This window comes from Ruegeria sp. AP12 (assembly GCF_056540025.1).
Genome location: NZ_JBQFVZ010000009.1, coordinates 1 through 54,242, shown reverse-complemented (window position 1 = coordinate 54,242; position 54,242 = coordinate 1). Strand labels below are relative to the sequence as shown.

At 60.2% G+C, this 54,242-nt stretch carries 60 protein-coding genes (1 of these 60 running past the window's edge); 25 read left to right on the top strand and 35 right to left on the bottom strand.

Features of this window, described 5'->3' with window-relative positions; genetic code table 11:
- The 4 genes from flaF to ACR0E6_RS19140 form a co-directional block, all read right to left on the bottom strand.
- On the bottom strand, positions 1-225 hold the 5' portion of the coding sequence (gene flaF, locus ACR0E6_RS19155) for a flagellar biosynthesis regulator FlaF (protein ID WP_170455280.1). Its footprint begins 150 nt before the window's first position; 225 of the gene's 375 nt are visible here — the first part of the coding sequence; it begins with the start codon at positions 223-225; the stop codon falls past the left edge of the window.
- Between the two features lie 77 nt (positions 226-302).
- Positions 303-1,553, bottom strand: coding sequence for a flagellin (locus ACR0E6_RS19150; protein ID WP_170455282.1), 1,251 nt, complete (start codon positions 1,551-1,553; stop codon positions 303-305).
- Between the two features lie 210 nt (positions 1,554-1,763).
- The gene (locus tag ACR0E6_RS19145) at positions 1,764-2,123 is read right to left on the bottom strand and encodes a flagellar biosynthesis protein FlgN (protein ID WP_170455284.1); all 360 of its coding nucleotides are present in this window, start codon (positions 2,121-2,123) and stop codon (positions 1,764-1,766) included.
- Positions 2,113-2,379 (bottom strand): rod-binding protein, encoded by a 267-nt coding sequence (locus tag ACR0E6_RS19140; protein WP_170523802.1) that lies wholly within the window; start codon positions 2,377-2,379, stop codon positions 2,113-2,115. Before ACR0E6_RS19140 ends, ACR0E6_RS19145 begins: the two co-directional genes overlap by 11 nt.
- Positions 2,380-2,491: 112 nt before the next feature.
- On the opposite strand from ACR0E6_RS19140, the gene ACR0E6_RS19135 reads away from it, so the two are divergent.
- On the top strand, positions 2,492-3,709 hold the full coding sequence (locus ACR0E6_RS19135; protein ID WP_480586234.1) for a flagellar hook-length control protein FliK: 1,218 nt from the start codon (positions 2,492-2,494) through the stop codon (positions 3,707-3,709).
- Between the two features lie 2 nt (positions 3,710-3,711).
- Positions 3,712-4,374: a flagellar hook capping FlgD N-terminal domain-containing protein gene (locus tag ACR0E6_RS19130; RefSeq protein WP_480586231.1), complete on the top strand. Its 663-nt coding sequence runs from the start codon at positions 3,712-3,714 to the stop codon at positions 4,372-4,374.
- Here ACR0E6_RS19130 and ACR0E6_RS19125 read toward each other — a convergent pair.
- The gene (locus tag ACR0E6_RS19125; protein ID WP_170455293.1) at positions 4,349-4,504 is read right to left on the bottom strand and encodes a hypothetical protein; all 156 of its coding nucleotides are present in this window, start codon (positions 4,502-4,504) and stop codon (positions 4,349-4,351) included. The two genes, ACR0E6_RS19130 and ACR0E6_RS19125, sit on opposite strands and share 26 nt — an antisense overlap.
- Between ACR0E6_RS19125 and ACR0E6_RS19120 the strand changes: the two genes are divergently transcribed.
- On the top strand, positions 4,439-5,299 hold the full coding sequence (locus ACR0E6_RS19120; protein ID WP_480586414.1) for a phosphotransferase family protein: 861 nt from the start codon (positions 4,439-4,441) through the stop codon (positions 5,297-5,299). The genes ACR0E6_RS19125 and ACR0E6_RS19120 overlap by 66 nt on opposite strands.
- A 7-nt stretch (positions 5,300-5,306) precedes the next feature.
- Here the strand turns inward: ACR0E6_RS19120 and ACR0E6_RS19115 are convergent, their stop codons facing one another.
- From ACR0E6_RS19115 to ACR0E6_RS19095, 5 genes are all read right to left on the bottom strand, one after another.
- Positions 5,307-6,608, bottom strand: a complete 1,302-nt coding sequence (locus tag ACR0E6_RS19115; protein ID WP_480586228.1) for an NAD(P)/FAD-dependent oxidoreductase — start codon at positions 6,606-6,608, stop codon at positions 5,307-5,309.
- A complete protein-coding gene (locus tag ACR0E6_RS19110; RefSeq protein WP_480586225.1) occupies positions 6,605-7,423 on the bottom strand; it encodes an ABC transporter permease in 819 nt (272 codons plus the stop codon). Before ACR0E6_RS19110 ends, ACR0E6_RS19115 begins: the two co-directional genes overlap by 4 nt.
- Complete coding sequence (locus ACR0E6_RS19105; RefSeq protein ID WP_170455299.1) at positions 7,420-8,310, bottom strand: ABC transporter permease subunit; 891 nt, start codon at positions 8,308-8,310, stop codon at positions 7,420-7,422. The genes ACR0E6_RS19110 and ACR0E6_RS19105 overlap by 4 nt, the downstream gene beginning before the upstream one ends.
- Positions 8,310-9,437, bottom strand: coding sequence for an ABC transporter ATP-binding protein (locus ACR0E6_RS19100; RefSeq protein ID WP_170634195.1), 1,128 nt, complete (start codon positions 9,435-9,437; stop codon positions 8,310-8,312). The genes ACR0E6_RS19105 and ACR0E6_RS19100 overlap by 1 nt, the downstream gene beginning before the upstream one ends.
- 67 nt (positions 9,438-9,504) lie before the next feature.
- Positions 9,505-10,590 (bottom strand): polyamine ABC transporter substrate-binding protein, encoded by a 1,086-nt coding sequence (locus ACR0E6_RS19095; protein WP_170455303.1) that lies wholly within the window; start codon positions 10,588-10,590, stop codon positions 9,505-9,507.
- 176 nt (positions 10,591-10,766) lie between these two features.
- Here ACR0E6_RS19095 and ACR0E6_RS19090 point away from each other — a divergent pair, with 176 nt between their 5' ends.
- Positions 10,767-11,414, top strand: a complete 648-nt coding sequence (locus tag ACR0E6_RS19090) for a GntR family transcriptional regulator (RefSeq protein ID WP_480586220.1) — start codon at positions 10,767-10,769, stop codon at positions 11,412-11,414.
- A 72-nt stretch (positions 11,415-11,486) separates the two neighbouring features.
- Positions 11,487-12,884: an aspartate aminotransferase family protein gene (locus tag ACR0E6_RS19085; protein WP_480586217.1), complete on the top strand. Its 1,398-nt coding sequence runs from the start codon at positions 11,487-11,489 to the stop codon at positions 12,882-12,884.
- On the opposite strand, the gene ACR0E6_RS19080 is transcribed toward ACR0E6_RS19085, so the two are convergent.
- The 3 genes from ACR0E6_RS19080 to ACR0E6_RS19070 form a co-directional block, all read right to left on the bottom strand.
- Positions 12,839-13,570 (bottom strand): LysE family translocator, encoded by a 732-nt coding sequence (locus tag ACR0E6_RS19080; protein WP_480586214.1) that lies wholly within the window; start codon positions 13,568-13,570, stop codon positions 12,839-12,841. The genes ACR0E6_RS19085 and ACR0E6_RS19080 overlap by 46 nt on opposite strands.
- Before the next feature lie 60 nt (positions 13,571-13,630).
- On the bottom strand, positions 13,631-14,947 hold the full coding sequence (locus ACR0E6_RS19075; RefSeq protein ID WP_480586211.1) for a lytic murein transglycosylase: 1,317 nt from the start codon (positions 14,945-14,947) through the stop codon (positions 13,631-13,633).
- Positions 14,948-15,011: 64 nt separating this feature from the next.
- Positions 15,012-15,725 (bottom strand): helix-turn-helix transcriptional regulator, encoded by a 714-nt coding sequence (locus tag ACR0E6_RS19070; protein WP_170624650.1) that lies wholly within the window; start codon positions 15,723-15,725, stop codon positions 15,012-15,014.
- A gap of 83 nt (positions 15,726-15,808) precedes the next feature.
- Between ACR0E6_RS19070 and ACR0E6_RS19065 the strand changes: the two genes are divergently transcribed.
- A complete protein-coding gene (locus ACR0E6_RS19065; protein ID WP_480586207.1) occupies positions 15,809-16,507 on the top strand; it encodes a glutathione S-transferase family protein in 699 nt (232 codons plus the stop codon).
- A complete protein-coding gene (locus tag ACR0E6_RS19060) occupies positions 16,504-16,905 on the top strand; it encodes a DUF1801 domain-containing protein (RefSeq protein ID WP_480586204.1) in 402 nt (133 codons plus the stop codon). Before ACR0E6_RS19065 ends, ACR0E6_RS19060 begins: the two co-directional genes overlap by 4 nt.
- 32 nt (positions 16,906-16,937) lie before the next feature.
- Here ACR0E6_RS19060 and rnr read toward each other — a convergent pair whose 3' ends face one another.
- Genes rnr through dapE form a run of 3 tightly spaced genes read right to left on the bottom strand, consistent with a single transcriptional unit; the run spans position 16,938 to position 20,963 of the window.
- Complete coding sequence (gene rnr, locus ACR0E6_RS19055) at positions 16,938-19,196, bottom strand: ribonuclease R (protein ID WP_480586201.1); 2,259 nt, start codon at positions 19,194-19,196, stop codon at positions 16,938-16,940.
- Positions 19,197-19,244: 48 nt separating this feature from the next.
- On the bottom strand, positions 19,245-19,820 hold the full coding sequence (locus tag ACR0E6_RS19050; protein ID WP_480586198.1) for a TIGR04282 family arsenosugar biosynthesis glycosyltransferase: 576 nt from the start codon (positions 19,818-19,820) through the stop codon (positions 19,245-19,247).
- 3 nt (positions 19,821-19,823) lie between these two features.
- Entirely contained in the window at positions 19,824-20,963 is a 1,140-nt protein-coding gene (gene dapE, locus ACR0E6_RS19045) for a succinyl-diaminopimelate desuccinylase (RefSeq protein ID WP_480586195.1), read from the bottom strand.
- A 209-nt stretch (positions 20,964-21,172) separates the two neighbouring features.
- On the opposite strand from dapE, the gene ACR0E6_RS19040 reads away from it, so the two are divergent.
- Positions 21,173-22,231, top strand: a complete 1,059-nt coding sequence (locus tag ACR0E6_RS19040; RefSeq protein WP_170455322.1) for a transporter substrate-binding domain-containing protein — start codon at positions 21,173-21,175, stop codon at positions 22,229-22,231.
- A gap of 12 nt (positions 22,232-22,243) precedes the next feature.
- On the opposite strand, the gene ACR0E6_RS19035 is transcribed toward ACR0E6_RS19040, so the two are convergent.
- Positions 22,244-22,588 carry a hypothetical protein gene (locus tag ACR0E6_RS19035; protein WP_170455325.1) on the bottom strand — a complete coding sequence of 115 codons (345 nt, stop codon included), beginning with the start codon at positions 22,586-22,588 and terminating at the stop codon, positions 22,244-22,246.
- Between the two features lie 115 nt (positions 22,589-22,703).
- Between ACR0E6_RS19035 and ACR0E6_RS19030 the strand changes: the two genes are divergently transcribed.
- Positions 22,704-23,039, top strand: coding sequence for a cupin domain-containing protein (locus tag ACR0E6_RS19030; RefSeq protein ID WP_480586191.1), 336 nt, complete (start codon positions 22,704-22,706; stop codon positions 23,037-23,039).
- 60 nt (positions 23,040-23,099) lie between these two features.
- Here ACR0E6_RS19030 and dapD read toward each other — a convergent pair whose 3' ends face one another.
- The 3 genes from dapD to ACR0E6_RS19015 form a co-directional block, all read right to left on the bottom strand.
- Positions 23,100-23,927 carry a 2,3,4,5-tetrahydropyridine-2,6-dicarboxylate N-succinyltransferase gene (gene dapD / locus ACR0E6_RS19025; RefSeq protein ID WP_170523757.1) on the bottom strand — a complete coding sequence of 276 codons (828 nt, stop codon included), beginning with the start codon at positions 23,925-23,927 and terminating at the stop codon, positions 23,100-23,102.
- Between the two features lie 109 nt (positions 23,928-24,036).
- Positions 24,037-24,636 (bottom strand): GntR family transcriptional regulator, encoded by a 600-nt coding sequence (locus ACR0E6_RS19020; protein ID WP_170523754.1) that lies wholly within the window; start codon positions 24,634-24,636, stop codon positions 24,037-24,039.
- Positions 24,637-24,680: 44 nt separating this feature from the next.
- Positions 24,681-25,592, bottom strand: a complete 912-nt coding sequence (locus ACR0E6_RS19015) for a threonine/serine dehydratase (RefSeq protein WP_480586187.1) — start codon at positions 25,590-25,592, stop codon at positions 24,681-24,683.
- A gap of 79 nt (positions 25,593-25,671) precedes the next feature.
- On the opposite strand from ACR0E6_RS19015, the gene ACR0E6_RS19010 reads away from it, so the two are divergent.
- Together ACR0E6_RS19010 and ACR0E6_RS19005 are read left to right on the top strand one after the other, a co-directional pair.
- Entirely contained in the window at positions 25,672-26,514 is an 843-nt protein-coding gene (locus ACR0E6_RS19010; protein ID WP_170634163.1) for an LOG family protein, read from the top strand.
- Between the two features lie 3 nt (positions 26,515-26,517).
- Positions 26,518-27,615: a cystathionine gamma-lyase gene (locus tag ACR0E6_RS19005; protein WP_480586184.1), complete on the top strand. Its 1,098-nt coding sequence runs from the start codon at positions 26,518-26,520 to the stop codon at positions 27,613-27,615.
- Here the strand turns inward: ACR0E6_RS19005 and ACR0E6_RS19000 are convergent, their stop codons facing one another.
- Positions 27,616-27,999 carry a phage holin family protein gene (locus ACR0E6_RS19000; RefSeq protein WP_170624665.1) on the bottom strand — a complete coding sequence of 128 codons (384 nt, stop codon included), beginning with the start codon at positions 27,997-27,999 and terminating at the stop codon, positions 27,616-27,618.
- A gap of 156 nt (positions 28,000-28,155) precedes the next feature.
- Between ACR0E6_RS19000 and ACR0E6_RS18995 the strand changes: the two genes are divergently transcribed.
- Together ACR0E6_RS18995 and ACR0E6_RS18990 are read left to right on the top strand one after the other, a co-directional pair.
- Complete coding sequence (locus tag ACR0E6_RS18995; protein WP_480586181.1) at positions 28,156-29,076, top strand: DnaJ C-terminal domain-containing protein; 921 nt, start codon at positions 28,156-28,158, stop codon at positions 29,074-29,076.
- Complete coding sequence (locus tag ACR0E6_RS18990) at positions 29,073-29,411, top strand: hypothetical protein (RefSeq protein WP_480586178.1); 339 nt, start codon at positions 29,073-29,075, stop codon at positions 29,409-29,411. Before ACR0E6_RS18995 ends, ACR0E6_RS18990 begins: the two co-directional genes overlap by 4 nt.
- Before the next feature lie 42 nt (positions 29,412-29,453).
- Here ACR0E6_RS18990 and ACR0E6_RS18985 read toward each other — a convergent pair whose 3' ends face one another.
- From ACR0E6_RS18985 to ACR0E6_RS18970, 4 genes are all read right to left on the bottom strand, one after another.
- Positions 29,454-30,074 carry a cytochrome P460 family protein gene (locus tag ACR0E6_RS18985; protein WP_480586175.1) on the bottom strand — a complete coding sequence of 207 codons (621 nt, stop codon included), beginning with the start codon at positions 30,072-30,074 and terminating at the stop codon, positions 29,454-29,456.
- A 229-nt stretch (positions 30,075-30,303) separates the two neighbouring features.
- On the bottom strand, positions 30,304-31,491 hold the full coding sequence (rlmN, locus tag ACR0E6_RS18980; protein ID WP_480586172.1) for a dual-specificity RNA methyltransferase RlmN: 1,188 nt from the start codon (positions 31,489-31,491) through the stop codon (positions 30,304-30,306).
- A gap of 175 nt (positions 31,492-31,666) precedes the next feature.
- Complete coding sequence (locus tag ACR0E6_RS18975) at positions 31,667-31,834, bottom strand: hypothetical protein (RefSeq protein ID WP_170455349.1); 168 nt, start codon at positions 31,832-31,834, stop codon at positions 31,667-31,669.
- Between the two features lie 166 nt (positions 31,835-32,000).
- The gene (locus tag ACR0E6_RS18970; protein WP_170455351.1) at positions 32,001-32,534 is read right to left on the bottom strand and encodes an invasion associated locus B family protein; all 534 of its coding nucleotides are present in this window, start codon (positions 32,532-32,534) and stop codon (positions 32,001-32,003) included.
- 181 nt (positions 32,535-32,715) lie between these two features.
- Between ACR0E6_RS18970 and ACR0E6_RS18965 the strand changes: the two genes are divergently transcribed.
- A complete protein-coding gene (locus ACR0E6_RS18965; protein WP_170455353.1) occupies positions 32,716-33,714 on the top strand; it encodes an asparaginase in 999 nt (332 codons plus the stop codon).
- Positions 33,715-33,719: 5 nt separating this feature from the next.
- Here the strand turns inward: ACR0E6_RS18965 and ACR0E6_RS18960 are convergent, their stop codons facing one another.
- From ACR0E6_RS18960 to ACR0E6_RS18950, 3 genes are read right to left on the bottom strand one after another with little or no spacing between them, the layout of a single operon-like run.
- Positions 33,720-34,040 carry a YciI family protein gene (locus ACR0E6_RS18960; RefSeq protein ID WP_170455355.1) on the bottom strand — a complete coding sequence of 107 codons (321 nt, stop codon included), beginning with the start codon at positions 34,038-34,040 and terminating at the stop codon, positions 33,720-33,722.
- A gap of 22 nt (positions 34,041-34,062) precedes the next feature.
- Complete coding sequence (locus ACR0E6_RS18955; protein WP_480586166.1) at positions 34,063-34,491, bottom strand: SRPBCC family protein; 429 nt, start codon at positions 34,489-34,491, stop codon at positions 34,063-34,065.
- On the bottom strand, positions 34,479-34,808 hold the full coding sequence (locus ACR0E6_RS18950; RefSeq protein ID WP_480586164.1) for an ArsR/SmtB family transcription factor: 330 nt from the start codon (positions 34,806-34,808) through the stop codon (positions 34,479-34,481). The genes ACR0E6_RS18955 and ACR0E6_RS18950 overlap by 13 nt, the downstream gene beginning before the upstream one ends.
- Positions 34,809-34,993: 185 nt before the next feature.
- Here ACR0E6_RS18950 and ACR0E6_RS18945 point away from each other — a divergent pair, with 185 nt between their 5' ends.
- Together ACR0E6_RS18945 and ACR0E6_RS18940 are read left to right on the top strand one after the other, a co-directional pair.
- On the top strand, positions 34,994-35,359 hold the full coding sequence (locus ACR0E6_RS18945; RefSeq protein ID WP_480586162.1) for a hypothetical protein: 366 nt from the start codon (positions 34,994-34,996) through the stop codon (positions 35,357-35,359).
- Between the two features lie 18 nt (positions 35,360-35,377).
- Positions 35,378-37,699, top strand: coding sequence for a caspase family protein (locus ACR0E6_RS18940; protein WP_480586160.1), 2,322 nt, complete (start codon positions 35,378-35,380; stop codon positions 37,697-37,699).
- A 6-nt stretch (positions 37,700-37,705) separates the two neighbouring features.
- On the opposite strand, the gene serB is transcribed toward ACR0E6_RS18940, so the two are convergent.
- On the bottom strand, positions 37,706-38,581 hold the full coding sequence (gene serB / locus ACR0E6_RS18935) for a phosphoserine phosphatase SerB (RefSeq protein WP_480586157.1): 876 nt from the start codon (positions 38,579-38,581) through the stop codon (positions 37,706-37,708).
- Positions 38,582-38,738: 157 nt separating this feature from the next.
- On the opposite strand from serB, the gene ACR0E6_RS18930 reads away from it, so the two are divergent.
- On the top strand, positions 38,739-40,256 hold the full coding sequence (locus ACR0E6_RS18930; protein ID WP_480586154.1) for a malonate--CoA ligase: 1,518 nt from the start codon (positions 38,739-38,741) through the stop codon (positions 40,254-40,256).
- On the opposite strand, the gene ACR0E6_RS18925 is transcribed toward ACR0E6_RS18930, so the two are convergent.
- The 5 genes from ACR0E6_RS18925 to ACR0E6_RS18905 form a co-directional block, all read right to left on the bottom strand.
- Positions 40,246-40,980: a metallophosphoesterase family protein gene (locus ACR0E6_RS18925; protein WP_480586151.1), complete on the bottom strand. Its 735-nt coding sequence runs from the start codon at positions 40,978-40,980 to the stop codon at positions 40,246-40,248. The genes ACR0E6_RS18930 and ACR0E6_RS18925 overlap by 11 nt on opposite strands.
- Positions 40,981-41,098: 118 nt before the next feature.
- Complete coding sequence (gene serA / locus ACR0E6_RS18920) at positions 41,099-42,694, bottom strand: phosphoglycerate dehydrogenase (RefSeq protein WP_480586149.1); 1,596 nt, start codon at positions 42,692-42,694, stop codon at positions 41,099-41,101.
- Positions 42,695-42,790: 96 nt separating this feature from the next.
- Complete coding sequence (locus ACR0E6_RS18915; RefSeq protein ID WP_480586146.1) at positions 42,791-43,945, bottom strand: phosphoserine transaminase; 1,155 nt, start codon at positions 43,943-43,945, stop codon at positions 42,791-42,793.
- A gap of 159 nt (positions 43,946-44,104) precedes the next feature.
- The gene (locus ACR0E6_RS18910; RefSeq protein ID WP_480586143.1) at positions 44,105-45,202 is read right to left on the bottom strand and encodes a Gfo/Idh/MocA family protein; all 1,098 of its coding nucleotides are present in this window, start codon (positions 45,200-45,202) and stop codon (positions 44,105-44,107) included.
- A gap of 12 nt (positions 45,203-45,214) precedes the next feature.
- Positions 45,215-45,925 (bottom strand): GntR family transcriptional regulator, encoded by a 711-nt coding sequence (locus ACR0E6_RS18905; RefSeq protein ID WP_170523695.1) that lies wholly within the window; start codon positions 45,923-45,925, stop codon positions 45,215-45,217.
- 106 nt (positions 45,926-46,031) lie between these two features.
- Between ACR0E6_RS18905 and ACR0E6_RS18900 the strand changes: the two genes are divergently transcribed.
- From ACR0E6_RS18900 to ACR0E6_RS18870, 7 genes are all read left to right on the top strand, one after another.
- The gene (locus tag ACR0E6_RS18900) at positions 46,032-47,186 is read left to right on the top strand and encodes an LLM class flavin-dependent oxidoreductase (RefSeq protein ID WP_480586140.1); all 1,155 of its coding nucleotides are present in this window, start codon (positions 46,032-46,034) and stop codon (positions 47,184-47,186) included.
- On the top strand, positions 47,186-48,076 hold the full coding sequence (locus ACR0E6_RS18895) for an aldo/keto reductase (RefSeq protein ID WP_480586137.1): 891 nt from the start codon (positions 47,186-47,188) through the stop codon (positions 48,074-48,076). The genes ACR0E6_RS18900 and ACR0E6_RS18895 overlap by 1 nt, the downstream gene beginning before the upstream one ends.
- Positions 48,073-48,591 (top strand): flavin reductase family protein, encoded by a 519-nt coding sequence (locus tag ACR0E6_RS18890; RefSeq protein ID WP_170523685.1) that lies wholly within the window; start codon positions 48,073-48,075, stop codon positions 48,589-48,591. The genes ACR0E6_RS18895 and ACR0E6_RS18890 overlap by 4 nt, the downstream gene beginning before the upstream one ends.
- Positions 48,592-48,644: 53 nt before the next feature.
- Positions 48,645-49,232 (top strand): TRAP transporter small permease, encoded by a 588-nt coding sequence (locus ACR0E6_RS18885; RefSeq protein WP_480586134.1) that lies wholly within the window; start codon positions 48,645-48,647, stop codon positions 49,230-49,232.
- Complete coding sequence (locus ACR0E6_RS18880; RefSeq protein WP_170378746.1) at positions 49,233-50,522, top strand: TRAP transporter large permease; 1,290 nt, start codon at positions 49,233-49,235, stop codon at positions 50,520-50,522.
- Between the two features lie 20 nt (positions 50,523-50,542).
- Positions 50,543-51,610 (top strand): TRAP transporter substrate-binding protein DctP, encoded by a 1,068-nt coding sequence (gene dctP, locus ACR0E6_RS18875; RefSeq protein WP_480586131.1) that lies wholly within the window; start codon positions 50,543-50,545, stop codon positions 51,608-51,610.
- A 71-nt stretch (positions 51,611-51,681) separates the two neighbouring features.
- Positions 51,682-52,386 (top strand): phytanoyl-CoA dioxygenase family protein, encoded by a 705-nt coding sequence (locus tag ACR0E6_RS18870; RefSeq protein WP_480586128.1) that lies wholly within the window; start codon positions 51,682-51,684, stop codon positions 52,384-52,386.
- Between the two features lie 4 nt (positions 52,387-52,390).
- On the opposite strand, the gene ACR0E6_RS18865 is transcribed toward ACR0E6_RS18870, so the two are convergent.
- A complete protein-coding gene (locus ACR0E6_RS18865; protein WP_480586125.1) occupies positions 52,391-52,861 on the bottom strand; it encodes a tetratricopeptide repeat protein in 471 nt (156 codons plus the stop codon).
- A 15-nt stretch (positions 52,862-52,876) separates the two neighbouring features.
- On the opposite strand from ACR0E6_RS18865, the gene ACR0E6_RS18860 reads away from it, so the two are divergent.
- On the top strand, positions 52,877-54,145 hold the full coding sequence (locus ACR0E6_RS18860) for a cytochrome-c peroxidase (RefSeq protein ID WP_480586411.1): 1,269 nt from the start codon (positions 52,877-52,879) through the stop codon (positions 54,143-54,145).
- The last annotated feature ends 97 nt before the right edge of the window (positions 54,146-54,242 follow it).

Genomic DNA, 54,242 nt, shown 5'->3' with positions numbered 1-54,242 from the left:
CAGGGCGTTATCCGAGTCAGACACGCCCGTTGCAAGAACCGTCCACAGACGACGGTTTTCATGCACGGCCTGAACAAATCCGGCAAAATCAGTTGACTTGCGTGCTGCGGCCGCTTTGAGACGGCGCGTGATTTTTGAGATCGCCTCGAATTCAGTATCGCGCGGCGTTCGAATAGGTGCAGCGGTTTGCGCGTAGGCGTTGTGAGCAAGCATTTGCGGGGTCACTTGAAATCCTTCCAATAGGCCGTCTTCATGCGGTCAATGCCGGGGCGCGAAACCCGCGCCCCGACCAGGTTCCGGAATTAACGGAACAGCGACAGGATCGACTGCGGCGCCTGGTTGGCAATCGACAGCGATTGAGTTGCCAATTGCTGCTGCACCTGCAAGGCCTGCAACCGGGCCGAAGTCTCTTCCATGTCGGCATCAACCAGCGAGCCGATACCGGACTTGAACGAGTCGGTCAGTTTCGAGACGAAATCCTGCTGGGTTTCGATCCGACCCTGCACGGACCCAAAGGCCGCCGCCGCGTCGATCGAGGTATCGATCAGCGTTTCGATCGTGCCCAGTGCTGCCGCTGCACCTGCATCGGTCGACACGTCAATCGAGCTCAGCGCACCCAGACCGCCAGAACCCGCGTTGGTGAACTGAGCAGAGATAGAAATGTCCTGATCCGCATCAGCACCCGCAGCGGCGGTACCCGTCGCGAAGGACAGGGTGTTCGGCGCACTGGACGCGTCATAATCAACGGCAAGACCCGTGATACCCAGTGCATCGATCTCATTCTTCAGGCCGACCGCGACCAGAGCATCTGTGTAGTTCTCGTCATAGGTTCCCGACGGATCAAGATCGCTGTCCTGGATCGTATATGACACTTCCTGATCGCCAACGCGGATCGACACGCTGTCACCGACTTCGAAGTTGTCTGTCGAACTGTCGATGAGAATGTCGCCAGTGCCCGTGGTGCGGTCCATGGTGAAGCCTGCCACGTCATTGTCGGTTGTTGCACCGTCCGAACCGGCAAGAACGCCCTTGGCCGTATACCCACCAATCGACAGGTCCTGGCTGGCCACTGAAATCGACGCAGAGTTCACGGCACCGGTGCCATCACGGTCAAGCGAGGACAGGATCGAGACGGTGCCCGCAGTCCCATCCACCAGGTTGAGACCGTTGAACTGCGCGGCCCCGACGACCGATGCGATCTGATCGCGCAAGGCGGTCACGTCGTCATTGATCTTGGCGCGGTCAACATTGCCTTCCTGCGCGGCAACGATTTTACCTTTCATCTGGGTCAGCAGGTCGGTCACCGTTTCCGACGCATTCCGCGCAACGGCAACGGTGGATTCGCCCAGTGACAGGCTGTCCTTGATAGCGTTGAAGCCTTTGACGTCCGACTCCATGACTTTGGAGATCGCCCACACGGCCGAATTGTCCTTGGCGGTCGCGACATCCTTACCGGTCGAGATCGCGTTCTGGGTCATTTCAAGGTTCTTGTTGACCGACTTCAGGGTCTGCAGCGCAACCATTGCGCCATTGTTTGTCAGAATGCTGGACATAGCTTTCATCCTTTTCCGTTCGGGCCTTTTGCGCCCAGTTTCACCCCGCAATGCCTGCGGGCTTTGCTGTCGTTCTGACCTGTGCGACGCACCCTGAGGCCGTTCGCGCCACCTGTGTTCATCAAGTGCAGGGACACTCTTGACCGTGATCCCCTAACGGAGTGCTAAAACGCCCAACCCGGAAATTTCGGATTTGAATCAAACCGACGGCTATGCCCGTTTTTCCAGCTTTGCATGGCTTCGCACCTTGTACCCGTTGCGCTGGCCATCTGCGCCATAGGTGCTGAATTCCTGGCGTACCCGGCGCAGTTCGGCCATTCGGGCGGCCACGGCGCGGATGCCGTCTGCTGCGCTGTTCAGCAGGGCCTGATTGCGTTCGACCTTTTGCTGAACGCGAATCAACTCGGCGCTGTCGCGAACCTGAAGATCGTTGATCGCACCGATCAGCTTTTCTTTTTCCGGCACCATCAGGGTCAGGCGATCCAGATCACCGTCAACCAATGCTGCGCGTTCAAGATCCAGAATCTCTTCCAGCGACCTTATCAGAATCGTATCGGAATCAGCTGTCATTGCTGCGCTCCATCATTGATTTGAGTAAAAGTTCCGACAGCCCGACGCCGCCGGACTGGGCCAGTTGTCGTGCTTGATGCTGAACCAGAAAGGACGAGAACTGATCCTCTCCGGCCCCGCCGCCGAACGAGTCGCGCGATTCCCCCAGACCGGCGGATTTCAACATCTCCGCCAGGAATGCGGCCTCAAGCTCAACGGCTGCAGACCTGAGCTTGTCCGTGGTTGGAACCGGTGGGGGGAGGGCCGAAACCTTCATTGCTTTCTCCGAAAATTGCATCGAACTTTCTCGATCAAAGAGGAAAGCGGTTAAAATAAATGTAACTTCCTGAGGGCAGATTTCAGGTCACACAAGACGGAGCCGGAGCAAAATGCCCAACCCGCTGACACTGGCGACAAACGCGCCCACATCGACTGCCAAACCCGAGGCTGCGACGCACGAATCGGATGCGTCAAAAAAGACGGCGCAGTTTCAGGATATTCTGGATCAGCAGGACTCTGCGCCGAAACAAGATCCCATACCCGAGGTGACAGAAGAAGGGGCTGATTTACCCGAAGCCAAGATTGCCGCCGACGGGCCCGATATCGAAGCCGAGCCTCCTGCCCCCACGCTCGCTGTGGGCGAGGTCAAGCCGGTGCCGGTTGGCGAACGTGCCATTGAACAGGCGCCGCCCACGGGGAAAACAGTGCAAACACAAGTGACGATTGGCACACAGACGGTGCCGCAAACTTTGGAAGCTGGCCCGGCGGCACAAGCAACGATCCTGCATGACCCCGCCCCGCCCAAAGACGTACAAGCAGCCGTGCCGCAGCCGGACACGCGAAACAACGCCCCGCCCAATGCGTCGCCTGCAGCCACGCAGGTGAATATTGGAACGCCCGTCGAATCGGCTTTCGCGGCACGTTCAACAAACGGGCCGGAGCTGTCATCCAAAGGGCAGGTGACAATGTATCGGGATGCCCCAAAGATCGCGAGCGACCTGCCAAAATCACCGCAGTCGCAGGTGCCAATGGATCGACCTCCCAGCACCGCTCAGATGCAGATTCTGGCGACGACCACCCCTCGTGAGGTTGAAAAACCGGGACCTGTCGAGAAACCAGAGGCTCTGCCTGTTATGGCCGATGAGCCGGTGTTGCAATCTTCGCGTGAATCGGCCCCGTCACTCAGCGCGCCCGCACAGACGGCGCGGGCCGAGGTCGCACGGGCCATTGCCGGACAAATGGCCGCGGCGGTGCAGGCGCGGCCCGGGTCAGGCGCGATCGAGATTGCACTGAACCCCGAAGAATTGGGGCGGGTTTCAATCGTACTGAATGGCCGCGATGACGGGTTTTATGTCACGATTGCCGCCGAGCGTCCTGAAACGCTGGACCTGATGCGCCGACATATTGCCGTGTTGAACGCCGAGTTCCAGAAGCTTGGCTATGGCGATCTGTCCGTCGATCTGGGTACGTCTTCGGACCTTCGGCAGGACGCGCGCGATCCCAACACCTCTGGCTTTGTCGAGATGCCATCCGAAGAAGCGGCGGTCCATACAAATGCAATTCCACAGAAATCGGCCCCGGGCAGGGGCATCGATATGAGGTTATGACAATGATAAACCCAACCCAGCTTGCGCAAAGCACAAGCCAGACTCAGACGGCAGCCAGCACTCAAAGCTCGGCCATTGCATCCGATTTCGAAACCTTTCTGCTGATGATGACCACACAGGCCCAGAATCAGGACCCGTTGGAGCCGATGGATTCCACCGAATACGCCTCGCAGCTTGCGCAGTTTTCGATGGTTGAGCAGCAGGTGCAGACCAATGATCTGCTGTCCTCGCTGACAGCCAGCATGGGGGGTCTGAACCTTGGCGAACTGGCGAATTGGGTTGGAATGGACGTGCGCTCGACCGCGGGATTCCGGTTTGAAAACGCGCCCGTGACCTTGTTCGCCCAGCCCGATGATGCGGCGGACAAAGCGACGATGATCATCCGGGACGAACAAGGCGCGGTTGTCAGCCGGACAGATGTGCCGCTGGATCAGACCGAGTTTATCTGGGCTGGTACCGACGCCGACGGCAATCCGCTGCCCCCCGGAACCTACACGGCCACGCTCCGCAGTTTTCAGGATGGTGACCGGTTGTCGGACACGCCCGCCGCCTCATACAGCCGGGTGGTAGAAGCCCAGATCGGAGACGCGTCGATCCTGCTGACCCTTGAAAGCGGGCAGGTTGTTCCCACCGATCAGGTCACAGCCGTGCGCGCGGGCGCTTGAACTGACGGGCCGGGCGGGCCAAAGCTAGGCCATTCGCGACTCGCTTGAAGAACTGGTTAACGCCCTGCCCGACCTGCCCAAACCTCCGCCCGACCTTGTCCAGCAGCTGATCGACAAAGCGCTGGTTCATGAAGGTGCGCGTTTCGAGACCCTATATGGCGGGCGGACCAATCAGGTCTGGAAGGTGCTTGGCGGCGATTGCGACAGGGTTTTGAAACTCTATAGCTCATCCCTGCGCAACCCTCTGTTTGGCAACGATGCCGAACTGGAAGCCCGCTGCCTGAAAGCGCTGGAACCCACCGGATTTGTGCCTCGGCTGCGCGCCGCAGGGCGGCACCAGCAGGACCGCTGGGTGTTCTACGACCACGCGCCCGGATCACCCTGGGACAAGGAGCCCGAGCCGGTGGCCGAGCTGCTTTGGGATTTGCACCGGCAGCAATTTCCGGTTCCGGCACCAGAAGGGTGCAATGGCAGCGCGGATCTGGAACAGCACGGGCTAAGAATCCTTGATCGGTGTTCGTCCCAAACCCGTCAGACGCTGCTGGACTTGCGGCCCTCACACGCGGTCGAACCGATTTCTGATGTTTGCCTGATCCATGGCGATCCTGTGCCGGGCAACATTCTGGTGGCAGATACCGGCTTGACCCTGATCGACTGGCAATGTCCTGCGTTGGGGGATCCTTGTGAGGATTTGGCGATGTTCCTGTCCCCGGCGATGCAGAAACTATACCGGGGGGCGCCTTTGGCGACCGATCAGACAGAACGGTTCCTGACAGCTTATCGGGATAAGGCGATTACGGCCCGGTACAGACAGTTGCACCCATGGTTCGCCTGGCGCATGGCGGCGTATTGTCTGTGGCGGATGGAAAACGGTGCACCGGATTACCGGCACGGTTTGGAACTTGAGATCGAGGCACTGCGCTGATCCGAACTCACCAATCCGCGATCGACATGGCCGCATAAGCAGGCGGCAGAACCGCGCGTCGCCACCTGCCAAGGGGAAATCGCTGCGGAGGCTGTGTCATCGGACCGGGCAGCCCGGCATCTTGTCCCAGAGCCAATCGCGCCAAGGCCCGACCACAATAGGTGCCCATTGCAACGCCGTTGCCATGAAACGCAAAACCCGCGAACAGGCCGGGTTGCCGGGGCACCGGGCCCGCATAAGGCACCAAACCGTGGGACAGGCACACCATGCCCGACCAGATATGCGTGATCTCGATCCCGGCCCAGGCAGGGAACATTCGCCTGAAATCCCTTTGCACCTTGTGACGAATTGCAGCCTCGGCCCGGTCCGAGGATCGCAGGCCACCGCGCATCCCGAAAAGGAATCGCCCGTCGGGCATCAATCGGAAATAGTGCAGCAAATGCCGCGTGTCATAGCACATCTGATCCGAGGTCCAGCCCTGCGCCATCTTCTCTGCCTCGGTCAGAGGGCGTGTGACCAGAACGGTGGATTGCGCCGGTAGATACCGGCCTGACAGCCAGTCCGGCACATCCTCGCTTGAATAGCCATTGGTGCAGATCAGGACCATGTCGGCCTGTACACAGCCATTGGGGGTGGTCAGCCGAAACCCCGGCCCGGATTTCTGGACGCGCTGAACCGGGCTTTTCTGATAAAGCTGCACCCCCAGATCATGCGCAGCGCGCGCGAGGCCAAACAGATACTTGCGCGGGTTCAGGCCAAAGCCGACGGGAGTCGTGTAGCCACCGTGAAACGGGCCGTTCAGCCCCAACGCGGGCAGGTCGTTGGCCTCGTGCAGGGTGCCGTTCTCGTCTGCGTACCGTCGCAGACGGGTCATTGCGCGCTTGGTATGCGCCAGTTGGGTTTCGCCTGCGGAATGTGTGTCGGCATCGATCTCATGCTTGTTCAGCAACCCGGCGACCAACTGGACCGCATTCTGTTCTGCCTGCCCGTAGGCGTCCGCCTCCTGTTCGCCAAACCGGCGCGCCATGGTCCCGTGGCTCAGCTTTGAGCCGCCCAGACAGCAGAACCCGCCGTTGCGACCCGAGGCGCCCCAGCCAGGTGTTTCAGCTTCGAACACCGCGACCGAGGCCCCGCCTTCCGCCAGATGCAGCGCGGCAGAGACGCCGGTGAAACCTCCGCCAATTATGGCGACATCGACGCTCTGATCGCCTTTCTGCACCGGCCAATCGGGGCTGGGGCTGGTTTCATCCCACCAACACCCCGCGCGCGGGCCGGGGCCGTAGGTATAGCCGGGAAAAATGCGCCTCATTCCGTTCGGGCAGCAGCCATTTCATCTTGTCGCTGCCGCATCATCGCGCGTTTTGTCACCAACGAGGCGGTGATCACGCCAATTGTGACAACCGCGATCATGATCGTCGACAGAGCGTTGATTTCCGGACTGACCCCCAGACGCACGGCCGAGAATATCCGCATTGGCAAGGTCGTGGCCGACGGGCCTGAGGTAAAGGAGGCGATCACCAGATCGTCCAGCGACAGGGTGAAGGCCAGCAACCAGCCCGAGATCACGGCAGGCGCGATAATCGGCAGGGTCACCAGACGAAACGCTTGCGCCGGAGAGCACCCCAAATCAAGTGCGGCCTCTTCCAGCGACTGATCGAACGTCACTAGCCGCGACGAGACGACGACGGACACAAAGCACATCGAGAATGTCGTGTGCGCCAACACAATGGTCAGGATGCCCCGATCCAATCCGATGCCGATGAACAGCAACAGCAGCGACAATCCGGTGATGACTTCGGGCATCACCAGCGGCGCATAGATCATGCCCGAAAACAGTGTACGGCCAAAGAAACGCCCTCCACGCACCAACACATAGGCGGCAGCAGTACCCAAAACGGTTGCGATTGTTGACGAGAATACAGCCACGCGCAACGTCACCCATGCGGCATCCAGGATCTGTTCGTTCTGGAACAGCTCTCCATACCATTTGGTCGAGAAACCCGCCCAGACTGTGACCAGCTTGCTTTCATTGAAGCTGTAGATGATCAGGATCAGCATCGGGATATACAAGAAGGCGAACCCCAGCGTCAGCGAGACCGTGTTGAACCAGCTTAATCTGCTCATTGTTCGGCCTCCGTCTGTTTTTGCTGGTTGCGCTGGAACAGCACAATCGGGATCACCAGGATCAACAGCAGGACAACCGCAACAGCACTGGCGACGGGCCAATCGCGGTTCGAGAAGAACTCTTCCCACAGAACTTTACCGATCATCAGCGTGCCCGAGCCGCCCAGCAGGGACGGGATCACGAACTCACCAATTACAGGGATCATCACGAGGAAACACCCTGCGATTATGCCGGGACGCGACAGCGGGATGGTCACCAGCCAGAAGGCTTGCAGCCGTGAACAGCCCAAATCCTCGGCAGCTTCGATCAGGGATTCGTCCATCCGCTCCAGCGCCGAATAAATCGGCAGGATCATGAAGGGCAGATAGGTGTAGACGATGCCGATATAGACCGCCGTGTTGGTGTTCAGGATCGTCAACGGGGTCGAGATGATGCCCGTCCAGAGCAGCAGTTGGTTCAGATAACCTTCGTTCGACAGAATGCCCATCCACGCATAGACGCGGATCAGGAAGGACGTCCAGAACGGCAGGATCACCAGCATCATCAGCGTCGGTCGCCATTCCTCGGGCGCGCGGGCCATGCCATAGGCAATCGGATAGCCCACCAGCAACGTGAAGAAGGTCGAGATCACGGCGATTTTGACGCTGGACAGATAAGCCTTCCAATACAGGTCATCCTCGGTCAGCCAGACGAAGTTTTCGAAATCCAACTGGCTGAAGAAGTCCTTGATCCCGGCCCATCCCTGCGAAAGGTCCAGCGTCGGCGTATAGGGCGGGATCGCCAGTTCAGTGTCGGACAGAGAGATCTTCAGTACGATGAAGAACGGCACCATGAACAGCGCCAGCAGCCAGACATAGGGAACGGCAATCAGCAGGGCGCGGCGCATCAGTTCGCCAGCAGAACCGCAGCCGTTGCTGTCCAGGACAGCCAGACCGGGTCTTCCCAAGTGAACGACCGGCGCGAGATGCGACGGGTATTGGCGGATTGCGCCTTGATGATCGTGCCGTTTGCCAGTTCGACGTGATAGGTGGACAGATTGCCCAGATAGGCGATGTCATGCACCTTGCCCTGAATGGCATTGATTGCGTCTGTTGGGCGGTCGGCGGAAATTGTCACCTTCTCGGGCCGGATTGCCAGATGGCAGGATTGGCCATTCGAGAACCCGGCGTCCGAGGTTGCGGTCAGCGGGGCCTGCCCCTCGGCCCAGTCGATCTGATAGGTATCCTGACCGTTTGATGTCGCGCGGCCTTCGATAATGTTCACATCGCCAATGAAGTCTGCGACGTAGACCGAATTCGGGGTCTCATAGATGCGATCCGGCGTGGCGACCTGCATCAGCCTGCCCTGATCCATTACGGCAACGCGGCTGGCAACGGTCATCGCCTCTTCCTGATCGTGGGTGACGATCACAAAGGTCGTGCCGGTTTTTTCCTGAATGTCCATCAGTTCGAACTGCGTGTCCTGCCGCAGTTTCTTGTCCAGCGCGCCCAGCGGTTCATCCAGCAAAAGCAACCTTGGCGCCTTGGCCAGTGACCGCGCCAACGCCACCCTTTGCCGTTGCCCACCCGAGATCTGATGCGGCTTGCGGCGGGCAAATTGCTCCAGCCGGGTCAGGCGTAGCATTTCCTCGACCCGGTCTTCAAGATCATGCTTGGGCATGTTGTCCCGGCGCAGACCAAAGGCGATGTTGTCCCAGATGCTGAGATGCGGGAACAGGGCATAGGACTGGAACATCATGTTCACCGCCCGCTTGTTCGGCGGGATCGGGTCAATGTCCTGACCGCCCAGCATGATATGCCCTTCGGTCGGGGTCTCGAACCCTGCCAGCATCCGCATCATCGTGGTCTTGCCGCAACCGGACGGGCCGAGCAGAGCAAAGAATTCCCGTTCGAAAATGTCCAGCGACAGGTTGTCGATGGCGGTAAAACCGCCGAACCTTTTGGTCACATTCTGGAACTGGATAAGTGGTTTCGCCTGCGGGTCATCCCACGGCGCAAAGACTTCGGTATTCAAAGCGGCCCCCGTCGATCTCTACGGACAAAATGAACACGGGGCGGTCCACCCGCCCCGTGTTGAATGATCAGGTGCCTGACTTGATCTTGGTCCACAGACGGGTCACGACCCGCTGGGTTTTCGACGGGTATGGCGTCGTGATGTAGAGGTTCTGCATCGTGGCCTCATCCGGGTAAATCGCCGGATCGCCGATCACGTCCTCGGCCAGAAATTCCTGCGAGGCCTTGTTGCCGTTGGCGTAGTACACATAGTTCGACGCGGCGGCCATGTTATTGGCGTCCAGGATGAAATCGAGGAACTTATGCGCCCCTTCCGGGTTCGGCGCATCCGCAGGAATGGCCATCTGGTCGAACCACATCAACGAGCCTTCGGCAAACGGGTGGTATTCAATCTCGACCCCGTTATCCGCCTCGGCCGCGCGGTCCCGCGCCTGAAGGATATCGCCCGACCAACCAACGGCGACGCAGATATCCCCGTTTGCCAGCGCGTTGATATATTCCGAGCTGTGGAATTTCTGGATATGCGGGCGCACCGCGGTCAGAACACCTTCGACCTTCTTGATCACATCCGGATCGTGGCTGTCCGGGTCTTCACCCAGATACTGCAACGCCATCGGTATCATTTCAGATGGTGCATCCAGGAAATGCACACCGCATGAGGCAAGCTTTTCCATGTTTTCTGGTTTCAGAACCAGATCCATGCTGTTCAGCGCCACATCGTCACCCAAGGCTTCTTTGACCTTGCCGACATTCACGCCAATTCCAGTCGTCCCCCACATGTAGTTGATGGAATGGGCGTTGTTCGGATCGTATCCCGACGTGCGGTCCTGGATGACATCCCAGAGGTTTCCGGCATTCGAAAGCTTGGCTGTGTCCAGTTCCTGAAAGGCGCCCGCTTGGATCTGGCGCTGAAGGAACGTGCCCGACGGCACCACGACATCATAGCCCGATCCACCGGCCAGCATCTTGGTTTCGAGAACCTCGTTGCTGTCGAACACGTCGTAGATCAGCGTCAGACCTGTTTCTTCCTCGAATTTCTTCAAAAGGTCCTCATCGATATAGTCGGACCAGTTGTAGACACGCACCTCGTCGGCAAAGGCCGCCGAAACCCCCAATGCGATGACCGCTGTCAGTGTCAGCGTTTTGATTGACATTTTCTTCTCCCTGCAAGTGTCCCGATATTTTCCCGGTTTTTTGGATTTGATCAAGTTTTGCGTTTTTCAGCCGCACGCAGTATGCTTCCATGACGGTTCAAACCCGGCAAGCTGTCGGCTTGCAAATTGGAATGAACCACTTGGATTTGATCAAAAATAAGGCATCTACGACAAAGATGGACGGCAAAAAAAGCCCAGTACATGAGCAGGTGTACCAAACACTGAAATCGCAGATCCTGTTCGGCGATCTGGTTCCGGGTCAGCCCGTAACGATCCAGGGACTGACTGATTCGCTTGGGGTCGGGATGACACCGGTACGCGAAGCGATCCGTCGTCTGATCTCGGACGGGGCACTGGTGTTTCAGGGCAATCGCAGGGTCAGTGTTCCGCTGGTATCTGACTCGGATATCGCGCAGATGATCTTTGCCAGAAAGTCAATAGAATCAGAGCTTTCACGTCTGGCGGCAGCCAATCTAAAACCTTCTGATATCGACGCTCTGGAACGGTTGGACCAGCGCCTTGATCGTATGATCGCGGATGGCGATGTCAGCGGATACCTGCAATTGAACTACGCGTTTCACGAGGCGCTGTATGCCCATGCCAACGCCCCGATTCTGCGCGATCTGGCCGAACGGCTGTGGCTGCGCTTCGGCCCCTCGCTGCGGGTTGTCAGCGGGCGTTTCGGAACGCAAAGCCTGCCGGACAGGCACAAAGACATCATTGCCGCCCTGCGCAAAGGAGACGCCGAAAAAGCCGCCCTGGCCACTGCGCAGGACATCGAACAAGGGATGGAGCTGATGGTCGGCGCGCTGGCCACCGCCTAGGCAACAGCGATTCGATTGACAGCAAAAAATTTGATCATATTCTGAGTGCCAACTGCTGCAGGAGGTTTCAGGATGTCCACCATCACCAATCACATGCCCACGGCCGAGTTGCAGGCACTGGACGCGGCGCACCACCTCCATCCGTTTTCCGCCAATGGGGCGCTGGGTCAGGAAGGGGCGCGGGTGATCACGCGCGCCAAAGGTGTCTATCTGACCGACAGCGACGGTGAAGAGATTCTGGATGCCATGGCCGGTCTGTGGTGCGTGAACATCGGCTATGGGCGCGATGAACTGGCCGACGTGGCCGCACGTCAGATGCGCGAACTGCCCTATTACAACACGTTCTTCAAAACGACCCATGTCCCCGTTATCGCGCTGGCGGCGAAAATTGCCGAACTGGCTCCGGGTGATCTGAAACACGTGTTCTTCGCAGCCGGCGGGTCCGAGGCCAACGACACCAATATCCGTCTGGTCCGCACCTATTGGGCCGAGAAAGGCCAGCCCGACAAGAACATCATCATCAGCCGTCACAACGCCTATCATGGCTCGTCCGTGGGGTCGGCCTCGCTGGGCGGCATGGCGGGGATGCACGCGCAGGGCGGCATCCCGATCCCGAACATCCATCACATCAACCAGCCGAACTGGTGGGCCGAAGGTGGCGACATGTCACCCGAAGAATTCGGCCTCGCCCGTGCGCGCGAGCTGGAAGAGGCGATTCAGGAACTGGGCGAAGATCGCGTAGCCGCTTTCATCGCCGAACCTGTGCAAGGCGCGGGCGGTGTGATCGTTGCACCCGACAGCTATTGGCCCGAGGTTCAGCGGATTTGTGACAAATACGATATCCTTTTGATCGCGGATGAGGTGATCTGCGGCTTTGGTCGCACCGGCAACTGGTTCGGGTCACAAACCGTTGGGATCAAGCCGCATATCATGACCATCGCCAAGGGCCTCAGCTCGGGTTACGCGCCCATCGGCGGGTCCATCGTCAATGATGAGATTGCCGAGGTCATTGGCGGCACCGAGTTCAACCACGGCTACACCTATTCCGGCCACCCGGTTGCAGCCGCCGTGGCGCTGGAAAACCTGCGCATTCTGGAAGAAGAGAAAATCGTCGAGCATGTCCGCGACGTGGCCGCGCCCTATCTGAAACAGAAATGGGAGGCGCTGGCCGATCACCCGCTGGTGGGTGAGGCCAAGATCGTCGGCATGATGGCCTCGGTCGCGCTGACCCCGGACAAAGCCAGCCGCGCCAAGTTCGCGTCAGCGCCGGGCACCGTGGGTTATATCTGCCGCGACCGCTGCTTTGCCAACAACTTGATCATGCGCCATGTGGGCGACCGAATGATCATCTCTCCGCCGCTGATCCTGACCCCTGCGGATATCGACGAGATGTTTGTGCGGATCTACAAATCGCTGGATGAGGCTCAGGCAGAAATCATCGCGCAGGGGCTGATGAAGGCGGCGTCCTGACATTCTGACACTGGCCGGAGACGACCTAACGTCTCCGGTATCGCCGTGCGCAACCGCTTTTTCTGCGCGATGGATTTGAGGCCAAGCAGGATGGCGGCGCCGATCATGAAGCCGCCGCCAGTGCGTTCGATCCAAACACGCGCGGTTCCTTTGAACCGCTTGGCAATCCAGCTTGCGCTGAACCCGTAGGCCGACAGAAACACGCCATCCATCGCGATATAGGTCGCGCTCAGGATCAGGAATTGTGGCCAGAAGGCACTGTCGGCAGAGATGAATTGCGGAAACAGAGCGGCAAAGAACACGACCGCCTTCGGATTGGCCGCCGAGGTCAGAAAGCCTTGCATCCACAGGGTTTTCAGGGATGCCTTGGGGCGGGCCTCATCCAGATGCGGATCGTCCGGCTTGGCGCGACGGATCATCATGAACCCAAGCCACAGAAGATAGGCAACACCCGCCCATTTGATGACGGCCAGCGCAGTGCCCGAGGCCGCAACGATGGCGGCCAAGCCCAGACCGGCGGCCAGCATCTGCAGCGCATTTGCGGTCAGGTCCCCTGCCGCCGTTGAGAGCGCACGTTTGAACCCATGTGCGCCGCTATTTGACAGCATCAGCAATTGGCTCGGTCCCGGGGTGCTCATCAATGCAAGCACCGTCAGGACGTAGATGGTCCAGGTTTCGATAGTCATGTGATCACCTTCTGCATCTCGCGAAGGCTATCACCAATTCCCTGAAACGCCAGCGCGCATTCACCTCAACCGTTCCAGTAACTTCAACGTCGGATACCCGTCCGGCAGCAACCCCTGCGCCAGTTGATAGGCCCGAACCGCATTGATCGTGTTCGGCCCGGTGCGCCCGTCGATGCCCTGCGTGTCGAACCCGGCATTGGTCAGGCGGGTTTGCAGCTCCTTCTTTTCGGTGAAACTGAGTATCCGATCCCCTCGGGGCCAGTCACCCCGAAACGGCGCATGCCCGGCCAGACGGTCGGACAGGTGGCCGATCCCGATCACATAGGCATCCGCGCCGTTATAGGCCTCAATCACGCGGAAATTGTCGAAGATCATCAGCGCCACGCCCTGCCCTCCGGCGGGTAGCAGGATTGCGGCCTGCCCGTAGTCGCGCAAGGGTTTACCATCGCGCCCAACCACACCTCGGGCCGCCCAGTCCGACGGCATCAGAGTATAGTCCCGCTTGGCCGTGGCATAGTTGAAGCCTTCGGGCAGTCGCACCTCGACCCCCCAGGGCTGTCCTTTGATCCAGCCATGTCGTGCCAGATAGGCGGCGGCAGAGGCCAACGAGTCAGTGGGATCGTCCGACCAGATATCGCGCCGCCCGTCTCCATCGAAATCGACTGCGTGATCCAGATACGAGGTCGGCATGAACTGCGTATGCCCCATTGCCCCGGCCCAACTGCCCACCATCCGACCGGCGCTGACATCCCCGGCCTGAACGATCTGCAAGGCGGCGATCAACTGCGCCTCAAAGAACGACGCCCGGCGGGCATCAAAGGCCAGAGTGGCAAGCGACCTTATGGTCTGGTTGCTGCCGCGATACGATCCGAATGAGGTCTCCAGCCCCCAGATCGCCGTCACGACCTCTTTCTCGACGCCATATTGCGCCTCGATCCGGTTTAGCACCGCGCCGTGACGCTCCAACGCCGCGCGTCCGTTGGCGATACGCGTGTCCGAGACGGCGCTGTCCAGATACTCCCAGATCGGCTTGCTGAACTCGGCCTGATTGCGGTCGCGTCGGATAACGTCCTTGTCGTATGTCAAACCCGCCAAGGCCCGGTTCAGAGTGGTCTGCGAGATGCCCTGATCCCGCGCCCGGCCCTCAAACGCCCCCAGCCAGGCCTGAAACCGCGCGTTCCCTGCCGCCGACACCCGCACCACCTCAGCCGACGGCCGGGGCACCGGGCGAATTGACGTTGTCACCTCCGCCGAAGCCAATTGGATTTCGCCCTCCAATGGCCGAGACTCGGGCCTTGGAGACTGTTCTGTCGCTGACGCCTGCACGATGGATGCCCATAATGCGGCGGTCATGACGCCACCTACGCATTTACGCATTCCGTTTTTTCCTGATTACTGCTCAACCTCGAGGATAGCGCAAAATCAGGTATTCTCAAAGCGCTCAGCGCTCGTCCTCGCGCGCTTGTGCTTGGCGTTCGGCACGGATACGCGCAAGCACATCGCGCAGCATCGGCACGCGATTGGGGCGAAAGCTTTGATCCGTCACGGACATGTCGCGGATCCGGTCCAGCCGGAAGACGCGGAAATCCTGCCTGAGATGACACCAGCTGAGCAACACATTCGAGCGGTCCATATAAACAATGCTCAGCGGATCGACCCGCCTGCGGGTCTCATCGCCCTTGGCATCGGTATAGGCAAACTCGATCGTCCGCTCATCCCACGTCGCCTGCCGCAGCTCGGCGACCTCGATCGTCGGCGCGGGTGGACGCGCAAATCGCGTCGCGGCCAGCACCGCGTGGCTAAGCCTGTGAGACTGGCGTGGCGGCAACCGCCCCTGCAACTTGCGTAATGCGGCGCTGGCGGCCTCTGACAGGGCCGGATCGCCGATCACCTGCACTTCGCGCAGGCCCAGAACCAGGGCCTCAAGCTCGTCATCGGTGAAGCCAAGCGGCGGCAGAGTTGCATCTTCAATCAGGGTGAATCCGAACCCGGCCTCGCCGTCGATAACGGCCCCAAGGCCGCGTAACGCATCAATGTCCCGATGAATCGTGCGCGGCGACACGCCCAGATCCTCGGCCAGTTGCACCGAGGTTTTCGGGGACGGGCCAGAACGCAGGGCTTGCATCAATTGGAACAGGCGGGCGGTGCGGGACATGATGTATCCTAACTTACCCCTAATGCCAGAAACTGTCATCAGGTGCGTCTAGGGTCTGGCCATCCCCAATGACGGAGCCACAGATGCTGACCCTACTGACCTTCCCCTCGGCCTTTGGCGTGTTCAGCGCCAGCCCGTTCTGCGTGAAAACCGCGCTGATGCTGCAGCACTCCGGCCAAAGCTGGCAGCGATCCGACATGCTGGACCCCCGCAAGATGCCGCACCAGAAACTGCCCGTCCTTCGCACGCCTGAACGGCTGGTGCCCGACAGCGACCTGATCCGCGAATGGCTGGAGCATCAGGGCGCCGATTTCGATCAGGGCCTGACGGATGTGGAAAAGGCACAGTCCCGCGCGTTGATCCGAATGGTTGAGGAACACCTGTATTTCCACATCGTTTTGGATCGCTGGGGCAATGATCAGGTCTGGCCCATCCTGCGCGAGATGTTCTTTGACGGAATCCCGGCACTGATCCGCAAACCGGCCTCGAACGCGATCCGCAAATCCGTTCTGAAGGGGATCAGGACCCAAGGCATTGGCCGCTTTTCCCTGAACGAACGTCTGGACAGGGTCGAACGCGATCTTGAGGCGATCTCGGCCTATCTGTGGCAATCGCCGTTTCTGCTGGGCGAACGCCCGACGGCGGCGGACATGAGCGTTGGGCCCATGCTGGCCGCGATGCGTGCCACCCCTGCCGATACCCCCCTGACCCGTCGGATCAAACAGGATAACCTGCTCAACAGCTATGTGGATCGGATGGAACAGGCAGTACCGCTGGCATGACACAGTTCGAGGACCCCGCCGTCGCCGCAGCCTTCGCGGCCTTGCCACCAGAGACCCGCGCCGGTGCGTTTGCCTTGCGCAATCTGATCCTTGAGACGGCCAGCGACCTGCCCAGCGCGCAACCGCTGCAAGAGGCGCTGCGCTGGGGTCAGCCTGCGTATCTGGCGCCCAAGGGCTCGACCATTCGGCTGGGCGGGCACAAATCCGCGTGCTTTGCCCTGTTCGTGCATTGCCAAAGCCGGTTGATGGGTGATTTCACCAGCGCCTTTCCGGGTGAAGATCGGATCGACGGAAATCGCGCGGTTCTGTTCGATGACGTGGGCCAGATCGATCCGACCCGCCATGGCTGGCTGATCGCGCGGGCGCTAACCTATCGCGTTACAGCGAAAGGCAAATGAAAAGCGATACGACATTTTCCTGAAACGCAGTATCACCTCTGACGGCGTTTGCGTTCGACCTTGCGCTTGATCTTGTCCTTCTTGCGCTTGGTGCTGACCGCCTTGCGCCGTGCACCGCGTTTGGCGGGGCCGCGCCCGCGCGGCAGGGCCTGATCGTCAATGGACAGCAGTTCCAGTTCCAGCCCGCCGGTCACCGGTGTTGCCTCGGTCAGTCGCACAGTGACACGCTGGCCGATGGCGATGATCAAGCCTGTGTCTGAACCCATCAGCGTTCCGGCCTCGCGGTCGAAATGGAAGAATTCACGCCCCAGAGAACGCACGGGCACCAGCCCATCCGCGCCGGTTTCGTCCATCTTCACAAAGGCCCCGAACCGGGCGATGCCGCTGATCCGGCCCGAGAACTCATTGCCCACACGTTCGCTGAGATACGCGGCCAGATAACGGTCGGTCGTGTCACGTTCCGCCATCATCGAGCGGCGCTCGGTGTCCGAGATATGGGTGGCGGTTTCTTCGAGCCTTGCGATCTCATCCTCCGTCAGCCCGTCGGTGCCCCAGCCATGAGCCGTGATTAGCGCCCGGTGTACGATCAGGTCGGCATAGCGGCGAATGGGCGAAGTGAAATGCGCATAGTTCCGCAATGCCAGCCCGAAATGGCCGAAATTCTCGGGGTTGTAATAGGCCTGCGCCATCGACCGCAGGGTGGTGAGGTTGATCAGCTCTGCATCCTCGGTCCCGGCGGCGGCGTTCAGCAGCGCGTTTAGATGGCGGGTTTGCAGCACCTGACCCTTCGCGAGATTCAACCCCGCCGCCTGAGCGGTTTCCCGCAGGCTTTCCAGCTTCTCGGGCGCGGGTTCTTCATGCACTCGGAACAGCAGCGGGCGGCGTTTGGCGATCAAAGTCTCGGCAGCGGCCACATTGGCGAGGATCATGAATTCCTCGATCAGCTTATGCGCATCCAGTCGGTCACGGAACGCCACGCTGGTCACTTCGCCGGTGTCTGACAGGACAATCTTGCGCTCGGGCAGGTCCAGTTCCAGCGGCTGCCGCGCCGCACGGGCCTTTTTCAGCGCGGCATAGGCTGCATAGAGCGGTTTCAGAACCGTCTCCAGCAACGGCCCGGTGCGGTCGTTGGGGGAGCCGTCAATGGCCTCCTGCACCTCGGCATAATGCAACGACGCAGCCGAGCGCATCAGGCCGCGCACGAACCTGTGGCCGATCTTGTTGCCATCCGCGTCGATCTGCATCCGCACGGCGATACAGGCACGCGAGACGCCTTCGTGCAGGGAACACAGATCGCCCGACAGACGATCCGGCAGCATCGGCACCACACGGTCGGGGAAATAGCTGGAATTGCCCCGCTTACGCGCCTCGCGGTCCAGCGCGGTGCCGGGCTGCACATAGGCGGCGACATCCGCGATGGCGACCCAGACCACATACCCGCCCGGGTTCTTGGGATCGTCATCGGCATGGGCATAGCAGGCGTCATCATGATCCCGCGCGTCCGAGGGGTCGATGGTCAGCAGCGGCATGTCCCGCAGATCCTCGCGGCCCTTCAGGCCAGCGGGTTTGGCCTTGTCGGCCTCATCGATCACCTTGTCGGGGAAATCGTCGGGGATGCCATGCTGATGGATCGCGATCAGCGAAACCGCCTTGGGCGCCGTAGGATCGCCCAGACGCTCGACGATCCGCGCACGGGGCAGGCCCATGCGGTTCTTGGGTCCGGCCTGTTCGGCTTCGACCAACTCGCCATCCTTGGCCCCATGCACCGCGCCTTCGGGCACCAGCCATTCGGTCGAACCGGCCTTGTCGATGGGCACAATCCGCCCGCCCTCGGCCCCTTTCCGAAAGATGCCGACGATCTTGCGCGGGTTGGTTCCGATGCGGCGGATCAGGCGCGCCTCGTAATTGTGGTCTTCCTCATGCACCACGGTCAGGCGGGCCAGAATGCGGTCGCCTTCCCCCAGCGCGGGATCGCTGGCGCGGGTGATCAGCAGCACGATGGGCTCGACCCCCTCGCCATGCCACTCCAGCGGGCGCGCGAACAGGTCGCCATCGGCATTCGGGGCTTTCACCTGCAACACGCTGACCGGTGGCAGGCGGTCCGGGTCACGATAGCTGCGCTTGCGCTTTTCCAGATGCCCCTCGGCCTCAAGTTCCTTGAGGATACGTTTCAGATCGATCCGATCCGCGCCCTTGATGCCAAAGGCCTTTGCGATATCGCGTTTCGAGGTCAGGGTGGGGTTCGCCGAGATCCAGTCCAGGACCTCCTGCTTGGTGGGGATGCGAGTCATGTTTTCGGCCTAGCATGGGTATGCGACCGCGTCATGACCAAAAAGTGTTCAGGGGGTCAGATCAGCCACCGTATCGACGTCGCGAAGCTGGTCCAGCAAGGCGATGCGGCAGCCGGGAACCGAGGCCAGCGTGTCGGCCAGCGCGTGTTCCGTTGACCAGCGTACGTCGCGAAACAGACCTCTGGGCAACGCGCTGTAGCGCTGCGCCCCGACCAGCCAATAGCCGCCATCCGGGGCCGGGCCGAACACCATTTGCGAGCCGCCCAGCGCCGCGAACGCCCGCGCAATATGCCCGCGAGAAATCCCCGGAATATCCGCCCCGATCAGGCACACCGGCCCTTTGGGCATCCCGCGCAGCATCCGCCCCATACGGTCGCCCAGATCACCGCGCCCCTGCGCCGCGCGCGGCAAGTCAGCAGGCCAGATGCGGCTGGTCAGCCCCTCGCGGTCCGGTGACACGGCCAGAACGATCTGCCAGCGCGGGTCCCGCAGCCGCCGGATCAGCGCCCGTGTCTGATGCCGGAACCACCACGCTGCGCCGACCATGCCGATATCACGCCCCAGCCGCGTCTTGACGCGCCCCGGATGGGGCTCTTTGACCATGATGACCAGAGTGCGCTGCATGGCTTAGGCAAAATAATCCGTCAGAATGCGCGTATAGATCGCCTTGAGTTGTTCGATCTGGGCCACCTCGACGCATTCGTCCACCTGATGCATGGTGCGGCCCACCAGCCCGAACTCGACCACCGGGCAGTGGTTCTTGACGAACCGCGCGTCCGAGGTGCCGCCGGTCGTCGACATCTCAGGCTGCACACCCGTCTCGGCCTCAACCGCCTGCGCCACCAGATCGGACAAAGGACCGGGCGGGGTCAGAAAGCTTTCGCCCGAGATTTTGATTCTGGTCTCGACCTCAACGCCATATTCCTCGGCCACACGCGCGGCCTCAGATTTCAGCCAGTCACTCAGGCCCGTGCCGGAATGCAGGTCGTTGAAGCGGATATTGACGGTGCCGCCGCATTGCGCCGGGATGACATTTGTTGCGGGATTGCCGGTGTCGATTGTGACCACGGCCAGCGTCGAGGCATCGAAATGGTCACTGCCTTGGTCCAGTTCATGACTGGCCAGACGGTCCATCAGCCGCGCCATCGCGGGCAGGGGGTTCTTGGCCCGGTGCGGATAGGCGGAATGGCCCTGTACGCCCGTCACGGTGAACCACGCGGTCATCGACCCGCGCCGCCCGATCTTCATCATCTCGCCCATTTTGTTTGGACAGGTTGGTTCACCGACCAGACACACGCTCATCCGTTCGCCGACCTGATCCATATGATCAAGCAGGGCGGAGGTGCCATCCAGCGCATCGGCCTCTTCATCGCCGGTGATGGTCAGGATGATCGCGCCATCCGGCGGCGTGTCGCGTACGAAATCCACGGCGGCAGCAGCAAAGGCGGCGACGCCCGATTTCATGTCCGTTGCGCCGCGCCCATACATCACCCCGCCCTGAACCTCGGCCCCGAAAGGTGGTTTGGTCCAGGCGGAGTCGTCGCCAACGGGAACTACATCGGTATGGCCGTTGAATCCAAATGTTCGCGCATGTCCTTTGGCCCCCCAACGGGCGAACAGGTTGCTGATCCCACCGCGATCCACTCGGGTGCATTCGAACCCTGCATCCGACAAAAGACCCTGTAACAGGACCAATGCACCGCCTTCGGCAGGTGTGACCGATGGGCAACGGATCAGGTCCGCCGTCAATTGAACTGGATCGGTCATTTAAGGGCCTCTTTGGTGGTGGTGCGCTCAGGTTCGTGCACAGATTCAACGAATTGGCCGGATTGCCAACCCCAATCCGCAATTTTCACAGTGACGAACACGCAACGTATCGACCTGAGACGCCAATAAATCATGGTGCTTTACCCCGGGACGTGCTTGCCGCCATGCACACATTCGCGTTACAGGGCCGCGAAACAGGTGAATTGACCATGAAGCGCGCATTCTACGCCCTGATCTGCCTGACTTTCGCCGTTCTCGCACAGCAAAGCCTGGCACAAACGCTGAATGTCACAACCGTGACCCGACCGCCGTTTTCCTATGTGGAGGACGAGGCCGAGACCGGATTCTCGATGGACCTGCTTGCGGCGCTGGCCGAGGCGCTGGACTGGGACTACACGGTATCCCGGGTCGAAGGTTTTTCGGACATGCTGGGCGCGGTTCGGGACGGGTCTGCGGATCTGGCGATTGCCAATATCTCGATCACCGCGATGCGCGAAACCCAGATGGATTTCAGCCAGCCGATCTTTGAGGCCGGATTGCAGATCATGGTGCCCTCGGACGCGGTGCGCAGGCCATCGCTGCTGCAGGCCCTGCTGTCGACCGAGCTGTTCATTGCTATTGGCCTGGCCTTTGCCATCCTTCTGGGCGGCGGCATGCTGATGTGGGGGTTCGAGCGGCGCGCGCAGCCCTATTTCGACCGAAAGCTGAACGAGGCGTGGTTTCCATCCTTCTGGTGGGCGCTGAATCTGGTCGTGAATGGCGGGTTTGAGGAACGGATGCCGCGCACGCCCTTCGGCCGCATTCTGGGCGTTGTACTGGTCGTCTCGTCCCTGTTCATCGTGTCGGTCTTTACCGCCCGGATCACCAGCGTCATGACGGTGGACGCGATCACCGGCAATGTAAATTCGGTCAATGACCTCTACGGCAAGAATGTCGGCACCATCACGGGCTCGACCGCCGCCAGTTTCCTGACCCGGCGCGAGATTGAATTCACCGGTTACACCGGGCTGGATCAAATGCTCGAAGCATTCAAGGCCGAAGATCTGGACGCGGTGGTGTTCGACGCGCCCATCCTGTCCTACTTCGCCGCCCATGAAGGTCGTCGGATCGCCAGCATGACCGGAGGCATCTTCCTGCGGGAGAACTATGGCATTGCCTTCCCGACCGGTTCGCCCCTTGTCGAAGAGGTCAATCAGGCGCTGTTGGCCCTGCGCGAAGACGGGACCTATGACGAGATTTACCGCAACTGGTTCGGGATGCAGAACTAAGGCAAGTCTGCTTTACGGCTGCGCGTCACCTTCGAAAAACGGCGTCATCTGCGCGACGATCACCGCATTCTCATCCAGCGCCCGCTGCATCAGGGCACGTTCGTCCGGATCAATGTCGTGGCCCTGCGCCTCGCGCTCGGCCAGCGTGCCATAGCCCGTGACATCCAGAGGCGCGGTATCTGCCTGTTTCAGGATCGCCACGGTTTCGCGCACCGCCTCGGCTTCATCCACGCCGCTGGCAAAGCACATCAGGGCCGCCCCGGTCGCCCCGTCGGGCAAGCCGTCGCCGTCCTTGCGACCGATTTGGACCAACAGGGTATAGACTTGCTGACGCGAAGGTTTCTTTTGCTTTTCCATGCAACGGGCCATAGCCGCGCGCCCGCCTACGGTCAAGCAGCCGGGAATTGCGCGCAGGCTTTCAGGCGTCCATAGTGCAAAAACACAGCCCGTTGCCAATTGCAGAGGACTTTTGATGCCCTATCCCGATTTTATTACAGCCTTCCCAAGCCTCGACATTCCCTTCCCCGAGGACGTGGTGCAAACCGCCGTCATCCGGTCTGATGCGGGTCTGGTGGCGTTCTTCACGTTCCTTAAGGATTTTGAACTGCCCGCACATTCGCACAAAGCGCAGTGGGGCACGATTGTCGAGGGCGAGGTTGAATTGACCATCGGCGGCGAGACCAGAACATACGGCCCCGGCGACAGCTATTCGATCCCTGCGGGCGTCGAACATGGCGGCAAGATCAAGGCCGGTACGCGGGCCATTGATGTGTTTGAAGAACCGGATCGCTATCCGATCAAGGGATAGACAGGCAACAAAAAAAGGCTGCGGCACGCGCTACAGCCCTTTTGCACGTATGCGGACGCTTTAGTCGCGCAGCAACTCGTTGATGCCGGTTTTCGAGCGGGTCTTTTCGTCCACCCGCTTCACGATCACCGCGCAATACAGGCTGATGTTGTTTTTCGACGGCATCGAACCCGCCACAACAACCGAATAGGGCGGCACTTCGCCATAGGTCACTTCACCGGTTTCGCGGTCAACGATCTTGGTGGATTTGCCAATGAACACACCCATACCCAGAACCGAGCCTTCGCGGACGATACAGCCCTCGACCACCTCGGACCGGGCACCGATAAAGCAGTTGTCTTCGATGATGGTCGGACCGGCCTGCATCGGTTCCAGCACGCCGCCAATACCGACGCCACCCGACAGGTGCACGTTCTTACCGATCTGCGCGCAGGACCCGACGGTGGCCCAGGTGTCAACCATGGTGCCCTCGTCAACGTAAGCGCCCAGGTTCACGAAGGACGGCATCAGCACCACGCCCGGCGCGACATAGGCCGATTTGCGGACCACGCAGTTCGGCACGGCGCGGAAGCCAGCGGCCTTCCACTGGTCCTCACCCCAACCGGCGAACTTGCTGTCCACCTTGTCCCACCAGCCACCGGCCTGCGGGCCGCCCGACTGGATTTCCATGTCCTTGATGCGGAAGCCCAGCAGAACCGCCTTCTTGGCCCACTGGTTCACGTGCCAGTCGCCGCTCTCCAGCTTTTCGGCCACACGCAGCGATCCGCTGTCCAGTGCGTTCAGCGTATCCTCGATGGCTTCGCGCTGTTCGCCGGTGGTTGCGGGCGAGATGGTATCGCGGGCCTCCCATGCGGCTTCGATGGCGGCTTCCAGTTGCGCATTGGACATTGGGCGTCTCCCTAGAGAATCTGTTCGTGTCGGTGTGGCCTATACGCAAGCCGGACCCACGGCGCAATGCGACGAACGCGGGTCTTTTTGCGTCCAATCCGCGCTATCCTCAGCTTGCGCGGCGAATATGCCGGATCAGAATGGCCGTTGCCGCGCCCGTATCCTTGCGCTTCAGGGCCTGCACGATGGACAGGTGGTCCTTGTCCACACGCTGCGTCCATTTGGGGCGCCAATGGGCAAACAGATGCCGGGCGCTGGCGATGTGCAGGTCATCGATGGTGTGCAACAGGCGCGGCAAACCGCAGGGCGTCAGGATTGCACGGTGAAAGGCGCGATTGCGGGCCTCCCATTCCGGCATGGTTTCAGCGTCGTCGCAGGCGATACGAGCCGCTTCGATCCGGTCAAGATCCGTGGGCGACATGTTTTGCGCCGCCTGCTGCAGGGCAAGCGGTTCCAGCGCCACGCGCATCTCGATCACTTCGCGTATCTCGGCGGGATCCAGAACCGAGACACGCATCCCCCGTCGGGGCTCGCTGTGGGCCAACCCGTGCGCCTGAAGCCGCAGCAGCGCTTCGCGCACAGGCACGTGGCTGGTGTCAAAGGATTTGGCGATGTGGTCCTGACGCAGTTTCTCACCGGCGCTTAAAGCCCCGGTGATGATCTGCTGGCGCAGGTTTTCGTAGATCGTGTCGGCAATCGTGGCGTTCATAGATTATCGATAAAATCGTCAACGCCTGTCCACAAGCCGATAATTCACGCCGCAAACGGATCGGGGGCGATATTTCCACCGCAAACCAGAACCGCCACGCGTTCCCCCGGTTCCGGCTGATACGCACCCGACATCAGAGCTGCCAAGGCCGCTGCCCCTGCGGGTTCAACAAGGATACGATGGGCCTGCCACAAGGCGCGTTGTGCGTCGGAAATCGCCTGATCCGAGACCAGAACCGAGGGCATCCCCTGCGCCAGATCAAAACAGATCGATCCAATCCGCCGCGCACCCAGCGCGTTGGCCGCGATCCCGGAGACCGACACGTCCACTGGCTTACCCGCCTCTAAAGCCGCGTTTAGCGCGCAGGAGGTTTCCGGCTCAACCGCCACAACCTTGCGCGCACCCTGAAACCACGCCAACGCCCCGGCAATCAGGCCGCCGCCGCCAACAGCGATCAGGACGGTATCAGCCTGCAAACCTTGCGCGTCCCATTCCGCAAAGCACGTCCCCTGCCCGGCCACAGTCGCTGGTGCGTCATAGGCGTGGATCTGCATCGCGCCGGTTTGTTCCTCATGCTCCTGCGCCATGGTTAGGGCATTGGCGTATTCACCCGGCACCACGCTCAAGTCCGCGCCGATCTGTTCGATCAGGGCGATCTTGGACGGACCGGCCAGTTCCGGCACGAAAATCTTGGCCGGATGGCCCAGCGCCCGCGCGGCATAGGCCGCCGCAGCGCCATGATTGCCGCCTGAGGCCGCGACAACGCCCGCCCGCGGCACATCCGTGCTGAGCAGCGTGTTGAACGCGCCCCGCGCCTTGAAGCTGCCGGTGTGCTGCATATGCTCCAGCTTCATCTCAATCGGGTAGCCGGGAATGTGGATCTGCATCACCGGGGTCACCTGTGCGTGCCCGTCTATCCGACCGGCTGCTGCCTGAATTTCGCTTTTCCAATCCATGTTTGTCTTTCCGTGACTGGCACTCTGCCCGCGAACCCTATAGCTGTTTGTCAAACACGCAAGCAGGGATCGATCAACGATGAGAGAAGACCGCCACAGCCCGTTCCGCGATGCGCAGACCGACCGCTCGACCGCGAGCGAGGTGCCGGATACGCCGCAGACGCGCTCACCCGCCTATCGCCTTGCCTTCGCTGATGAGGAATTCCTGTGCCGGGATGAGCTGCGCCCGGTGCGCCTGCAGCTGGAGCTGCTGAAACCCGAGATGATCATGAGCGAACGTCAGATCACCTCGACCATCGTCATGTTCGGCGGCGCGCGTATTCCGGAACCGTCGCAAAAGCACACGGCACGAACCGAAACGCTGGCCGGGCTGTCCGAGTATTATGACGAGGCACGCGAGTTTGCCCGGCTGATGACCGAGAAATCGAACGAGACAGGCTGCCGCGAGAATGTGATCGTCACCGGCGGTGGCCCCGGCGTGATGGAGGCCGGAAACCGGGGCGCGCAGGATGCAGGCGGCTGTTCCATCGGGTTGAACATCGTCTTGCCGCATGAACAGGCCCCGAACCTGTATGTGACGCCCGAGCTCAGCTTCAATTTCCACTATTTCGCGATCCGCAAGATGCATTTCCTGATGCGCGCCCGCGCCATCACCATCTTCCCCGGCGGCTTTGGCACCATGGATGAGTTGTTCGAATCCCTGACCCTGATCCAGACGGGCCGGATGGACCGCGTGCCTTTCCTGCTGTTCGGCCGCGAATTCTGGGAAAAGGTCATCAACTGGGAAGCCCTTGCCGATGCAGGCACCATCTCGGACGAAGATCTGGACCTGTTCCGCTTTGTCGATACCGCGCAAGAGGCGGTCGAGATCATCGAGAACTGGGAACCCGCCCCACCCCGCGACGCAATTCCGGGGCGCTGAGTCATGGCACCGAAGATCTCAGAAATGCTGCACCTGCGCGGCAACGCCCTGAACGCAGGTGAGCCGGTGGCCCTGCCGCTGACCCAAAGCAGCATGTATCACCTGCCGGGGCCAACAGATGGTCTGGCCACCTATGGCCGTGTGGACAATCCCACGTGGGTCCAATTGGAACATGTGCTGTCGCATCTGGAAGACGCGCCTTGCCTTAGCTTTCCGTCGGGCATGGCGGCGATCTCAGCGGCGCTGTTCGCGACCGTTCAGGCCGGATCGCGGCTGTTGATCCCTTCGGACGGCTATTACGTCACGCGTCTGCTGTCGGATCGGTTCCTCTCACGCCTCGGTGTTGAGGTCGAAGAACGCGCGACGACGGCTTTTGCCGAAGGTGGTTTTGCCGGGTTCGATGTGGTGTTTGTCGAAAGCCCCTCGAACCCCGGTCTGGACATGATCGACCTGAAAGCGGTTGCCGAACAGGTGCGCGCCGCCGGTGGGGTGACCATCGCCGACAACACAACCCTGACACCGCTAGGCCAGCGCCCGTTGGATCTGGGCATCGACGTGGTTGTGTCATCCGACACCAAGGCGATGGGCGGGCATTCCGATATGCTGATGGGCCATGTGGCCAGCCGCAACACTCAGATCATGGAACGGGTCGAGGAATGGCGGAAGGTTTCCGGATCAATCCCCGGCCCGCATGAGGCTTGGCTGCTGCATCGCGGGTTGGAAACTCTGGATGTGCGCTTTGACCGGATGTGCAACTCGGCGCAGCTGCTGGCGGAGCGGTTGGCGGGGCATCCGAAGGTGAAACACGTTCGCTATCCGGGCCTGCCAGACGACCCCGCGCACGCCTTGGCGCAAGCTCAAACGGCGCGATTCGGGTTCCTGTTGTCCCTGACGCTGGACAGCGAAGCGCAGGCCGAAGCCTTCATCAACACCTGCCCCTTGCTGCGCCCCGCAACCTCATTCGGAGGCGTTCACAGCTCGGCCGAACGCCGCGCCCGCTGGGGCGATGACGTCGATCCGGCGTTCATCCGCCTCTCTGTTGGCTGCGAACCGGTCGAGGAACTGTGGCAAGCCATCGAGGCCAGTCTGAACGCGCTGTGATTACTTCTTAGGTTCGCGCAGTTCTTTGAACACATAGATCGGCAGCACGATACTGCCGATCAGCGCACCCAGCCAGACCAGCAGCGTCGCCGCCAGCAGGTTCGAGATACCGCCGATGGTCAACCCAGCCGTGATCCAATCGGTCACCAGCAGGCCCACGAAGGTCACGATCAGCGCGATCCCGCCTTTCAGCGCGGGCGCTTTCTTTTCCCCAAGTTTCAGGATCAGCGGCTCGGCCACCACCTGAACCAGGGTGAAGACGATCACCACAACGATGAACGACAGCGGCTTGATCGAAAACCCGGACAGCAGCAGCACAGCCAGCAACAACCCAAGAGCATTCCCGGCCAGCAGAGCCAGAGCGGATTTGATTCTGCGCGACATGGGGTGGCCTCCGTCAAGCGACATTTAAAAACATGCAGATGTTAACAGGTTTGCAGGAAATGAAGAAGCAATTCAATCGTCTCTTCCTTTTGGGCCCTTGAAATCGCATGATAAAACGCAACCACCCTGTTCTGACCGACCCGCGAGAGAGGTGAGATGAGCGACGATCCCTATTCCGTCCTTGGTGTAGCAAAGGACGCAACTGCCGCCGAGATCAAGAAAGCCTATCGGCGTATCGCCAAGGAATGCCACCCGGACCTGAAACCCGGCGACGCAGAGGCCGAGGCCAAATTCAAAGCCGCCGCCGCAGCCTATGACCTGCTGAAAGACCCCGAAACGCGCGCACGCTATGACAATGGCGAAATTGACGCTTCGGGTCAGGAACGGCCGCAGCAGCAATACTACCGGGACTACGCCGAAGCAGCGGGCAACCCTTATCGCGGGCGTCAGGCGGATCCGGACGACATGTCCGACATTTTCGCCGAATTCATGCGGGGACGCGGCGGTTTCGGCGGTCAACGCACGCAGCAGTTTCATGCGCCGGGCCACAATCTGAATTACACGCTTGAGATCAGCTTTCTGGATGCCGTCTTTGGTGCCAGCCAAAAGCTGACCTTGCCGGATGGGGACCGGATCGAGGTCAAGATCCCCGCCGGTATCACCGATGGCCAAACGATCCGCCTGCGGGGCAAGGGCGCTCCGGGCTATGGTGAAGGGCCGCCGGGGGATGCTTTGGTGACAGTCTCGGTCGCCAAACATGCAGTGTTCGACCGGCAGGGCGACGACATCCATATCACGCTGCCCATCACCATTGATGAGGCCATTCTGGGCGGCAAGGTCCCGGCCCCCACCATCGACGGCGGTGTGAATGTCACTGTTCCGGCTGGCACCAGTAGCGGAAAAACCCTGCGGCTGCGCGGCAAAGGGGTGAAGAAACGCGGCTCGTCCCAGCGCGGGGATCAGTTGATTGAACTGACCATCGCAATGCCCGGTACGATTGATGAAGAATTGAAGACCTTCATGGAGACCTGGCGCGACACGCACCGCTATGATCCGCGGAAAGGAATGCCGTCATGAGCCTGACCGAAAAGGAACTGATCGAGACCATCTCGCGCCTGACGTCGGATCGTCTGACCGAGTATCTGGCGGCGGAAATCGTGATCCCCGAGCAATCGGATCAGGGGCTGGTCTATCACAGCATCGACGTCGCCCGGCTGGAACTGGCCTGCGAGTTGCACGAGCAATACGACATGGAAGCGGACGCGCTGTCGATGGTGATCTCTCTGATCGACCAGATGCACGGTTTGCGCGCGGAATTGCGCGAGGTGCTGAACGCGGTCGAAACGCAGCCCGAACCCGTCCGCCAGCAATTGATCGAGGTTATCGGAACGGCTCGGTTCCGACGCGGCTAACGGGCGGACCCGCCGTCGCACCGTCAACAGGCGATGCGATTGCTATTCGCCGGTCTGATACTCTTCGGGCACATAAAAGGTGTAATCGCGCTCGGCGACCTGCTCGTGACAGTCATGGCAATAGGCCACTGCATTGGCGCGGAATCCCATCGTGTCGCCAAACAAAGAGCCATCCGGCAGAACCATGATATAGCGCCAATCCGCCATGTCGGGATCTGTGCCAGGGGCCAGTTTTTCCATCACGAACATCGCACCGGGAAAGATTTTCCCCTCATCCGTGACGGTCATGCTGTCCTTGGCCAGCACCGACCCCACCGGCAGAACCTCGCCTTCCTGCAAGGTCCCGTAATTATGCGCCATCCTGTTGGCATAGCTGTTCACAAACCGCTGTCCGTGGGTGGCCGAGATATAGGGCGCATCATTGAACAGCGGCCAGCTTTGGTAATTGCGCAGCAGATCCAGCTGTGCCGCCGCATAGCCACGCGCCATCCGCTTCGCCAAGGACTTGTAGACAGCGTTGGCCTCGTCCTTGCTCAACTCGGCGGGGTTTTCGATTGCGATATGGGCATCCTGTTCGTCGGCCTGCGTCTGGCCCACAAAAATCAGAAGCGAAGCCGAAATAATAAGAACGGTCTGAAATCTATTGCTGAAAACTGTATTCATAACTTGGCCTACCTGAAAAACAGTTCGCTTGCGCATCGGGACTTACATTAATCCACATAGCGAACATCAATCATCCTGCCAGAACCGGTCCGTCCACCTCACCGTTTCGTGCACAAAGGTGAGCCCCAAATCCGAAACCCGGGCAGGACAAACATAACAAATTTTGCATGCAAAAAACAGAAGCCGAAATGTTAAGATTTCATCTTCAACTGTCGGCTGAGCAGATGCTTTAGCTGTTCAACCCAGCCTCGGCCTCGATCTGTTTGCGCGATTTGCGGGCGCGTTCTGTGGCCGATTTCAACTGACCGCAGGCCGCCATGATATCCTCACCCCGCGTCTTGCGGATGGGTGAGGCGTAGCCCGCCTGATAGATGATGTTCGCAAAGGCCCGGATACGGTTGTTCGAGCTGCGCTTGTAGGGCGCGCCGGGCCATTCGTTGAACGGGATCAGGTTGATCTTGGCTGGAATCTTGTGGCGCTTGATATGGTTGATCAGGCGGTGCGCATCCTCGTCACTGTCGTTCACGCCATCCAGCATCACGTATTCGAATGTAATCCGTTCCGAGTTCGAGGCATTCGGATAGCTGGCCAGCGCCTGCAGCAATTCCTCGATATTCCAGCGCTTGTTGATCGGCACCAGCACGTCGCGGGTTTCGTCCGTAGTCGCATGGAACGAGATCGCCAGAAGGCAACCGATTTCCTCGGCCGTGCGTGCGATTTCGGGCACCACCCCGCTGGTCGACAGGGTGATCCGGCGGCGCGACAGGGAAATGCCTTCGGGGTCCATGGCGATCTTCATCGCGTCGCGGACGTTTTCGAAATTATACAGCGGCTCACCCATGCCCATCAGAACGATGTTCGACAGCAGGCGCGTTTCATCCTTGGGCGCGCCGGGGGTGGGCCATTCCTCAAGATCGTCGCGGGCCATCATCACCTGACCGACGATTTCCGCCGCGGTCAGGTTGCGCACCAGTTTTTGCGTCCCGGTATGGCAGAAGGAACAGGTCAGCGTGCACCCGACCTGAGACGAGATGCACAGCGTACCGCGATCATCCTCGGGGATATAGACAACCTCGACCTCATGCCCGCCCGCGATGCGGCACAGATATTTGCGGGTGCCGTCCTCGGACACCTGACGGGTCACAACCTCGGGGATTTCAATGACAAAGTTCTCGGCCAGTTGCGCGCGATAGGCTTTGGCCAGATTGGTCATTTCACCAAAATCGCGCACGCCCCATTGATAGATCCACTGCCAGATCTGCCCGGTGCGCATCTTGGCCTGTTTCTCGGGCGTGCCGTGTTCGATCAGCACCTCGCGCAGCTGGTCGCGGGTCAGACCGACAAGGTTCACCTTCCCCTCGGGCAGTTTGCGGGGGATGGTCATGACGTCTTGAGTGATCGGCGCTTTGGGCGACATGTGGCTGTCTCAACGGATTCTGGCTTGGGATGCGCCTCTATATAGGATCGCGCGCAAAGATCAAAAGGAATCGTCAATCCCGGCCTTCAGCTTTTTTTGACGCGCCCAGATACAGTTCGGCCGCACCGGGATGAGCGATGCGGCCGATTTCGTTTTCCGATACCGGATGAGCCGGTCAGAAGCTTGCAGGCAAGATGTTACAATCCGCTGCATCCAGGGTTTTTACCGGATCTTCCGGTCCACATTGCTCGCCGGACACCGGATAGGTGTCGCTTGATTTCTCACATGCGCTCAGCACCGCAGCGGCGGCGATCATAAGGGCGACAATGGACTTGTTCAGCATTCGAAAGCTCCTTTTCTTCCTCTGAACCGATTAGTTCAGAAAACGGAGCAACCTGCTTTGATACGGATCAAATTCGAATATGTACGTTACGTAAAGCGGTCGTTTTTTGAGCCAAAAAGAAACCCCGCCGAAAGACGGGGTTACCTATATCTGAATTTAGAATGGGTCAGTTGGTGCAGCGCTTTTCGGCGTCTTCGATCGCTGCGGTAAAGCCCAGCAATGAAAATGTGTCCTTGGTCTGCGTTCCCCGCTCCGACCGTGCGGTCAAAACCGCCTCGGTTCCGCGCTTCATGGCGGTGACGATCTTGGCATCATCCGCCGCTGTTGCGGGCCAGGCCCATTCGCCTTCGGTGAACAATTCGAACTCGCTGCCATCTACGTTCAGGTTCACGGTCGACCCTGCCGCAAACGGATAGCCACCGGTAAAGGTCACCTGACCTTTGACCTCGGCATTGGGGCGATAGAACACGAATAGCAGGATGTCGCTGCGACGGACCGAAACCACACGCCCGCCACGGGTATTCACCGTTTCCTTGGGGGCGGAAACGCTCCAACATTCGGTGGGATCATCCTCGACAAAAACGCTCCAATCCGTTTTTGCCGCTACGCGATTTGTGCTTGTCGCCTGTTGAGCGATTGCAGTCGTGGCCATCCCCGCCACGCACAGGCCCGCGATCACGCGGACGAGCATTGATCCCATTTGTCCAGCCTCCTAGCTCGACCTTCTACCTCATACCCATCAGAATGCGTCGCGAACCCTGCCGGTTCGTCTTGGAAAAGTTGCGCATCCCGATGATTGCCGACATACACACACTAACGCAGGTTTCGCCACAGGCGAAAGGGCGATTGGCAGAATTTTGCGCATAAATCCGGAGGTCAAGATGACTCAGCCCATACCGATGACAGAACTGTGGCGTGGTCCCCTGCTGGAAAGTCTGCATCTGGGTCATGCGGTGGTCTGCGATGGCACCGGGCAGATCGTGCAAAGCTGGGGCGATCCAAATGCGGTGATCTATCCGCGATCCTCGGCCAAGATGATTCAGGCACTTCCCTTGATTACGTCGGGCGCTGCAGCGAAGTACGGATTGAACTCAGAGCATCTGGCGCTGGCTTGTGCTTCGCATAATGGCGCTGCGATCCACACCGAACGTGTGACGGAGTGGCTGGATCATCTGGGTCTGGCAGAACCCGATCTACGCTGCGGCCCGCAGGAACCGGCGGATAAGGCCGCGCGCGACCGGCTGATTTTGGCCGACGATACGCCCTGCCAGATTCACAACAATTGTTCAGGCAAACATTGCGGCTTTCTGACCCTTGGTCAGCATATGGGGGCCGGGCCGGAATATCTTGAGATCGACCACCCGGTGCAGCAAGCCTGCCTGTCGGCCATCGAAGAGACAACCGGCGAAACCAGCCCCGGTTATGGGATTGACGGATGCTCGGCCCCGAACTTCGCGACCTCATTGGTGGGGCTGGCGCGGTCGATGGCGTGGTTCGCCTCGGCCGCGGACCGGTCCGACCGATCCAGCGATGCGGCGCAGCAGTTGACCGCCGCGATGATCAAACACCCCGAACTGGTCGCGGGCGAAACCCGCGCCTGCACGGAACTGATGCGCGCCATGGAGGGGCGTGCGGCGATCAAAACCGGGGCCGAAGCTGTATTCGTGGCCATCCTGCCGGAAAAACGCATGGGTGTGGCGCTGAAAATCACCGACGGAACCACCCGCGCCAGCGAATGCGCCATTGCCGCCTTATTGGTCAGCCTTGGCGTGCTGGAGGCCGACCACCCGGCCACCAGAAAATTCATGAACGCTACGCAATACAGCCGCCGAGGGCTGGAATGCGGCGTGATCAGACCCGCACCGGGTTTTCCCGGCTAGGCCCGCTACATCTCAATCTCGTGCACCTCGGCCACTTCGACCGAGCCGGAACCGTTGACAACCATCGGGCAGCCCTTGGCCATCTCGGTCGCGGCGTCCATGCTGTCGGCCTTGATCACCGTAAAGCCCGAGGCCGGGTTTGCGCCGCCATTGTCGACGACCCCGCTGCTGCTGACGGTGTAGGATTGGCCAACCGGGTTTCCGGGGATCTCCAACGCCTCACCCATGTTCTGAAACCACGCGCCCCATGCGGCCATGGTCGCCTCGATCTCGGCGGGGTCGGTGGGGGTGTGGCCCCCGTGATAGACAAACAAATATTGGGGCATAACGCTCCTCCCTGATGAAAACCTATGTGCACAGCGCTTCGAGTTTGCGCAGTGAAGATGTCCAGCCCATGTTGTGGTTCTCGGCAGCTTCCGCATCGACCAGTTCCCGGTGATCCACCACAAGGCGCGAACCGGTTTCGGTTGCCGTGACGGCAAAGGTCACATGACTTTCCGCGCCGCGCTGATCCTGATCGTCATGCCAGGCCCAGGTGAACCCAACAGATTTGGGCGGGTCGACATGGGTGACATGGCCCGAGACCTTGTATTGCTGGCCCTCGCTGTTCTCCATCACTGAAAACCACGGACCCGTGCGCGAGAAATCCAGATTGTGCCGGGGCACATGCATCCCCTCGGGGCCCCACCATTGCAACAGCTTCGCGCCGTTGGTGACCCATGCAAACAGCGTTTCAGGATCAACGGGAAACTCCCGCTCGAGCTTCAGGTCGGCCATGAGTTTTCCCTTTCCAGTATGTCGCCCAAGCGATCCAGACTGCTTTCCCAGAACTGGCGCTTCGAGATCGTCCAGTCGGCAATGGCGCGCAGCCCCTCGGGGCGGATCGAATACATGCGCTGTGTGCCCTGCACCCGCTGCTGTACCAGCCCTGCCGCGCGCAGCACTTTCAAATGGCGCGAGATCGCGGCACCGGACATGCCCTTGCCCTTGGTCAACTCGCCTGCGGGCATCTCTCCGGCCTCCATCAATTGCTCAACAATCGCGAAACGGGTCGCATCGGACAGGGCGGCGAAGGTGGTGAGGAGCGTGTTCATGATCACTATTTAACACAAAAGTTAAATTAAGGAAAGCTCAAAGCGGCTGTGTGAACTCGGTCACGTTCGACACCTTAAGTGTTTCAAAAACAGCCATAATTCACTAATAGACAGACATAATGTCTGCGAACTATAATCAAATATGCGAGTTTCGTGTTTTATGTAAGTTGTTAAGGAGTTTTGAAATGCGCCGTACGACCGTTTCAGCATTTGCTGTTCTGACAGTCGCCCTTTCCGGATGTGGGACAGTTTGGTCTCAGGAAGAGCCGGTTGATACCTCAGGCGAGGCGACGCAGTCAGCCGTCGCAGCAACGCCGGCTTCGGCGACGTCGTCGGGAAGCTCTGGCACGTCTTCAACATCCCTGGCCGGTGAAGAACGCGGCGGCGAAGGCGGTTCGAGCGGCGGAGGATCAGGCGGAGGTTCCGGTGGCGGCTCGGGCGGTTCGTCAGGCGGCAGTTCGGGAGGTTCATCGGGTGGCGGTTCCGGCGGTTCGTCAGGTGGCAGTTCGGGTGCCGGCGGCGGCAGCGGCGGTGGCTGGGGCAACTCATGATCTGAAAGGGTCTTAACAATGTCACAGCAAGCGTTGAAGCAACGACTTGGTCGCTTGCTGGCTGCATCGGCTTTCCTGTTACTGAACACACATGCTCTGAGCGCGCAGACCGGCCAAGCATCGTCAACGGCCAATCGCATCGCAATTGTGATTGGCAATCAGGATTACGAAAGCGTTGGCGACCTGACCAATGCCCGCAAGGATGCCGAAGATATTGCAGCCATGCTGCGGGATTTCGACTTTCGGGTGTACGACGGCTATGACCTGAGCAAGCAGGAATTTGAAGCGCTGATCCGAACGGCGGTGCTGAACATCCCACCTTCGGCCGATGTGCTGTTCTATTACGCAGGTCATGGCATTCAGATCGGCCGCAGAAACTACCTGCTGCCGGTCGATGCCAAGTTCGAAACCATTTACGACGTCCCGCTGGCGACCATGACGCTGGACCGCGTGATCGATACCCTGTCGGCGCGCAGCGCGGCCCATGTCGCCATATTGGATTCGTGTCGCGACAATCCATTTCAGGATCTCCGGCTGGCCGCGGATCTGGATGCAAACCTGTTCGAAACCCGCGAAGGGTTTGATGTGTTCAAGACGCCCCTGAACTCACTGGTAGCGTACTCCACGTCACCCGGTGCTGTGGCGAGTGATGGCGCGCAGGGTCAGAACAGCCCCTATACTGCTGCCGTTCTGGCTACGGCTGCATCTTCGCCGTTTGAGAACATTCAGCAGCTTTTCCCTGTCATTCGCGAACAGGTTCACGCCAAAACGGCGGGTCAGCAGATTCCTTGGGAAAGCTCGACGCTGGTACGCCCATTCTATCTGGCACAACAATCCACTGAATCCGCATCCCCACCGGCTGAGACAGAAGAAACCGCACCACAATCGGTGGCTCTCAGCTATCAGTTCGACAAGTCGATCCCATTGCTGCGAAGCCTGGAACAGGCATTGGGAACCGAAATTGTCGATCTGCAGGTGATTGAAAACCCGACCCGGGGCGCTGTCAGTTTCAGCGATCAATCCACGGCCAGTGACGTGCAATACGCCCCCGAGATTTCTGACGCGCGCGCTGTCGAAGTCGGCAACGCTGACTTCAAAGATACCTTTTCGGTTCAGGTGCTGACACAAGACCAAAAACAGCAGACAGTCGACGTGTCTCTGGATCTGGAAATGAACGCCTGCGACCTAGAGGCCGGAGATGCGCTGGACATCAATGGTGTCGGCGTGTTCCGCCTGCCGAACGAATTGGACATCGCAAAGGGGCTGGCAGCCTGCACACAGGCCGTTCAGGACGATCCCGACAATCCGCGCTTCCTGTATCAGCTTGGGCGCATCCAACAGGCATCGGGTGATGTGCCCGCCGCTTTTGAAAGCATCTCGGCAGCCGAAGCCGGGGGGCACATCCGCGCCAAATATGCGTTGGCCAGTTTGTTGAAAACCCAGCGGATTGACCGCGCCGTCACCAAAACCCCCTATGACCCCGAACGTGCCCGCGAACTTTTGGAACAGGGTGCAGCTCAGCGCGACCCGTATTCCATGCACAGCCTAGGTCAGGATCTACTGCGTAACGGGACAACACAGGAAGAGAAAAAGCGCGGGTTTGAGTTGTTGGAACGTTCTGTCGAGTTGGGCCATACCTTCTCGATGAACGAGCTGGGCATCTATTATCTGCGGCAGAACTCGGACCACTATATCCCCGAACGCGGGTTGCGCTATCTGCGCGCCTCGGAACTGCGCAAGGATATCTACGGCTACGATAACCTTGCCTATGTCTCGCTGGAAGGGCTTGGTGGAAACCCTGTCGATTTCGCAAAGGCCGAGGCCTATTTTCGTGCCGCCTCTGACGGCGGGCATCCGACCGCTCCGGCTAGCATCGCCCGCATGATCCTGCGCGATCAGTTGCAGGGACGAACCCGCGCCGAGGCGTTGCAGTGGTACGATACATCACTGGAACGCGGTGATGCGTGGGGTGGGGCCAACGGGGCCTTCATCATTCTGGATGGTCAGGTGCCGGGACGTGGCCCTGCCGATGCGGCGCTGCGGGCGGCCAAGGCCGCGTTGCTGGCCAATGAAGAACCCGCCGCGCAGGCGATGGGTCAGTTGGACGGGATATCCAAGGCTGATCTGGACCGGGCCCTGCAAATGGCCCTGAACGAGGTCGGAGAAAATGTCGCCGTTGACGGTCAGGTCGGCCCCGCCACGCTGGCCGCGCTGGAAAGCGCCAGCGCACGTTTCGGGGTTCCCGTGTCTTACGCGTCGACAAATGACCCCAAAGCGCGCTTGCTGCTGGCGGCCAGAGTGTATTGGGCCAAAAACCCGGTTCGGTTCGATCTGTTCTAGGGGTGATCAGCCCTGAAACTCGGACTTCCTGTAACCCTGCAGATACAGCAGCGCGGTCAGATCACCGTGGTTGATCCGCACGTCACATTCCGCCGCGACCGAGGGTTTGGCGTGCAGCGCAACTCCGGTTCCGGCGCGGTACAACATGCCCAGATCATTGGCCCCGTCCCCCACCGCGATCACATCCGCCTCGGCCAAACCGAGCTTGGCTGTGATCCGTTCCAGCGACTCGACCTTGGCTTGCCGACCCAGAATCGGACGTCCGACATCGCCGGTCAGGCGTCCGTCTTCGGCCAGCAGCGTGTTGGCGCGGTTTTCGTCAAACCCCAACACCTCGGCCACACGCGCGGTGAAGGCGGTGAACCCGCCTGACACCAATGCCGCATAACCGCCATTTGCCCGCATGGTGGAAACAAGTTCGCGCCCGCCGGGCATCAGGGTGATCCGGGTGTTAAGCACCTGATCGATGACCGCCTCGTCCAGCCCTTTCAGCAGACCGACCCGTTCGATCAGGGCCCCTTCGAAATCCAACTCGCCATTCATGGCGCGCGCGGTGATGTCCTTGACGCGTTCGCCCACACCGGCCTCATCAGCCAGTTCGTCGATGCATTCCTGCTGAATCATGGTGCTGTCCATATCGGCCAGCAGCATCTTTTTGCGTCGCCCCTCGGACGGTTGCACAACCAGATCGACACCCATCTGCTGCAAGTCCGCCCAAACATCCCAGCGATTGTCCGGCATGTCCGGCACGGCAAATTCTGCCGCCTCATCGGGGTTCAGCCAGACGATTTCGGCACCGCCCCAGGCGTTTCGCAGCGATTCGACCAGGGCCGGGTCCAGCGACGGTGCGGCTGGGTTGGTAAGCAATGTGGCAACAAACATATCGTATCTCCGGCAAGCTGCCCTGCGCATATCGCAGGTGCAGCATATGCACCAGAGCGGGATTGGAAAACGCCCGTAAAATATATCGCAAACGGGGCTTTACCACCCCACATTTCCACGACAGATTCAGCGCAGGCAGTTGGAAAAGGAATACGGGATGGGCAACCCGCTTTATGATCGCTTGTTTGGGATTCACGCGGGGAAAGACACGGCGTTTCTGCATCTGCCCGACGGGCGGACAATCACCCATGCCGCGTTTCTGGATATGGCGGCGCGGATCGCCAACGCGCTGACGGGGTATGGGCTGGAGCCCGGCGATCGCGTCGCCGTTCAGGTCGAGAAATCGCCCGAGATGCTGGCGCTTTATGCGGCCTGTGCGCAGGCAGGGCTGATCTTTCTGCCTGTGAACACCTCCTACAAAACCGCCGAGCTGACCTATTTCATCGAAAACAGCGGGGCCGCTCTGGTCGTCTGCGATGCTGCCAGTGAGGCGGAACTGACCCCAATTGCGCAGGCTCAGAACGCCCGGCTGGAAACGCTGAACGCCGATGGCTCGGGCAGTCTGATGCGGCGGGCTTTGGGCATGTTACCGGCCTTCGAACCGGTTCACCGGACCGAGGATGATCTTGCCGCATTCCTTTACACCTCTGGCACCACGGGACGGTCAAAAGGCGCGATGCTGACACAGGCGAACCTGCTGTCAAACGCCGATACGCTGGTGCGGGAGTGGCGGTTCACGCGCGAAGATGTGCTCTTGCACGCGCTGCCGATCTTTCACACGCACGGGCTGTTCGTGGCAACGAATGTGATCCTCGCCTCGGGCGGATCGATGATCTTTCTGCCGAAGTTTGATCTGGACGACATGCTGCGCCTGATGCCGCAGGCAACATCGATGATGGGCGTGCCCACCTTCTACACCCGCCTGCTGGGCGACCCGCGCTTCACCGGTGATCTGACCCGACATATGCGGCTGTTCATCTCGGGCTCTGCCCCCCTGCTGGCCGAAACCCATGAAAGCTTCGAGGCCCGCACAGGCCACCGCATTCTTGAACGCTATGGCATGACCGAGACCAACATGAGCACCTCGAACCCCTATGACGGTGAACGCCGCGCGGGCACGGTCGGGTTTCCTCTGCCGGATGTCGAGTTGAAAGTGACCGATCCGGACAGCGGCGAGACCCTGCCGCAGGGCGAGATCGGCATGATCGAGGTGCGCGGCCCGAACGTCTTCAGCGGCTACTGGCAGATGCCTGAAAAAACCGCAGCCGAACTGCGCGAGGATGGGTTCTTCATCACCGGCGATCTGGGCCGCGTGGATGAGGATGGCTATGTCCATATCGTCGGGCGCGGCAAAGACCTGATCATCTCGGGCGGGTTCAACATCTACCCCAAAGAGCTTGAACTGCTGCTGGACGACCAGCCCGGCGTGTTGGAAAGCGCCGTAATCGGCGTGCCGCACCCGGATTTTGGTGAAACGGTTCTGGGCATCATCGTGCCCTTGCCCGGCCAGTCACCGGACCTGACCGCAATCATGACCTCGGTTCAGAACGACCTCGCTCGGTTCAAACACCCGCGCGAGCTGATCCTGATGGACGCCCTGCCGCGCAATACGATGGGCAAGGTGCAGAAAAACACGCTGCGCGAGCTATTCAGGGATCGGTTCGTCAAGGGCTAGGGGTCAGCGGGACACGGCCGTTTTCGTTCAGCAACCAGCAGTCGCGGCCCTCGAAAACCGCTGGAACCAGCGGTCGGCCCATCCCGGCTCCACCATCCAGATTGATCCGGTTGCCACGATGCTCGGCCCGCTGGGCGGGTGTGTGCCCGTGCACGATCAGATAGGGATGCGGGCGCGGATCGTCCAGAAACTCGCCCCGTATCCAGACCAGATCCTCTTCGGTTTGATCCGCCAAAGGGACGCCGGGCCGAATGCCTGCATGGGCAAAGAACACCTCGCCTTCCTGATGATGTGTCACAAGGCCGTTCAGAAAGTCGATATGAGCCTGCGGTACAACATCGTGCACCCTCTCAAGCAGCCGGAAGATACGGTCTTCTTCCGTGAACTCCACACCGTAAGACGCCAAAGTCTCGGCCCCGCCCAAGCGGTGATGCAGCCAGTGTTCTCCGACCCGCAGCTTGGCCTCGGCTGTGGAGCCATCCTGCAGGAAACGGGCAAACATCCGGTCGTGATTGCCCAGCAGAAACACCCAATTGCGCCCGGCGCGGTGTTCTGCGGCCAAAAGGTCCAGAACCGCGCGACTGTCCGGACCGCGATCCACATAATCACCCAGAAACACCACGCGGGCATCCGGCCCGCCATCACGCTCGATCAGGTCAAGCGCCTGTTGCAGCATCTCAAGCTGGCCGTGAATATCGCCAATTACGTAAACAGGGGATGGCATCAGGTGCCCTCGTACAGATTGAATATCTGGCTTGTTGCGCAAATCTTCGGGCGGGAAAAGAAAATACCCGCGCCTTGGGGGGGCGCGGGCAGGAATTGTCTCAGAAATTCAACACTGGTTAGGCGACATCGAACTCCAGCGGCTTGATCTGTGTGAACAGACCCGTCTCTGCCAGCTTGGCGCGGGCCTCAGCCGGAACAGGTTCGTCGACGTAAAGCAGCGCAATGGCCTCGCCGCCTGCCTCGGACCGGCCTAGGGTAAAGTTCGCGATGTTGACGTCGTTCTCACCCATGGTCTGACCCAGCGCACCGATGATGCCCGGAACATCTTCGTTGGTGGTATACAGCATATGCGCACCCACCTCGGCATCGATATTGATGCCCTTGATCTGGATGAAACGCGGCTTGCCATCGCTGAACACGGTGCCCCCGATGGAACGCTCGCGCTTTTCGGTCACGACGGTCACCTTGATATAACCTTCGAACGCACCCGATTTGTCCTGATTGGTGGTCGAAATCTGAATGCCACGTTCACGGGCAACAACCGGGGCCGAGACCATGTTCACCTCGGGGTTGAACTTTTTCATGATCCCCGCCACGACCGAGCAGTTCAGTGCGGCAAGGTTCATTTGCGCCGCGACACCGTCATAGAGGATGTTGATCGCCTTGATCGGCTCATCCGTCATCTGGCCGATAAAGCTGCCCAGATGACCTGCCAGCTTGATCCACGGGCCCATTACCTTGGCTTCTTCCGCCGTCACACTGGGCATGTTCAGGGCGTTTTCCACGGCACCGGTCAGCAAATAGTTCGAGATCTGCTCGGCCACCTGCAGCGCCACGTTTTCCTGCGCTTCGGTCGTGGCCGCACCCAGATGCGGCGTGCAGACCACGTTGGGCAGGTTGAACAGGGCGTTTTCCTTGGCCGGTTCCTCGCTGAACACGTCAAAGGCCGCGCCTGCGACCTGACCCGATTGCAGCGCCTCGGCCAGCGCCTCTTCGTCAACCAATCCACCACGGGCACAGTTGATGATGCGCACGCCCTTCTTGGTTTTGGCCAGGTTCTCACGGCTCAGGATGTTGCGGGTCTGATCGGTCAGCGGCACGTGCAGGGTGATGAAATCGGCGCGGGCCAGCAGCTCGTCTAGCTCGACCTTTTCGACACCCATCTTGGCGGCTTTCTCTTCACCCAGATAGGGGTCATAGGCGACGACCTTCATCTTCAAGCCCAGCGCGCGTTCGCAGACGATCCCGCCGATGTTCCCCGCGCCGATGACGCCAAGGGTCTTGTTGGTCAGCTCGATCCCCATGAACTTGGACTTTTCCCACTTGCCCGCATGGGTCGAGGTGCTGGCCTCGGGGATCTGCCGCGCCACGGCGAACATCATCGCAATCGCATGTTCGGCGGTGGTGATCATGTTGCCAAAGGGCGTGTTCATCACGATCACGCCCTTTTTGGACGCGGCATCCTTGTCGATATTGTCGGTGCCGATCCCGGCGCGGCCAATGACTTTCAGCTTGTCGGCCTTTTCCAGAATGGTCGGCGTGACCTTAGTCGCCGAGCGGATGGCGAGGCCGTCATACTGACCGATCACCTCGGCCAGCTTGTCTTTGTCCTTGCCCAGATCGGGCATGAAATCCACATCGATGCCACGGTCGCGGAAAATCTGCACGGCGGTTTCGCTGAGCTTGTCGGATACGAGTACTTTGGGGGCCATATCTCTGGTCCTTTGAAGAAGTCTTGGGATGGCGGGCTGAAGCCCGCCCTACATTTCAGTTCTGCGTAGGCCGGGCTTCAGCCCGGCAAGGGGACGTCAGGCAGCCGCTGTCTGCGCCGCAATCTCGGCCTCAAAGGCCCAGGCCAGCCACGGCAGCATCGCCTCGACATCCGAGGTCTCGACCGTGCCGCCGCACCAGATGCGCAGACCCGCAGGCGCGTCGCGATAGGCACCGATGTCCAGCGCGATGTTCTCGGCCTCCAGCCGTTTGGCGACTGCTTTGGCGAATGTGGCCCCGTCCTGAATACGGGCATCGGTGAATTTCAGACACACGGACGTATTCGACTGCGTCGCCGCATCCTCAGCCAGATTGGCGATCCAGTCATTCTGCGCACAGAACGCATGGACCGCACCGGCATTGGCATCCGCACGGGCGATCAACCCCTGCAACCCACCAACCGAGCGCGCCCAGTCCAGCGCAAACAGGTAATCCTCGACCGCCAGCATCGACGGCGTGTTGATCGTCGCACCAGTGAAGATACCCTCGATCAGCTTGCCGCCCTTGGTCAGGCGGAAAATCTTGGGCAGTGGCCATGCAGGCGTATAGCTTTCCAGCCGTTCCACCGCGCGGGGCGACAGGATCAGCATCCCATGGGCCGCCTCACCGCCCAGCACTTTCTGCCAGCTGAAAGTGGTCACATCCAGCTTGTCCCACGGCAGGTCCATCGCAAAGGCCGCCGAGGTCGCATCGCAGATCGTCAGACCCTGACGGTCATCGGCAATCCAGTCGCCATTGGGAATCCGCACGCCCGAGGTCGTGCCGTTCCACGTGAATACCACGTCATTGGCAAAATCGACCGTGGCCAGATCAACGATCTGCCCGTAGTCAGCCGTTTTCACTTCGGCATCGATCTTCAGCTGCTTGACCACATCCGTGACCCAGCCCGAGCCAAAGCTTTCCCACGCCAGCATCTCGACCTTGCGTTCACCCAGCAGCGACCACAGCGCCATCTCGACCGCGCCGGTGTCCGAGGCGGGAACGATGCCAATCTTGTAATCCGCCGGAATGCCCAGCACCTCACGCGTGCCTTCGATGGCCGCCTTCAGCTTGTCCTTGCCAACAGCAGCCCGGTGCGAGCGTCCCAGCGCGGCATCGGCCAGTTTGGTCAGATCAAATGTGGGGGGTTTGGCGCAGGGGCCCGAGGAAAAACGCGGATTCGCCGGCCGCGTGACCGGTTGTTCATTCGTCATCTGTATTACCCTTCCAGATACACGCCCCTCGTTGGGGAGGGGTGTCCCACGGGCAGAGCTATTGCCTGCTCAACCGCTCAGCAAGCGGAAAAGACCTCTCCGATGCCAAAAACGACATCGGGAATCGCGTATATCGGGAACACAGGTTTCCTATCGGCATCACGGGCCAAAGCGAACGGCCTCGCCCGTGTTCAGCGCCTGCTGCGCCGCCAGCCCCATGCGCACGGCCCACAACCCGTCCTGAAGTGAGACATCCGGCTGGGCGCGTTGGCCACGCAACAGTTCCAGAAACCCCTGATGCTGATAGAAGGTCGATCCGTTGTGATCCCCTGCGGCCAGCAATTTCGGATCGACCGGAATGTCGGTCGAAATCGGCCCCTTCGGATCGCGCGGGCTGACGATCACCTGCGGCATCGGCGGTTCGCCCAGATGATCAGGCCAGAACCGGCCCGGTCCGGGAACCAGCGCCTCGATCTTGGCCTTGGGGCCAATGGCCGAGACCTCTTCCTGATAGCGTGAGCCTTCGGCGAACATGCACAGTTCCAGCATCGCCCGCGCCCCGTTGGCGAAATCGACCAGCACATAGCCGTGGTCCAGAATATCCGGCGTCTCACCATCATATCTTTCTTTCAGATGGTTCACCGCCTGCCCGCCGCTTGCAGTGATCCGCACCGGATCCGCGCGCAGGATCAGGCGCATCAGGTCGAAGAAGTGACAGCATTTTTCGACAAAGGTGCCGCCGGTATTGCGATTGAACCGGTTCCAGTTGCCGACCTTGCCCAGAAACGGAAACCGATGTTCGCGGATCGACAGCATCTGAACGCCGCCAGTCACATCCGTCTGATCAATCAGCGCCGCGATGGGGGGCATATAGCGGTACTCCATCGCCACCCAGATCGGATGGGGGTAGTCGCGCTGAACCTGCTCAAGCCGGGCGGCATCCTGCGGATCGGTGAACAGCGGCTTTTCCACCAACAGCGGCAAGGGACGCGTGGCTGCGATTTCGCAAATCTGATCCACATGCAGGTGGTTCGGGCTGGCGATGACGAGGCAATCCAGATCCTCGACTGCCAGCAACTCTTGCACAGACGTCACCATGACCGCATCCGGCGCGATGGTTTGCGCCGCTTTGGCCATGTCCGGATCAGGTTCGTAGATCGCCGCGACCCGCGTGCCTTCTAACAAAGCGATATTGTGCAGATGCTCCTGCCCCATCATGCCGCATCCGATCAGCCCGTAATGGATGGTCCGGGTCATGCGCATTTCCTTTTACTTCAGACGTTGGACATAGGTGGCCCGATCCGGATCGAACCATGTTTTTGAAAACTCGACGGGTTCGGCCTTTTCCGACCAGCTGAACCGCTCGATATACCCCACCGTTTCACCGGCGGGTTTAGTGAAACTCTCGGGCGTCCAGTCGGGCAGCGACCCGACCGAAACCCTGTCTTCGGCTCTCGTGATCCAGAACCCAAGCTGGTGCTGATAATAACGGTAGAGCGAGTCCGACAGCAGGCTGCGATCGATCCGACCGGCTGATTCGTCCAGCCAGATCTCCTCGACCGCGATGATTGTGTCATTCAGATAGCGCATCCGCCGCACGCGCGAGCCTCGGCTTGATGCCCCGAATTGGGGAAGATCGGCGGGCTTTTCTACCTGATCGACCGACAGAATATCCGCGCGCGGCAAGCCCCCGCCTTCGGGCAGTTCCAGCCGGAACATCGCATAGACGCTGTTTTGCGTTCCGGTTTCTCGCACATAGTTGCCCGAGCCCTGTATCCGCTCCAGCATCCCTTTTTTCTCAAGCTCGGCGAGCGATTTTCGCAGCGTCCCGACCGAGACCTGAAGCTCGGCCGCCATGTCCCGTTCCGGCGGCAGGCGTTCCCCATCGATCAACCGTCCGGCGGCAATTTCGCGGATCAGAAGTTCGGCGATCTGAACATAGATCGGCAATGCGTTGGGGTTTCGGCTGTTCGGGGGCACGTCCGGGCGCTTCTTTCAGTCGCAGGAAAAATTGATACACTATTGATCTACATCAATGTGCTTGCTACGCAAGAGGAAAGTCAAAGATGTACGGAGCGTGAATCAAATGAGCATCGTCCCCATCACATCCCCCGATCTGGATGCGGCCGAAGTCTCGTGGTTTGCAGCGCTGTGCTCGGACGATTACCAGTTTCTGGGCGTGCCCGATGGCGATCTACGCTCTAGCTGGGACCACTGTTCCGGCATCGTGAAAGAGGCCGAGGCGCAGGGGTTCCGCAATATCCTGTGCCCCTCGTCCTATCAGGTCGGTCAGGACACGCTGAGCTTTGTCGCAGGTTGCGCGCCGATCACCGACCGGATCAACCTGCTGGCCGCCGTACGCTGTGGTGAGATGCAGCCGATCATGCTGGCCCGCACCATCGCGACGCTCGATCACATGCTGAAGGGGCGGCTGACGGTCAACATCATCTCATCAGACTTCCCGGGCGAGAAAGCCGATAGCGCGTACCGCTACCAACGCTCGCGCGAGGTGGTCGAGATTCTGAAACAGGCCTGGACGCGGGATGAGATCAATCACGCGGGTCAGGTCTATAATTTCTCGGGCCTGACCACTGACCCCGCCAAGCCCTATCAAACTGGCGGTCCGCTTCTGTATTTCGGCGGCTACTCGCCGTCTGCTTTGGACCTGTGCGGCGAGCATTGCGACGTCTATCTGATGTGGCCTGAAACCAAGGACCAATTGGCCGAACGGATGAAGGCCGTTCATGCAGTCGCCGAGAATTACAGTCGTACGCTGGATTACGGCCTGCGCGTCCACATGATCGTTCGCGATACCGAGGCCGAGGCGCAGGAATACGCCGACTACATCGTCTCGAAACTGGATGATGAGTATGGCCGCGCGATCCGGGAACGGGCGCTGGACGCGACCTCGCTGGGTGTGGCGCATCAGTCCAAGAACCGCGATCTGGCGGATGAGTATGGCTATGTCGAACCCGGCCTGTGGACTGGTGTTGGCCGAGCGCGGTCAGGCTGTGGTGCTGCGCTGGTCGGTTCGACCGATCAAGTTATGTCCAAGATCGAAGAGTATCAGAAGATGGGCGTCCGCGCCTTCATCTTCTCGGGCTATCCGCACATGGACGAAGCCAGGCACTTTGGTGCCCGCGTGATGCCCAACCTGAAAACCTGCTCGCTGCCCGAAGCCTATGGGCGCGTGCCTGCAACACCCCCGGCGACCCCGCTGGGCAACGGAGTTCGTCGCTGATGCAACGTGTGAAACTATCCGACACGCTGGAAATGAGCCGTCTGGTCTATGGCATGTGGCGGCTGGGCGATGACAGCGACACGTCCGTGGGCCATGTCGAGGCCAAAATACAGGCTTGTCTGGATCAGGGCATTACCACATTCGATCAGGCCGATATCTATGGTGGTTACGCGGCCGAGGCGGTTCTGGGCAACGCGTTGCGCGCCAACCCCAGCCTGCGCCAGCGGATGGAGATCGTCACCAAATGTGACATCATCGCGCCGATGGGCCGGTATGCGGATGCCAAGGTCAAGTATTACGACACCTCGCGCGACCATATCCTGAAGTCCGTCGATACCTCTCTGTCGGAAATGGCGATTGACCATATCGACCTGCTGCTGATCCACCGTCCCGACCCGTTCATGGACCACCACGAAACCGGTGCCGCACTGGATGAGGTTGTGGCCAGCGGCAAGGTCGGCGCGGTTGGCGTGTCGAACTTCCGCCCCTGGGACTGGTCGCTGCTGCAATCGGCGATGAAAACGCAGCTGGTCACCAACCAGATCGAGATCTCTCTGGGCGAAATCAGCCCCTTCACCAACGGCGATCTGGCCTTTCACCAGCTGCATGGGCAACCGATCATGGCATGGTCGCCTCTGGGCGGCGGTCTTCTGATGGCCGGAAACCCGCCCGTGGGCGTCGTCGCTGATGAGATCGCAGCCGCGTTCGGCGTGGATCGTGCTGCCGTGGCCGTGGCGTTCCTGTTGGTCCATCCGGCAAATATCCTGCCGGTTCTGGGCACCAATAACCTGAGCCGCATCAAAACCATCTCGGACGCTCTGAAAGTCAATCTGGATCGTGAAAGCTGGTATCGCCTCTATGAGGCGGCACTGGGGCTTGAGGTACCATGATGAACGCCATTTCAAAGGACATGACCCGCACATTCGTTCCCCACAAGGACGACACCCGCACCCTGCGCGACGCCTTTGGCCGCTTTGCCACGGGCGTCACCATCGTGACCTGCGACAGCGCGGATGGCCCGGTCTGCATCACCGCCAACAGCTTTTCGTCCCTGTCACTGGACCCGCCGCTGATCATGTGGGCTGGCGACCGTAACTCGCGCCGCTTCCCCTATTTTCACAAGGCCCGCCATTTCAGCGTGCATGTGCTGTCGGCGGAACAGGCCGAACTGTGCTTTGGCTGCTCGAAAGACGCCTTTGCGCTGCGCGATATCGATCATGAGCGCTGCACGAACGGAACGCCGCTGCTGTCGGATTGCCTGGCGCGGTTCGAATGCGAACAACATGCGTATCACGATGCAGGCGATCACGTTATTGTCGTAGGAAAAGTTCTTAAGGTCAGCATGGCGGACGGAGACGCGCTGACCTTTTACGCCGGGAAACTCGGCCAATTCGCGAAAACCTAAACGCGATCTGACGACCGTGGGACAAACCCACGGCTGAACAAGGGAGGATCCGCATGGGCGGACTGGCATCGGCGTTAGCGCCGATTGCATTCGTGAACGAAACCGCGCTGCGTCTGGGCCGCGCGGTTGGTGTCGTTGCGATTGCACTCATGGTGATCGCAATCCTGATACAGGTGTTCTTCCGATACGTTCTGGGCAACGCGCTGCCCTGGCCGGATGAGGCCGCACGGTTTTGCATGTTGTGGATGACCGGCCTGATGGCCCCCACCGCCTTTCGGCGCGGCGGTTTTGTGGCCATCGACATGCTGCAAAGGTTTTTGCCGCGCGTCATCGGGCAATCGCTCAACCTGTTCCTGCTGTTGATCTCGCTGGCGGTCTTGCTGGTCGCGGTCAATATCGGCTGGTCCGAAGTCACCGGCTTTGGCGGCAAATTCGCCACTGCCGCGCTGTATCTGCCCACCTCCTTCGGGTTCGACGAATGGTATCGCATCCCGCGCAGCTGGATGATGGCCTCGCTGCTGGTTGGTGTCATCCTGCTGATCACGGTGAATATCGAGCTGATCCTGCGATCCTTCATCACTCTGCTGGGCGGGGGTCACCTGTTGCCCGAAATTCCTGACGCGGCAGTGGGGGCCGAATAAATGCTGATCTGGTTCCTGCCCACCTTCCTGATTTTCCTGCTGATCGGCCTACCGGTCTTTTTCGCGTTGCTGGCCGCGCCCGGCATCCTGCTATGGCTGAATGGCCAGACCAACGACATCACGCTGCTTTATCGCAATGTCTATAATGGCATGGACAGCTTTCCACTGATGGCGATCCCCTTCTTCATGCTGGCCGGAGAGTTGATGAACCGCGGCGGCATCACCATCCGCCTTGTCGAGTTTTCGCAGGCCCTGATGGGCCACCTGCGCGGTGGGTTGGCGCACGTAAATGTCCTGAGTTCCATCCTGTTCGCCGGCCTATCAGGATCAGCCGTGGCGGACACGTCGGCGCTGGGGTCGATGCTGATCCCGGCGATGGAGAAACAGGGCTATACCCGCAAATTCGCCGCCGCGATCACAGCGGCCAGTTCGGTGATCGGGCCGATCATTCCGCCTTCGGGCATCATGATCATCTATGCCTATGTCATGGGCGAAAGCGTCGCCGCGCTGTTCCTTGCGGGCATCGTGCCCGGCGTGATGGTCGGCGTCGGCCTTATGCTGATGATCAAACTGATGGCCGACCGCTATGATTTCCCGGTCGCCAGCCGCAAATACACCTGGCCCGAACGGCGTCAGGCCAGCCTGAAAGCCTTCTTCCCGCTGATGACCCCGGTGATCATTCTGGGCGGCATTCTGGGCGGTATCTTCACACCGACCGAGGCCGCCGCGGTCGCCGTGGGCTACGCCTTTATCATCGGCTTCTTCGTTCTGCGCACGCTGACATGGAAAGAGGTGCCCGAGGTGCTCAGCAACGCAGGCATGACCTCTGCCGTCGTGCTGCTGCTGGTTGGCGCGGCGATGGCGTTCAAAACCGTGGTCAGCCTCAGCCACGCGCCGGAGCAACTGGCCTCGCTGATCCTCAGCCTGTCGGAAAATCCGCTGATCCTGCTTTTCCTGATCAACCTGCTGCTGTTCATCGTCGGCATGTTTCTGGACGCGGGCCCTGCAATCATCATCCTTGGCCCGATCCTTGGCCCGATCTTCACCAGCCTCGGCGTCGATCCGATCCATTTCGCCATCATCATGAGCGTCAACCTGACCGTCGGCCTCGCCACGCCGCCGATGGGCCTGGTCCTGTTCGTGGCCGCCGCCGTGTCGCGCGAACGGGTCGAAACCATCGCCAAGGCGATCCTGCCGTTTCTGGCGGTCGAAATCATCGTGATCTTTCTGATCACCTATATCCCCGCACTATCCATGACGATCCCGAGGATAACGGGATTTGCCAACTGAGTATCACAGGGAGGAAACGCATGCTCAGAGACTTCATCAAAACCGCAGCGGTGGCCACATCGCTTGTGGCCGCGTCCGCCATGGCAGCCACGGCCGCCGACTACACGCTGCGTGCCACGGCCAATTCGAACGAAAATGACGAAGATTATGACGGCCTGATCGTCTTCAAGAACTATGTCGAGGCCGCCTCGAACGGTGCGATCGAGGTCGAGTTGTTCATCGGCACCCAGCTGTGTTCGAACGGGGCCGAATGCTTGCAAGGTGTGGCCGAAGGTCAGATCGACATCGTCATCCAGACCTCGGGTGGCACGTCGGGCATCTTCCCCTTCGTTCAGGTCCTGGACTTGCCCTATCTGATGTCGGATGACCGCGTGGCCGAAGCGGCGCTGGCCAACGGCTCGCCCTTTGTAACCAAGATGCAGGAAATGGTCGCCGAAAACTCGGGCGGCGCGCTGCGTCTGATGACGATTGGCAATACGGGTGGCTGGCGCAACTTTGCCAACACCCAGCGCCGGATACAAAGCCCCGGCGACATGGAAGGGCTGAAGATCCGCACCGTGGTCGCTGACCTGCCGCAAGAGCTGGTCAAAGCACTGGGCGCGGCCCCGACGCCGATCCCATGGCCTGAACTGTTCACCTCGTTCCAGACCGGTGTTGTTGAAGGATCGAAGAACGGCATCACCGACATCATGAGCATGAAGTTCCCCGATGCCGGTCTGAAATACGTCACTCTGGACGGGCACGCCTATATGGGTGCGCTGTGGTTCATGAACAACGAAAAGTTCATGTCGATGCCGCCGGAACTGCGCAATGTCATCGTCGATGGGTTCTATCAGCTACAGCAGGCCACATTCGCCTCGCCCAAGCGCAAGTCAATCCAGGCTTATGAGGAATTCGTGGCCGAAGGTGGCGATCTTTATGTGCCGACACCGGAAGAGAAGGCCGCATTCAAGGAAGCCGCTGCACCTGTCTATGATTGGTTCAAGGCCAATGTCGATGGCGGAGAAACAGCCTTTGACGCTTTGACTGCTGCTGTTGCCGAAGCTGAAGCCGAGATTGCAGCGACCCGCGCAGCCGAAACGCAGTAAAGCGGTCTGACAAGAGAACCTTGCGCGCGGCCCCGTCGCGCGCAAACCTGCCCCTCGCCGGAGAAACTCTGATGCTCGACCAAACCGATGCATTTCGCCGCCAAGGTTACCTCGTCTTCGAAAATGCGCTCAGCCCGGAAGACCTGCAGATGCTGCGCGGCACCTGCGACACGCTTCTGGAGGAGCCTGCCCATGATGGCGGCGGCAATGTGCACAAAATCGGGCTAGGCAATGCGCGCCGCTTTCTGCGCCATCGCCATGCCGAGTTCCCGTCGCTAGAGGACTTCTTGCTCGGCCCCAAGATCGCCGAAATCATCAGCGCCTGCGGAATCGAAGACCCGATGCTGTTCAACGAGCAGTTTGTGGTCAAAGGCGCAGGCAAAGGCGCGAGTTTCGCCTGGCACCAAGACGGTGCCTATGTCGGCTTTGATCACACGCCCTATCTGACCGTCTGGATCGCAGTGGATGATGCAACCGAAGAGAACGGGTGCGTTTATATCCTGCCGCGTGACCTTGACGCCGAGCCCGGTTTGGACCGACATGAATGGCAGGATGAAAGCAACGAGCTTAACGGGTATTTCGGCGAGGACACAGGCACTCCGATGACCTGCAAGGCAGGCACCATCGTGGCCTTTTCCAGCCTCACGCTTCACAGTTCGGGTGCGAATACGACAGCCAACCCGCGACGGGCTTTTGTGTGCCAATACTCCTCAGGCCCGATCATCGACCCTGAAACCCGCGCCCCAAAACGGTTTGCGAAACCGTTGCGGGTTTGATCCATCATCTGAAAGGGTACATCCACCCTTTGTAGTCATTAACCAGAATATGCGCCCTTTCGATCTGCTCCGGCGACATTTTCTTGACCACTTCCTCAAGGCTGATCGCCGCGTCGGGATCGCCTCCAATCGCGCTGAGCGTATACCACATGTAAGCCCGCACCAGATCGGGCGCGGGCATGCCCAGACCCAGCTCATAGTACCATCCGACCCCCGACTGCGCCCCCGGATGCCCCTTCATCGAAGCCCTCAGATACCATTCAAACGCGCGTTCATAATCCTGTTCAACACCCAACCCCAGCCCGTACATCACGCCGATCAGTTCCTCGGCCTCGGCATTGCCCGACCGGGCGGCAGGCAGCAGTTCTTCGCGCGCGGCTTCGAATTTCCCGGCCTCCATCAGATCGCGCGCCTGTTCCAATTCGGCAAACGCCGGGTTCGCAAGCAGGCAAAGGGCAAATACAAGCTGGCGCATGGGGTTGTGTTCCTTTTGGCCGGGGCTGCTGCGGCACAGGATTTACCGCGCCCGCTGAGCGATGATGATTTCATTCCTTTTGATATGGAACAGGCCGCCATCGGTCATCAATTGTTTTATGATCCGATCCTGTCGGGCAACCAGAACATATCCTGCGCCCACTGCCACCACCCGGATTTCGGCACATCAGACGGGTTGTCGCTGGGTATTGGCGAAGGTGGTCAGGGTCTGGGGCCGGACCGCACACCCGGCATCGGAGCAGACAAGATCCGCAAACGCATCCCACGCAATTCACCTGGGCTGTGGAACCTTGGCGCGCGCGAGCTTCATACTGTCTTCCACGATGGTCGGCTGAGCATTTCTGATGTCTACGGCAACGGCTTCAACTCACCCGCGCAGGAATGGCTGCCCGAGGGGCTGAACTCTCTGCTCGCCGCGCAGGCGCTGTTTCCCCTGACATCTCAATTCGAAATGGCGGGAAATGTCGGCGAAAATCAGGTGACCGGGGCCGTCGCTGACCGGATCGATCTGGGCTGGCCCATTCTGGCCAAACGCGTCCGTACCGATCCGCGATACGGTCCCGCGATGATAAAGGCATTCGACGAGGTCCAAAGCACCCAAGACATCACGATCACCCAGATTGCCAACGCTCTGGCTGCTTTCATGGCCATCGAATGGCGCAGCACCGACAGCCCGTTCGACCAATATCTGGCTGGCGACCCCAATGCCCTTACCAAAGTTCAGAAAGACGGCATGACGTTGTTTTACGGCAAGGCAAACTGTTCGACCTGCCATTCCGGACCGCTGATGACCGATCAGCAATTCCACGCTTTGGGTTTGCCCCCGTTTGGCCCCGGCCGCACCCGCCAATGGGACCCTTACGCCCGCGACGTGGGCCGTATGGGCGAAAGCAACCGGATCGAGGACGCCTATCGCTTCCGCACCCCAATGCTGCGAAACGTCGCCCTGACCGCGCCTTACGGCCATAACGGCGCCTTCCCGGACCTTGAAAGCATGATCCGCCACCATTTGGACCCAAAGACCAGCTTGGCGAACTGGACACCCGCCATGGCGGCTTTGCCTCAGGTTCCCTGGCTACAGAAGGCAGACTTCGTTGTCTGGCAGGATCGTTTCGAAATGCAACGTGTGCGCAACACAATCGATATCTCCTCGGTCGCGCTAACCGATGCAGAAATCGACGCCCTCGTCGCATTTCTGAATGCACTGACCGGGACGAGCGTGGACACGCCGCCTTTCGGCGTTCCAAAAGGGTTCGAACCCTAAAGAAAACCCCCCGCCTTTTTGTGGCGGGGGGTTTTGTTGTTATTCAGCTGCGTCTTTGTATGCGTCCATTGGGGGGCATGTGCAGACGAGGTTTCGG

Excerpts from the sequence above, each read along its gene's own strand:
- ACR0E6_RS19150 (WP_170455282.1), bottom strand. The coding sequence starts at position 1,553 with ATGTCCAGCATTCTGACAAACAATGGCGCAATGGTTGCGCTGCAGACC.
- ACR0E6_RS19145 (WP_170455284.1), bottom strand. The coding sequence starts at position 2,123 with ATGACAGCTGATTCCGATACGATTCTGATAAGGTCGCTGGAAGAGATT.
- ACR0E6_RS19140 (WP_170523802.1), bottom strand. The coding sequence starts at position 2,379 with ATGAAGGTTTCGGCCCTCCCCCCACCGGTTCCAACCACGGACAAGCTC.
- ACR0E6_RS19135 (WP_480586234.1), top strand. The coding sequence starts at position 2,492 with ATGCCCAACCCGCTGACACTGGCGACAAACGCGCCCACATCGACTGCC.
- ACR0E6_RS19130 (WP_480586231.1), top strand. The coding sequence starts at position 3,712 with ATGATAAACCCAACCCAGCTTGCGCAAAGCACAAGCCAGACTCAGACG.
- ACR0E6_RS19125 (WP_170455293.1), bottom strand. The coding sequence starts at position 4,504 with ATGAACCAGCGCTTTGTCGATCAGCTGCTGGACAAGGTCGGGCGGAGG.
- ACR0E6_RS19115 (WP_480586228.1), bottom strand. The coding sequence starts at position 6,608 with ATGAGGCGCATTTTTCCCGGCTATACCTACGGCCCCGGCCCGCGCGCG.
- ACR0E6_RS19110 (WP_480586225.1), bottom strand. The coding sequence starts at position 7,423 with ATGAGCAGATTAAGCTGGTTCAACACGGTCTCGCTGACGCTGGGGTTC.
- ACR0E6_RS19105 (WP_170455299.1), bottom strand. The coding sequence starts at position 8,310 with ATGCGCCGCGCCCTGCTGATTGCCGTTCCCTATGTCTGGCTGCTGGCG.
- ACR0E6_RS19095 (WP_170455303.1), bottom strand. The coding sequence starts at position 10,590 with ATGTCAATCAAAACGCTGACACTGACAGCGGTCATCGCATTGGGGGTT.
- ACR0E6_RS19090 (WP_480586220.1), top strand. The coding sequence starts at position 10,767 with ATGGACGGCAAAAAAAGCCCAGTACATGAGCAGGTGTACCAAACACTG.
- ACR0E6_RS19085 (WP_480586217.1), top strand. The coding sequence starts at position 11,487 with ATGTCCACCATCACCAATCACATGCCCACGGCCGAGTTGCAGGCACTG.
- ACR0E6_RS19080 (WP_480586214.1), bottom strand. The coding sequence starts at position 13,570 with ATGACTATCGAAACCTGGACCATCTACGTCCTGACGGTGCTTGCATTG.
- ACR0E6_RS19075 (WP_480586211.1), bottom strand. The coding sequence starts at position 14,947 with ATGCGTAAATGCGTAGGTGGCGTCATGACCGCCGCATTATGGGCATCC.
- ACR0E6_RS19070 (WP_170624650.1), bottom strand. The coding sequence starts at position 15,725 with ATGTCCCGCACCGCCCGCCTGTTCCAATTGATGCAAGCCCTGCGTTCT.
- ACR0E6_RS19065 (WP_480586207.1), top strand. The coding sequence starts at position 15,809 with ATGCTGACCCTACTGACCTTCCCCTCGGCCTTTGGCGTGTTCAGCGCC.
- ACR0E6_RS19060 (WP_480586204.1), top strand. The coding sequence starts at position 16,504 with ATGACACAGTTCGAGGACCCCGCCGTCGCCGCAGCCTTCGCGGCCTTG.
- rnr (WP_480586201.1), bottom strand. The coding sequence starts at position 19,196 with ATGACTCGCATCCCCACCAAGCAGGAGGTCCTGGACTGGATCTCGGCG.
- ACR0E6_RS19050 (WP_480586198.1), bottom strand. The coding sequence starts at position 19,820 with ATGCAGCGCACTCTGGTCATCATGGTCAAAGAGCCCCATCCGGGGCGC.
- dapE (WP_480586195.1), bottom strand. The coding sequence starts at position 20,963 with ATGACCGATCCAGTTCAATTGACGGCGGACCTGATCCGTTGCCCATCG.
- ACR0E6_RS19040 (WP_170455322.1), top strand. The coding sequence starts at position 21,173 with ATGAAGCGCGCATTCTACGCCCTGATCTGCCTGACTTTCGCCGTTCTC.
- ACR0E6_RS19035 (WP_170455325.1), bottom strand. The coding sequence starts at position 22,588 with ATGGAAAAGCAAAAGAAACCTTCGCGTCAGCAAGTCTATACCCTGTTG.
- ACR0E6_RS19030 (WP_480586191.1), top strand. The coding sequence starts at position 22,704 with ATGCCCTATCCCGATTTTATTACAGCCTTCCCAAGCCTCGACATTCCC.
- dapD (WP_170523757.1), bottom strand. The coding sequence starts at position 23,927 with ATGTCCAATGCGCAACTGGAAGCCGCCATCGAAGCCGCATGGGAGGCC.
- ACR0E6_RS19020 (WP_170523754.1), bottom strand. The coding sequence starts at position 24,636 with ATGAACGCCACGATTGCCGACACGATCTACGAAAACCTGCGCCAGCAG.
- ACR0E6_RS19015 (WP_480586187.1), bottom strand. The coding sequence starts at position 25,592 with ATGGATTGGAAAAGCGAAATTCAGGCAGCAGCCGGTCGGATAGACGGG.
- ACR0E6_RS19010 (WP_170634163.1), top strand. The coding sequence starts at position 25,672 with ATGAGAGAAGACCGCCACAGCCCGTTCCGCGATGCGCAGACCGACCGC.
- ACR0E6_RS19005 (WP_480586184.1), top strand. The coding sequence starts at position 26,518 with ATGGCACCGAAGATCTCAGAAATGCTGCACCTGCGCGGCAACGCCCTG.
- ACR0E6_RS19000 (WP_170624665.1), bottom strand. The coding sequence starts at position 27,999 with ATGTCGCGCAGAATCAAATCCGCTCTGGCTCTGCTGGCCGGGAATGCT.
- ACR0E6_RS18995 (WP_480586181.1), top strand. The coding sequence starts at position 28,156 with ATGAGCGACGATCCCTATTCCGTCCTTGGTGTAGCAAAGGACGCAACT.
- ACR0E6_RS18990 (WP_480586178.1), top strand. The coding sequence starts at position 29,073 with ATGAGCCTGACCGAAAAGGAACTGATCGAGACCATCTCGCGCCTGACG.
- ACR0E6_RS18985 (WP_480586175.1), bottom strand. The coding sequence starts at position 30,074 with ATGAATACAGTTTTCAGCAATAGATTTCAGACCGTTCTTATTATTTCG.
- rlmN (WP_480586172.1), bottom strand. The coding sequence starts at position 31,491 with ATGTCGCCCAAAGCGCCGATCACTCAAGACGTCATGACCATCCCCCGC.
- ACR0E6_RS18975 (WP_170455349.1), bottom strand. The coding sequence starts at position 31,834 with ATGCTGAACAAGTCCATTGTCGCCCTTATGATCGCCGCCGCTGCGGTG.
- ACR0E6_RS18970 (WP_170455351.1), bottom strand. The coding sequence starts at position 32,534 with ATGGGATCAATGCTCGTCCGCGTGATCGCGGGCCTGTGCGTGGCGGGG.
- ACR0E6_RS18965 (WP_170455353.1), top strand. The coding sequence starts at position 32,716 with ATGACTCAGCCCATACCGATGACAGAACTGTGGCGTGGTCCCCTGCTG.
- ACR0E6_RS18960 (WP_170455355.1), bottom strand. The coding sequence starts at position 34,040 with ATGCCCCAATATTTGTTTGTCTATCACGGGGGCCACACCCCCACCGAC.
- ACR0E6_RS18955 (WP_480586166.1), bottom strand. The coding sequence starts at position 34,491 with ATGGCCGACCTGAAGCTCGAGCGGGAGTTTCCCGTTGATCCTGAAACG.
- ACR0E6_RS18950 (WP_480586164.1), bottom strand. The coding sequence starts at position 34,808 with ATGAACACGCTCCTCACCACCTTCGCCGCCCTGTCCGATGCGACCCGT.
- ACR0E6_RS18945 (WP_480586162.1), top strand. The coding sequence starts at position 34,994 with ATGCGCCGTACGACCGTTTCAGCATTTGCTGTTCTGACAGTCGCCCTT.
- ACR0E6_RS18940 (WP_480586160.1), top strand. The coding sequence starts at position 35,378 with ATGTCACAGCAAGCGTTGAAGCAACGACTTGGTCGCTTGCTGGCTGCA.
- serB (WP_480586157.1), bottom strand. The coding sequence starts at position 38,581 with ATGTTTGTTGCCACATTGCTTACCAACCCAGCCGCACCGTCGCTGGAC.
- ACR0E6_RS18930 (WP_480586154.1), top strand. The coding sequence starts at position 38,739 with ATGGGCAACCCGCTTTATGATCGCTTGTTTGGGATTCACGCGGGGAAA.
- ACR0E6_RS18925 (WP_480586151.1), bottom strand. The coding sequence starts at position 40,980 with ATGCCATCCCCTGTTTACGTAATTGGCGATATTCACGGCCAGCTTGAG.
- serA (WP_480586149.1), bottom strand. The coding sequence starts at position 42,694 with ATGGCCCCCAAAGTACTCGTATCCGACAAGCTCAGCGAAACCGCCGTG.
- ACR0E6_RS18915 (WP_480586146.1), bottom strand. The coding sequence starts at position 43,945 with ATGACGAATGAACAACCGGTCACGCGGCCGGCGAATCCGCGTTTTTCC.
- ACR0E6_RS18910 (WP_480586143.1), bottom strand. The coding sequence starts at position 45,202 with ATGACCCGGACCATCCATTACGGGCTGATCGGATGCGGCATGATGGGG.
- ACR0E6_RS18900 (WP_480586140.1), top strand. The coding sequence starts at position 46,032 with ATGAGCATCGTCCCCATCACATCCCCCGATCTGGATGCGGCCGAAGTC.
- ACR0E6_RS18895 (WP_480586137.1), top strand. The coding sequence starts at position 47,186 with ATGCAACGTGTGAAACTATCCGACACGCTGGAAATGAGCCGTCTGGTC.
- ACR0E6_RS18890 (WP_170523685.1), top strand. The coding sequence starts at position 48,073 with ATGATGAACGCCATTTCAAAGGACATGACCCGCACATTCGTTCCCCAC.
- ACR0E6_RS18885 (WP_480586134.1), top strand. The coding sequence starts at position 48,645 with ATGGGCGGACTGGCATCGGCGTTAGCGCCGATTGCATTCGTGAACGAA.
- ACR0E6_RS18880 (WP_170378746.1), top strand. The coding sequence starts at position 49,233 with ATGCTGATCTGGTTCCTGCCCACCTTCCTGATTTTCCTGCTGATCGGC.
- dctP (WP_480586131.1), top strand. The coding sequence starts at position 50,543 with ATGCTCAGAGACTTCATCAAAACCGCAGCGGTGGCCACATCGCTTGTG.
- ACR0E6_RS18870 (WP_480586128.1), top strand. The coding sequence starts at position 51,682 with ATGCTCGACCAAACCGATGCATTTCGCCGCCAAGGTTACCTCGTCTTC.
- ACR0E6_RS18865 (WP_480586125.1), bottom strand. The coding sequence starts at position 52,861 with ATGCGCCAGCTTGTATTTGCCCTTTGCCTGCTTGCGAACCCGGCGTTT.